Annotated in this window: 53 protein-coding genes (1 of these 53 cut by a window edge); 28 read left to right on the forward strand and 25 right to left on the reverse strand. The window is 51.3% G+C overall.

What is annotated here, in order from left to right; all coding sequences use genetic code 11:
- Positions 1-4: 4 nt before the first annotated feature.
- The 11 genes from holA (at position 5) to lipA (ending at position 9,768) form a co-directional block, all read left to right on the forward strand.
- A complete protein-coding gene (holA, locus tag OCL06_RS06950) occupies positions 5-1,039 on the forward strand; it encodes a DNA polymerase III subunit delta (RefSeq protein WP_262993008.1) in 1,035 nt (344 codons plus the stop codon).
- Positions 1,032-1,694: a nicotinate (nicotinamide) nucleotide adenylyltransferase gene (nadD, locus tag OCL06_RS06955; RefSeq protein WP_262993009.1), complete on the forward strand. Its 663-nt coding sequence runs from the start codon at positions 1,032-1,034 to the stop codon at positions 1,692-1,694. The genes holA and nadD overlap by 8 nt, the downstream gene beginning before the upstream one ends.
- A 14-nt stretch (positions 1,695-1,708) precedes the next feature.
- Positions 1,709-2,026, forward strand: coding sequence for a ribosome silencing factor (rsfS, locus tag OCL06_RS06960; protein WP_262993010.1), 318 nt, complete (start codon positions 1,709-1,711; stop codon positions 2,024-2,026).
- Positions 2,027-2,081: 55 nt separating this feature from the next.
- On the forward strand, positions 2,082-2,552 hold the full coding sequence (gene rlmH, locus OCL06_RS06965; protein WP_262993011.1) for a 23S rRNA (pseudouridine(1915)-N(3))-methyltransferase RlmH: 471 nt from the start codon (positions 2,082-2,084) through the stop codon (positions 2,550-2,552).
- 5 nt (positions 2,553-2,557) lie between these two features.
- On the forward strand, positions 2,558-4,465 hold the full coding sequence (mrdA, locus tag OCL06_RS06970) for a penicillin-binding protein 2 (RefSeq protein ID WP_262993012.1): 1,908 nt from the start codon (positions 2,558-2,560) through the stop codon (positions 4,463-4,465).
- Positions 4,462-5,577, forward strand: coding sequence for a rod shape-determining protein RodA (gene rodA / locus OCL06_RS06975; protein WP_262993013.1), 1,116 nt, complete (start codon positions 4,462-4,464; stop codon positions 5,575-5,577). The genes mrdA and rodA overlap by 4 nt, the downstream gene beginning before the upstream one ends.
- On the forward strand, positions 5,577-6,428 hold the full coding sequence (locus OCL06_RS06980) for a septal ring lytic transglycosylase RlpA family protein (protein ID WP_444541956.1): 852 nt from the start codon (positions 5,577-5,579) through the stop codon (positions 6,426-6,428). Before rodA ends, OCL06_RS06980 begins: the two co-directional genes overlap by 1 nt.
- 247 nt (positions 6,429-6,675) lie before the next feature.
- Positions 6,676-7,806 carry a serine hydrolase gene (locus OCL06_RS06985; RefSeq protein ID WP_373318456.1) on the forward strand — a complete coding sequence of 377 codons (1,131 nt, stop codon included), beginning with the start codon at positions 6,676-6,678 and terminating at the stop codon, positions 7,804-7,806.
- 83 nt (positions 7,807-7,889) lie between these two features.
- Positions 7,890-8,156 (forward strand): DUF493 family protein YbeD, encoded by a 267-nt coding sequence (ybeD, locus tag OCL06_RS06990; RefSeq protein ID WP_262993128.1) that lies wholly within the window; start codon positions 7,890-7,892, stop codon positions 8,154-8,156.
- On the forward strand, positions 8,157-8,813 hold the full coding sequence (gene lipB / locus OCL06_RS06995) for a lipoyl(octanoyl) transferase LipB (protein WP_262993016.1): 657 nt from the start codon (positions 8,157-8,159) through the stop codon (positions 8,811-8,813). It begins immediately after the preceding gene.
- Positions 8,806-9,768 (forward strand): lipoyl synthase, encoded by a 963-nt coding sequence (lipA, locus tag OCL06_RS07000; protein ID WP_262993017.1) that lies wholly within the window; start codon positions 8,806-8,808, stop codon positions 9,766-9,768. The genes lipB and lipA overlap by 8 nt, the downstream gene beginning before the upstream one ends.
- 60 nt (positions 9,769-9,828) lie before the next feature.
- Here the strand turns inward: lipA and OCL06_RS07005 are convergent, their stop codons facing one another.
- The 4 genes from OCL06_RS07005 to OCL06_RS07020 form a co-directional block, all read right to left on the reverse strand.
- Complete coding sequence (locus OCL06_RS07005; protein ID WP_262993018.1) at positions 9,829-11,544, reverse strand: GGDEF domain-containing protein; 1,716 nt, start codon at positions 11,542-11,544, stop codon at positions 9,829-9,831.
- Positions 11,537-11,746, reverse strand: coding sequence for a hypothetical protein (locus OCL06_RS07010; protein ID WP_262993019.1), 210 nt, complete (start codon positions 11,744-11,746; stop codon positions 11,537-11,539). The genes OCL06_RS07005 and OCL06_RS07010 overlap by 8 nt, the downstream gene beginning before the upstream one ends.
- A 58-nt stretch (positions 11,747-11,804) precedes the next feature.
- The gene (locus OCL06_RS07015; RefSeq protein WP_262993020.1) at positions 11,805-12,599 is read right to left on the reverse strand and encodes an SAM-dependent methyltransferase; all 795 of its coding nucleotides are present in this window, start codon (positions 12,597-12,599) and stop codon (positions 11,805-11,807) included.
- Between the two features lie 201 nt (positions 12,600-12,800).
- Entirely contained in the window at positions 12,801-14,135 is a 1,335-nt protein-coding gene (locus OCL06_RS07020; protein WP_262993021.1) for a M24 family metallopeptidase, read from the reverse strand.
- Positions 14,136-14,262: 127 nt separating this feature from the next.
- Here OCL06_RS07020 and ansA point away from each other — a divergent pair, with 127 nt between their 5' ends.
- The 3 genes from ansA (at position 14,263) to OCL06_RS07035 (ending at position 17,670) form a co-directional block, all read left to right on the forward strand.
- A complete protein-coding gene (gene ansA, locus OCL06_RS07025) occupies positions 14,263-15,270 on the forward strand; it encodes an asparaginase (protein WP_262993022.1) in 1,008 nt (335 codons plus the stop codon).
- A gap of 6 nt (positions 15,271-15,276) precedes the next feature.
- Positions 15,277-16,119 carry a DUF2797 domain-containing protein gene (locus OCL06_RS07030; RefSeq protein WP_262993023.1) on the forward strand — a complete coding sequence of 281 codons (843 nt, stop codon included), beginning with the start codon at positions 15,277-15,279 and terminating at the stop codon, positions 16,117-16,119.
- Between the two features lie 156 nt (positions 16,120-16,275).
- Positions 16,276-17,670 carry a GGDEF domain-containing protein gene (locus OCL06_RS07035; RefSeq protein WP_262993024.1) on the forward strand — a complete coding sequence of 465 codons (1,395 nt, stop codon included), beginning with the start codon at positions 16,276-16,278 and terminating at the stop codon, positions 17,668-17,670.
- A 1-nt stretch (position 17,671) separates the two neighbouring features.
- Here the strand turns inward: OCL06_RS07035 and OCL06_RS07040 are convergent, their stop codons facing one another.
- From OCL06_RS07040 to OCL06_RS07070, 7 genes are all read right to left on the reverse strand, one after another.
- Positions 17,672-17,890 (reverse strand): hypothetical protein, encoded by a 219-nt coding sequence (locus OCL06_RS07040; protein ID WP_262993025.1) that lies wholly within the window; start codon positions 17,888-17,890, stop codon positions 17,672-17,674.
- Entirely contained in the window at positions 17,883-20,681 is a 2,799-nt protein-coding gene (locus tag OCL06_RS07045) for a DUF349 domain-containing protein (RefSeq protein WP_262993026.1), read from the reverse strand. Before OCL06_RS07045 ends, OCL06_RS07040 begins: the two co-directional genes overlap by 8 nt.
- Positions 20,671-20,964: a YeaC family protein gene (locus OCL06_RS07050; protein WP_262993027.1), complete on the reverse strand. Its 294-nt coding sequence runs from the start codon at positions 20,962-20,964 to the stop codon at positions 20,671-20,673. Before OCL06_RS07050 ends, OCL06_RS07045 begins: the two co-directional genes overlap by 11 nt.
- Positions 20,961-21,290 (reverse strand): zinc ribbon domain-containing protein, encoded by a 330-nt coding sequence (locus OCL06_RS07055; RefSeq protein WP_262993028.1) that lies wholly within the window; start codon positions 21,288-21,290, stop codon positions 20,961-20,963. The genes OCL06_RS07050 and OCL06_RS07055 overlap by 4 nt, the downstream gene beginning before the upstream one ends.
- 166 nt (positions 21,291-21,456) lie before the next feature.
- On the reverse strand, positions 21,457-23,115 hold the full coding sequence (locus tag OCL06_RS07060; protein ID WP_262993029.1) for an alanine/glycine:cation symporter family protein: 1,659 nt from the start codon (positions 23,113-23,115) through the stop codon (positions 21,457-21,459).
- Positions 23,116-23,157: 42 nt separating this feature from the next.
- Positions 23,158-24,285 carry a M14 family metallopeptidase gene (locus OCL06_RS07065; RefSeq protein ID WP_262993030.1) on the reverse strand — a complete coding sequence of 376 codons (1,128 nt, stop codon included), beginning with the start codon at positions 24,283-24,285 and terminating at the stop codon, positions 23,158-23,160.
- 195 nt (positions 24,286-24,480) lie between these two features.
- On the reverse strand, positions 24,481-25,926 hold the full coding sequence (locus OCL06_RS07070; protein WP_262993031.1) for a glyceraldehyde-3-phosphate dehydrogenase: 1,446 nt from the start codon (positions 25,924-25,926) through the stop codon (positions 24,481-24,483).
- Between the two features lie 123 nt (positions 25,927-26,049).
- On the opposite strand from OCL06_RS07070, the gene OCL06_RS07075 reads away from it, so the two are divergent.
- Positions 26,050-26,940 carry a DUF2989 domain-containing protein gene (locus OCL06_RS07075; RefSeq protein ID WP_262993032.1) on the forward strand — a complete coding sequence of 297 codons (891 nt, stop codon included), beginning with the start codon at positions 26,050-26,052 and terminating at the stop codon, positions 26,938-26,940.
- Between the two features lie 90 nt (positions 26,941-27,030).
- Here the strand turns inward: OCL06_RS07075 and OCL06_RS07080 are convergent, their stop codons facing one another.
- The 6 genes from OCL06_RS07080 to malQ all read right to left on the reverse strand — a co-directional run bounded on the left by OCL06_RS07080 (position 27,031) and on the right by malQ (position 36,252).
- Positions 27,031-27,480: a hypothetical protein gene (locus OCL06_RS07080; RefSeq protein WP_262993033.1), complete on the reverse strand. Its 450-nt coding sequence runs from the start codon at positions 27,478-27,480 to the stop codon at positions 27,031-27,033.
- A 114-nt stretch (positions 27,481-27,594) separates the two neighbouring features.
- Entirely contained in the window at positions 27,595-27,987 is a 393-nt protein-coding gene (msrB, locus tag OCL06_RS07085) for a peptide-methionine (R)-S-oxide reductase MsrB (RefSeq protein ID WP_262993034.1), read from the reverse strand.
- Positions 27,988-28,006: 19 nt separating this feature from the next.
- Positions 28,007-29,560, reverse strand: coding sequence for an NADP-dependent phosphogluconate dehydrogenase (gene gnd / locus OCL06_RS07090; RefSeq protein ID WP_262993035.1), 1,554 nt, complete (start codon positions 29,558-29,560; stop codon positions 28,007-28,009).
- Positions 29,561-29,713: 153 nt separating this feature from the next.
- On the reverse strand, positions 29,714-31,801 hold the full coding sequence (gene glgX / locus OCL06_RS07095; RefSeq protein ID WP_262993036.1) for a glycogen debranching protein GlgX: 2,088 nt from the start codon (positions 31,799-31,801) through the stop codon (positions 29,714-29,716).
- Positions 31,802-31,803: 2 nt separating this feature from the next.
- Entirely contained in the window at positions 31,804-33,978 is a 2,175-nt protein-coding gene (gene glgB / locus OCL06_RS07100) for a 1,4-alpha-glucan branching protein GlgB (protein ID WP_262993037.1), read from the reverse strand.
- A 72-nt stretch (positions 33,979-34,050) separates the two neighbouring features.
- The gene (gene malQ / locus OCL06_RS07105; protein ID WP_262993038.1) at positions 34,051-36,252 is read right to left on the reverse strand and encodes a 4-alpha-glucanotransferase; all 2,202 of its coding nucleotides are present in this window, start codon (positions 36,250-36,252) and stop codon (positions 34,051-34,053) included.
- Between the two features lie 231 nt (positions 36,253-36,483).
- Here malQ and gap point away from each other — a divergent pair, with 231 nt between their 5' ends.
- Positions 36,484-37,479 (forward strand): type I glyceraldehyde-3-phosphate dehydrogenase, encoded by a 996-nt coding sequence (gene gap / locus OCL06_RS07110; RefSeq protein ID WP_262993039.1) that lies wholly within the window; start codon positions 36,484-36,486, stop codon positions 37,477-37,479.
- A gap of 181 nt (positions 37,480-37,660) precedes the next feature.
- A complete protein-coding gene (locus OCL06_RS07115) occupies positions 37,661-38,524 on the forward strand; it encodes a D-hexose-6-phosphate mutarotase (RefSeq protein WP_262993040.1) in 864 nt (287 codons plus the stop codon).
- 63 nt (positions 38,525-38,587) lie between these two features.
- Here OCL06_RS07115 and OCL06_RS07120 read toward each other — a convergent pair whose 3' ends face one another.
- From OCL06_RS07120 to zwf, 5 genes are read right to left on the reverse strand one after another with little or no spacing between them, the layout of a single operon-like run.
- Complete coding sequence (locus OCL06_RS07120; RefSeq protein ID WP_262993129.1) at positions 38,588-39,232, reverse strand: bifunctional 4-hydroxy-2-oxoglutarate aldolase/2-dehydro-3-deoxy-phosphogluconate aldolase; 645 nt, start codon at positions 39,230-39,232, stop codon at positions 38,588-38,590.
- On the reverse strand, positions 39,232-40,188 hold the full coding sequence (locus OCL06_RS07125; protein WP_262993041.1) for a glucokinase: 957 nt from the start codon (positions 40,186-40,188) through the stop codon (positions 39,232-39,234). Before OCL06_RS07125 ends, OCL06_RS07120 begins: the two co-directional genes overlap by 1 nt.
- Positions 40,185-42,014, reverse strand: a complete 1,830-nt coding sequence (gene edd / locus OCL06_RS07130) for a phosphogluconate dehydratase (RefSeq protein ID WP_262993042.1) — start codon at positions 42,012-42,014, stop codon at positions 40,185-40,187. The genes OCL06_RS07125 and edd overlap by 4 nt, the downstream gene beginning before the upstream one ends.
- A gap of 8 nt (positions 42,015-42,022) precedes the next feature.
- Positions 42,023-42,715 (reverse strand): 6-phosphogluconolactonase, encoded by a 693-nt coding sequence (gene pgl / locus OCL06_RS07135; RefSeq protein ID WP_262993043.1) that lies wholly within the window; start codon positions 42,713-42,715, stop codon positions 42,023-42,025.
- Positions 42,715-44,208, reverse strand: a complete 1,494-nt coding sequence (zwf, locus tag OCL06_RS07140; RefSeq protein WP_262993044.1) for a glucose-6-phosphate dehydrogenase — start codon at positions 44,206-44,208, stop codon at positions 42,715-42,717. Before zwf ends, pgl begins: the two co-directional genes overlap by 1 nt.
- Positions 44,209-44,480: 272 nt before the next feature.
- On the opposite strand from zwf, the gene OCL06_RS07145 reads away from it, so the two are divergent.
- Together OCL06_RS07145 and pyk are read left to right on the forward strand one after the other, a co-directional pair.
- Positions 44,481-45,332: a MurR/RpiR family transcriptional regulator gene (locus OCL06_RS07145; RefSeq protein ID WP_262993045.1), complete on the forward strand. Its 852-nt coding sequence runs from the start codon at positions 44,481-44,483 to the stop codon at positions 45,330-45,332.
- 249 nt (positions 45,333-45,581) lie between these two features.
- Entirely contained in the window at positions 45,582-47,018 is a 1,437-nt protein-coding gene (gene pyk / locus OCL06_RS07150) for a pyruvate kinase (protein WP_262993046.1), read from the forward strand.
- A gap of 78 nt (positions 47,019-47,096) precedes the next feature.
- Here the strand turns inward: pyk and OCL06_RS07155 are convergent, their stop codons facing one another.
- Complete coding sequence (locus OCL06_RS07155; protein ID WP_262993047.1) at positions 47,097-47,648, reverse strand: NAD(P)H nitroreductase; 552 nt, start codon at positions 47,646-47,648, stop codon at positions 47,097-47,099.
- 240 nt (positions 47,649-47,888) lie between these two features.
- On the opposite strand from OCL06_RS07155, the gene OCL06_RS07160 reads away from it, so the two are divergent.
- The 4 genes from OCL06_RS07160 (at position 47,889) to OCL06_RS07175 (ending at position 51,547) form a co-directional block, all read left to right on the forward strand.
- Positions 47,889-48,092: a hypothetical protein gene (locus OCL06_RS07160; protein WP_262993048.1), complete on the forward strand. Its 204-nt coding sequence runs from the start codon at positions 47,889-47,891 to the stop codon at positions 48,090-48,092.
- A gap of 112 nt (positions 48,093-48,204) precedes the next feature.
- Entirely contained in the window at positions 48,205-50,067 is a 1,863-nt protein-coding gene (gene sppA, locus OCL06_RS07165; RefSeq protein WP_262993049.1) for a signal peptide peptidase SppA, read from the forward strand.
- 3 nt (positions 50,068-50,070) lie between these two features.
- Positions 50,071-50,577, forward strand: a complete 507-nt coding sequence (locus OCL06_RS07170) for a SprT family zinc-dependent metalloprotease (protein ID WP_262993050.1) — start codon at positions 50,071-50,073, stop codon at positions 50,575-50,577.
- 187 nt (positions 50,578-50,764) lie between these two features.
- On the forward strand, positions 50,765-51,547 hold the full coding sequence (locus OCL06_RS07175) for a hypothetical protein (protein WP_262993051.1): 783 nt from the start codon (positions 50,765-50,767) through the stop codon (positions 51,545-51,547).
- A 14-nt stretch (positions 51,548-51,561) separates the two neighbouring features.
- Here OCL06_RS07175 and OCL06_RS07180 read toward each other — a convergent pair whose 3' ends face one another.
- On the reverse strand, positions 51,562-51,831 hold the full coding sequence (locus OCL06_RS07180; protein WP_262993131.1) for a hypothetical protein: 270 nt from the start codon (positions 51,829-51,831) through the stop codon (positions 51,562-51,564).
- On the opposite strand from OCL06_RS07180, the gene OCL06_RS07185 reads away from it, so the two are divergent.
- From OCL06_RS07185 to OCL06_RS07195, 3 genes are all read left to right on the forward strand, one after another.
- On the forward strand, positions 51,764-53,386 hold the full coding sequence (locus OCL06_RS07185) for an ABC-F family ATPase (protein ID WP_262993052.1): 1,623 nt from the start codon (positions 51,764-51,766) through the stop codon (positions 53,384-53,386). The genes OCL06_RS07180 and OCL06_RS07185 overlap by 68 nt on opposite strands.
- A gap of 280 nt (positions 53,387-53,666) precedes the next feature.
- Positions 53,667-54,194, forward strand: coding sequence for a methanogen output domain 1-containing protein (locus OCL06_RS07190; RefSeq protein ID WP_262993053.1), 528 nt, complete (start codon positions 53,667-53,669; stop codon positions 54,192-54,194).
- A 3-nt stretch (positions 54,195-54,197) separates the two neighbouring features.
- Positions 54,198-56,150, forward strand: a complete 1,953-nt coding sequence (locus OCL06_RS07195) for a PAS domain-containing hybrid sensor histidine kinase/response regulator (protein WP_262993054.1) — start codon at positions 54,198-54,200, stop codon at positions 56,148-56,150.
- A gap of 33 nt (positions 56,151-56,183) precedes the next feature.
- Here the strand turns inward: OCL06_RS07195 and yfbV are convergent, their stop codons facing one another.
- Positions 56,184-56,630, reverse strand: a complete 447-nt coding sequence (yfbV, locus tag OCL06_RS07200) for a terminus macrodomain insulation protein YfbV (RefSeq protein WP_262993055.1) — start codon at positions 56,628-56,630, stop codon at positions 56,184-56,186.
- 122 nt (positions 56,631-56,752) lie between these two features.
- Here yfbV and OCL06_RS07205 point away from each other — a divergent pair, with 122 nt between their 5' ends.
- Together OCL06_RS07205 and trxB are read left to right on the forward strand one after the other, a co-directional pair.
- Entirely contained in the window at positions 56,753-56,875 is a 123-nt protein-coding gene (locus OCL06_RS07205) for a hypothetical protein (RefSeq protein ID WP_262993056.1), read from the forward strand.
- An 18-nt stretch (positions 56,876-56,893) separates the two neighbouring features.
- Positions 56,894-57,671, forward strand: partial view of a thioredoxin-disulfide reductase gene (gene trxB, locus OCL06_RS07210; protein WP_262993057.1) — the 5' portion only. Its footprint extends 185 nt past the window's final position; only the first 778 of its 963 coding nucleotides appear in the window; the start codon lies at positions 56,894-56,896; its stop codon lies beyond the right edge, outside the window.

Consider the following 57,671-nt stretch of genomic DNA (forward strand, 5'->3'; position numbering starts at 1 on the left):
CAGGATGCAAGTCTATCCGAACCGCTTCGCTCAGGAGCTGAAAAACGGGCTAAAGCCCTGCTACCTGATTTTTGGTGACGAGCCGCAACAGAAGTTCGACATCATAGACACTATTCGCAGCCAGGCGCGCACCTCCGGATTCGACGAACGTACTGTGTTGGTGGCAGACAAAGAATTCAGCTGGAATCAGCTGTTGGATGCCACGCAGTCGATGTCGCTGTTCAGCGATAAGCAGCTGATTGAACTGGAACTGCCTACCGGCAAACCTGGTACTGAGGGCAGTAAGGTATTGCAGTCGGTGGCGGACTCTCTGGATGAGAATACCCTATTGCTTATCCATGGACCGCGTATTGGCAAGGATGTGCAAAAAGGCAAGTGGTTTAAATCACTGGACGCTATCGGTGTACACAGTATCTGTTACCCGCTTGAAGGTAAGCAGCTGACTGGCTGGCTTCAGGACCAACTGCGTAGCCATGCACTCCGGGTTTCACCGGCGGGAATGCAGCTAATTGCCGACTTCTGCGAAGGTAATTTACTGGCCGCAAAGCAGGAAATAGACAAGCTCGCCCTGCTTTATCCGGGTGCAGCTATCACTGACGAGCAAATTGAAGCGGCGATGGTAGACCAGTCCCGCTTTACAGTCTTTCAGCTCATCGATGTCATGCTCAGTGGTGAGCAACAGCGCTGTGTGAAGATGCTTTACCGGCTGGAAAGTGAAGGTATAGAACCCAACATCATTATCTGGGCACTGCTACGCGAGTGGCAAACACTGTGGACCCTGAAACAACAAATGCAGGCAGGCCAAAGCGTGCAGTGGCAACGCCATGGTATCTGGCGGAACCGTCAGGCCTTTTATCAGGCCGCCCTGGCGCGTCTTACGCTTGATCAGTTAAACCAAATACGTGATCAGCTCCAGCAGGCCGATTTTGTATTTAAGAACCAGACGCTGCCCCGCCCTTTCGTAAAACTGTGCCACCTCTGCATGTTATTTCTGGGCGTACCACTACAGAACATCCCTCTGTTGGCAGACGATGAGTAACACACCTCTTGCGCTGTTGGGCGGAACCTTTAATCCGCCCCATACAGGCCACATTGAGCCAGCGCTGGCCGCAGTAGAAGAGCTCGGTATTGCCCGGCTGGGTTTAATGCCCTGCCGGATACCGCCCCATAAAGACACGGCAGGTATCGCGCAACAACATCGGATAAATATGGTAAATGCCGTCTGCGCCGGGCACCCCACGCTGTACCCGGAGTTGATCGAACTGTCATTACCGCCGCCCTCCTACACGGTGAATACCCTCAGAGCGTTGAGAAAGGCACACCCGAATAACGCACTTTGCTTCCTCATTGGCGACGATTCGCTGTATAATTTGTCCAAGTGGTATGAGTGGGAGGCATTGCTGGACTACTGCCACCTGATTATTATGCGCAGAAATGTTGACCAAGATACGCTGTCGCCTGAAATTGAGGCGTTCACAGTGCAGCATCGGACAACGCATCCAGAAGTAATTCGCGAAACAACCCGTGGACATGTGTATTTTGCATCCACACCCTTGCAGAATATTTCTTCAACATCGCTGCGCAACCAAATTGCCCGCGCCGGAACAGTGAATTTACCCGCCATATCCCGGTGGCTAGCACCTTCAGTCGCGGACTACATTGAACAACATCAACTATACGTACCAACAACTTAGTACGAGGAGAACTTTTGGAGAGTCTACAACTCAAACAGTTTGTCATAGACAAAGTCGATGACATGAAAGCCCGGGACATAATGTCGCTGGACGTAAAAGGCAAGTCCACCATTACCGATACCATGGTGATTTGCTCAGGCAATTCTAAGCGTCATGTTATCTCCATTGCTGAGCACGTGCAGCTTGAAGCCAAGCAAGCCGGTCATGCAGCGACCAACATTGAAGGCAAAGAGTCCGGAGAGTGGGTGCTGGTTGATCTCGGCGACGTTATTTTGCATGTTATGCAGGATGAAACCCGCGACTTTTACCAGCTTGAGAAACTCTGGTCGTAGCCGTCCGGCCTCACAGTGCCGGCTACCGCAGTAATTATTAAAAGGTAACCGTTCCATGCGAATTCAAATCGTGGCAGTAGGAACTAAGATGCCTGGCTGGGTAAGCCAGGGCACCAACGAGTTTCTGCGTCGGTTCCCCACGGATATGCCGGTCGCATTTACTGAAATTGCTGCGGGTAAACGGGGTAAGAATGCTGATATTCCCCGTATCCTGCAAAAAGAAGGGGAGCTGATGCTGGCAGCGGTACCCAAAGGTAACCGAATTGTCACCCTGGAAGTCACCGGCAAACCCTGGGATACCCCTGCACTGGCCACCCAGCTTGATAACTGGAAAATGGATGGCCGGGATGTGAGCTTACTGATAGGTGGTCCGGAAGGTTTAGCGCCTGCCTGCATAGCGGCTTCCGAGCAAAAGTGGTCGCTATCCGCGCTCACCCTGCCTCACCCGCTGGTGCGCATTATCGTTACTGAAAGTCTGTACCGGGCCTGGTCGGTAACCCAGAATCACCCCTACCATCGCGAATAGTCATTATGCCTGCCAAGCGTCAGCACATCAGAGACCACAGCGCCGAGGCCAATTTATTTGCCCGCCGGGCCACCATTGCATTTCTGATTGTGGTAGCCATGCTGGGGGTGGTACTGAGCAACCTGTATGTGCTGCAGGTGAAACAACACGAAGATTATCAGACCCGCTCCAACGGTAACCGTATCAAGGTAATTCCTGTTGCGCCCAACCGCGGGCTTATTTATGACCGCAATGGTGTGTTACTGGCCGAAAACCGGCCGGTATTCAGTCTGGAAGTGGTACCGGAAAAAATTGCAGATTTAGACGCTACGCTGGACGCCCTCACCAAGTTAATGAGCATTACCCAGGAAGAAAAAGACTCCTTCTTTGCCACCCTGCGTGGACAACGGCGTTTTAAACCTGTGGCCTTGCGTACGCAGCTCAGTGAAGAAGAAGTGGCGCTGTTCTCAGCACAGCAACATCGCTTCCCCGGCGTCTCAATAGAAGCCCGGTTAGCCCGCCATTACCCGTTTAAGTCTACCCTTACTCACGTATTGGGATATGTATCCCGTATCAATAAAAAAGATCTGCAGAAACTGGTAGAGGCCGGGTCCGAGGCTAACTATGCCGCTACGCACGATATTGGGAAACTGGGGATAGAAAAGTACCATGAAGACTTACTCCATGGCACGGTAGGCTATCAGCAGGTTGAAGTGAATAATCAGGGGCGGGTTATTCGGGTGCTTGATACTGAGCCGCCGGTACCGGGTAAAGATCTGGTACTGAATATTGATATAGAATTGCAGTTGGCGGCCAGCAAAGCCCTGGATGGGGAGCGCGGTACGGTGGTGATCACGTCACCCAAGACCGGCGGTGTGCTGGCCATGTATTCAAGCCCAAGCTACGACCCGAACCTGTTTGTGCATGGCATTAGCAGAAAAAATTACTCCGCATTGCTTAATTCCCCGGATCGTCCGTTAATAAATCGGGCGACTCAGGGTCAGTATTCACCGGCCTCTACCATTAAGCCTCACCTGGCATTGCTGGGTCTTGAGCAGGATGTCATTGACCAACATACTACCATCAATGATACCGGTCGTTACCGCTTACCCAACGTGAGTCACGTGTGGCGTGACTGGAAGCGCTGGGGGCACGGTGAAGTGGATGTGGCCAGGGCAATAGAAGTATCCTGCGATACCTTTTACTACGACCTCGCCTATCAGCTGGGGATCGACAAAATAAGTGAAGCCATGTTTGAATTTGGTTTCGGTGAATTTACCGGTATCGACTTGTACGAAGAGTCTGACGCCAATATGCCCAGCCGGGGATGGAAACGGGCACGGTTTAATCAGCCCTGGTATATCGGTGATACCATCCCGGTAGGCATTGGTCAGAGTTTCTGGACAGCCACCCCTATTCAACTTGCTCATTCCATCAACACCCTGGTTAATCGCGGTGAGCGTTATGTCCCGCAAATATTACGCGGTTATCGCTATGAAGATGGCCAGGTGGAACTGGAACCCCTTAAGTCACTGCGCCCGATACAGATATCTGAACCGGCAAACTGGGATATTGTGCTCAACGCTATGCATGATGTGGTGCACGGCGAAGACGGTACGGCCCGCCACGCCTTCAAAGACACCACCTACGAGTCTGCAGGCAAAACCGGCACCGCCCAGCTTTTTTCTGTGGGTCAGAATGAAAAGTATGACGAAGAAGAGGTGGATGAACGGTTACGGGACAATGCGCTGTATGTCGGTTATGCCCCTTTTGATGATCCTGAAGTGTCAGTAACTGTGGTTATTGAAAATGCCGGCGGTGGCAGTGCCAATGCTGCACCTGTTGCCCGTGACATGATGGACTTTTATTTCCGTCACCACACATTTGACCCTACACCGCTGGCGAGCGCAGTTGCCAATCAGGGAAGCCAATGAAACGTACGACGCTAAAGCCAAATCAAATTTCACTGCTACAGCGCATTCACATTGACGGTTGGCTATTGCTGGGGTTGTTGGCGCTGATGGCCGTGGGTCTGATTACGCTTTACTCTGCCTCAGGCCAGGATCCGGGTCAGATGGAGCGGCAGTTCACCCGGCTGGCCGTCGCCGCGGTGGTTATGCTGGTCATGGCGCAGGTGCCGCCCATGGCGTACCGTCGGTTATCGGTGTACGCCTACGGGCTGGGATTGCTTATGCTGATAGCGGTACTGGTAGTGGGTGTAGTAGGAAAAGGGGCACAACGGTGGCTTGATCTGGGCTTTATCCGCTTTCAGCCCTCCGAATTAATGAAACTGGCGGTGCCTATGATGGTCGCCTGGTATATCAGTAAATTCACCCTTCCGCCCAAGCATATGCAGGTGGGTATTGGTTTTGCCATGGTAGTGGTTCCCACTATCCTGATTGCCCGGCAGCCAGATCTGGGGACGTCCCTGCTGATTGCCAGCTCAGGCATTTTTGCCATTTTCCTGGCAGGGATGAGCTGGAAACTTATTGGCTTTGTTGCCGTTGCGCTGGGCGCCTTCGCGCCCATCATGTGGTTCTTTCTGATGCAGGAATATCAAAAGCAGCGCGTGACCACCTTTCTGAATCCGGAAAGTGACCCGTTGGGTGCCGGCTATCACATCATCCAGTCTAAAATCGCCATTGGTTCAGGGGGCGTTGACGGAAAAGGCTGGTTACAGGGCACCCAGTCGCAACTTGAATTTTTACCTGAGCGTCATACTGATTTTATTTTTTCGGTATTCAGTGAAGAATTTGGCCTTATTGGCGTACTCGGTTTACTGGCTATTTATCTGTTTATTATTCTGCGCGGACTGATCATTGCCAGCCGAGCCCAGGATGCCTATAGCAAACTACTGGCCGGCAGTATTACACTGACTTTCTTCGTGTACGTATTCGTAAATATGGGCATGGTTTCGGGCTTGTTACCTGTGGTGGGTGTTCCCCTGCCTCTGGTGAGCTATGGGGGGACTTCCATGGTGACATTGATGGCGGGTTTTGGCATGCTGATGGCAATTAGTACCCAAAAACGGTTTATGTCGCGGTGATACGTCAGTTTTCTTATTATCTCATTTTTCTGGTCATAACCCTTGCCGGGTGTCAGTCAGCCCCTGAAAGCCGTTACACGCTGAAGCAGGACTCTGCGCCGGCGTTCGCCCATGACACGCCAGCCATGATCGATGCGGTGCCTAAATACGAACCTTACCGCACGTTTAACAGTCGCCCTTATGAGGTGTTGGGCAAGCGCTATTATCCAATGCAAACCGGCAAAGGCTACGAGGAAGAGGGCTACGCTTCATGGTACGGCCAAAAGTTTCACGGCCACCTCACCTCCAATGGTGAAACCTACAACATGTTCGCCATGACCGCGGCCCACAAAACCCTGCCCCTGCCCTCTTATGTCAGAGTGACCAACTTGAGCAATGGCAAACAAGCTATCGTTCGGGTGAACGACCGTGGCCCGTTTCATGACAACCGCATTATTGATTTATCCTATGCAGCGGCCATCAAACTGGACTACCACAATCACGGCACTGCCAAGGTGAAGCTGGAAGTCATTCATTTTGATGAGGAAAATAATGTTACCGTCGGCAAGCAACCCACTGTTACCTACGCTGAATATGCCGGGCTGACAGACCCCGAGCCTGCGGCTTCGGCGTCCTCTGGCTCTACAGCCACTTATATTCAGGTCGCTGCACTCTCTGACATTGAACGTGCCCGCTCAATCTCTTCAGTATTGTCATCGCTTTATCAGGTGCCCACAGAAATACCCATGGTGAACAATGTATACAAGCTACGTTTAGGCCCCCTGCACGACCGCTTTCAGGTTAAAATGTTATTGCATGAACTGAAAAACAACGGCTATCCTGGCGCCTATACGGTGCAGGAAACCCTTTAATCGTCTGTAAATGTGGCTAAATTATGGCACTGACCTGACTTATCAGGGGCGTGACCGTTTAAGGCTCGCGTTCGTCGCCCATTCAGGTAAACTTTTCCCATGAGAGCTAGTCCAACGTCAGGGCTTGCGGTAAACTCCACGAGATCACATTCACCTTTGTAAACGGTAGAACAGTAAAAGAATCATGTATAAACAATTAAAGTGCGCTAAACCGACTACCTTCGCTCAAATTCTGGCAAGTCTCTGCATGCTGCTCATGCTGGCAACTGCGTCAGCAACGGCCGTCGTGGTGACGCCACCTGCCCCCAATGTTTCGGCCAAAGGCTTTGTGCTGATGGATCACGAAACCGGGCACCTCATTGCGGAGCAAAATGCCGATATGCAACTGGCTCCGGCCAGCCTGACCAAAATCATGACAGTCTATGTGGTAGGCAAAGAATTACAGGCGGGTAATATCAGCCTGGATGACGAAGTGACCATCTCCGAAAATGCCTGGGCAAAGAAATTCCCGGACTCCTCTAAAATGTTTATCGAAGTAGGCACTAAAGTTAAAGTCAGCGAGCTGTTACGTGGCATTATCGTACAGTCTGGTAATGATGCGTGTGTGGCTATCGCCGAACATATTGCGGGCTCGGAAAGCGCATTTGCCAGCATGATGAATGCTCACGCAGCGTCACTGGGCATGACCGCCAGTAACTTTGTGAACAGTCACGGTCTGCACGACCCGGACCATTACACGTCCCCCCGTGATATGGCCATACTGTCTAAAGCACTGATCAATGAAACACCGCAAATGTATGACATTTACAGTGAAAAAGAATTTACCTACAACGGCATTAAGCAATATAACCGCAACAGCCTGTTGTGGGATAAAAGCCTGAATGTAGACGGTATTAAAACGGGTCACACGTCAGATGCCGGTTACAGCCTGATCACATCAGCGGCGCAAGGCGATATGCGTCTTATTTCAGTGGTAATGGGAACCGACAGCGAGCGCGCCCGTAAGGTAGAAAACAAAAAGCTGCTTCGTTATGGCTTCCGTTTCTATGAAACGGTCACCCCGTATCAGGCGGGCGACAGCTTCGTTGCACACCGTATTTATATGGGGGATCGGGAAACAGTAGATCTTGGAATTAACCAATCTACCCCCATAACCATTCCCCGTGGGCAGGCGAAGAACCTCGAGGCCAATTTTGAGCTGGATAAGAAACTGGAAGCGCCGCTGGCCAAGGGTCAGGTAGTGGGCACCCTGTACATTCAGCTGGACGGCGAAGATGTGGCGCGCTATCCGCTGGTTACGCTCCAGGAAGTGCAACAGGGCGGCTGGTTTGACCGCATCAAGGATTACGTACTACTGCAACTGGGGTTTGAGGACTAAAACACCCACACCACTAGTTCACGGACGGCCAGATTGTTATAATCCGGCCGTTTTTGTTTTTACTCCCGTATTGTAAAGGATCCCTGATGGATACCCGATTTGATGAGCTGTTGGACTTTCCGACACACCAGACATTCAAAGTCATGGGCGTGGCCCATGAAGATCTGCCGGCACAGGTAGTGGCCTGCCTGCAGGAACATGCACCCGGCGATTACGCCCCCACCGTGAAGCCAAGCAGTAAGGGTAACTATCACTCGGTATCGGTGTCAGTAAGGGTAACCAGTAAAGACCATATGGAAACCATTTACACCGAGTTAGCCAAGCTGGAACTGGTAAGAGTAGTACTGTAAGTGACAAAGAACAGTAGCCCGCTGATAGTCAGGCAATTGGGCCGCCAGGCGTATGAACCGGTGTGGCAACACATGCAGGCGTTAACCGATACCCGTGATGAAAACACCGCCGATGAAATTTGGCTGGTAGAACACGACCCGGTATTTACCCAGGGTCAGGCGGGTAAAGCTGAGCATATTCTGATGCCCGGCAATATTCCGGTGGTGCAGGTAGACCGGGGCGGTCAGGTCACCTATCACGGCCCCGGACAGCAGGTGATTTACCTGCTGCTGGACATAAAGAGACGCAAACTGGGTGTCAGACACCTGGTTAATGCCATGGAAAATGCGGTTATTAAACTACTCGCACGGGACAATGTTGACGCTTACGCGAAAAAAGACGCCCCCGGGGTGTATGTTGATGAGCGTAAGGTATGCTCGGTGGGGTTACGTATCCGTCGAGGCTGCTCATTCCATGGACTGGCACTAAATGTTAATATGGATCTGTCGCCGTTTCAGCGCATCAACCCCTGCGGTTATGCGGGAATGGAAATGACAGACACTGCCCGTTTGGGCGGCGTCGAGACGCTGGAAGCTGCTGGCTCGGCGCTGGTATCCCTGCTTCTGTCAGAACTGGGTATCCAGAACATCCACAACAAAGAAGGTTTCGATGAGTAACGCACGACCTAAAGCCGGGGTAAAGCTCCGCGACGATGAAAAAGTTAAACACATCCCTGTCACTATAGTACCGACAGAGAAAGAGGAAATGCTGCGCAAGCCTGAGTGGATTAAAATCAAGCTGCCACGCACAACCGATCGCATCGATCACATAAAGAAAACGTTACGCAAAAACAATTTGCATTCGGTATGCGAAGAAGCAAGTTGTCCGAACCTGGCTGAATGTTTTAATCACGGTACTGCCACGTTTATGATCCTTGGTGATATCTGCACCCGGCGTTGTCCTTTCTGCGACGTGGCCCACGGTAAGCCGTTACCGCCAAGTGCTGAAGAACCTTTAAAGCTGGCTACCACCATTGCAGAGATGAAGCTGAACTATGTGGTAATAACGTCGGTGGACCGGGACGACCTGCGGGATGGCGGAGCTCAGCATTTCGTCGATTGTATCAATGCCATTCGCGAACACAGCCCGGAGACCACCATTGAAGTGCTGGTACCGGACTTCCGCGGACGTATGGACCGTGCTCTGGAGATATTTCAGCAGGGTTTACCCGATGTCTTCAATCATAACCTTGAAACCATCCCCCGTCTTTATCGCGAATGCCGGCCCGGTGCCAACTACCAATGGTCGCTGGACTTGCTGAAAAAGTTCAAGGAACAGCATCCGGAAATTCGTACCAAATCCGGCCTGATGATGGGCATGGGTGAAAACAGTGAAGAAATCCAGGGCGTTTTACGGGACCTGCGTGAGCATGGTGTCGACATGCTGACACTGGGTCAGTATTTACAACCAAGCCGCCATCACTTCCCGGTGAAAAAGTACGTTCATCCGGACGAGTTCGATGCACTGGGTGAGTACGCGAAATCCATTGGTTTCTCACATGCTGCCTGTGGACCTATGGTACGTTCAAGTTACCACGCCGACCAGCAAGCCGCCGGCAAAGAAGTTAAATAACCACCTCACCTATAAAGAAAAAATCCCGCTTTCGCGGGATTTTTTGTATCTGCTGGCAGCCTAAATAGGCTTCAGCGTGCTGTCATATTCGTACACCCGGTTGCGGCCATATTGCTTTGACTGATACAAGGCCAGGTCGCTTGCTGAAGACAGGTTTTCGAAGTTAAAGCCGACCTGCCGGGTATCTGCCACGCCGAAACTGGCTGTGAGGGTAAACTGATGCCCGCTGGGGGTGGAGTCAATGGCTTCGATAGCCTCCCGGCATTCTTCCGCCACTGCCAGCCCTTGTTGGGCGTCCGCATCGGTAATCAGAATTGCAAACTCCTCACCGCCCATGCGGCCAAGCATACAGTTCTCGTCGCAAACGGCCTGCATGGCCCGCACCACTTCCCGTAATACCCAGTCTCCTATCTGATGGCCGTAGGTATCGTTAATTTGTTTAAAGTGGTCAAGATCCAATAGCGCAACACTGAGCACGCCATTCTGCTGTTGGGTTTTCTTTAAGAGTCGCTCAGCCCGTTCCGCAAAATAACCGCGATTGTAAATTTGGGTAAGGGAGTCGGTGCGGGCAAGATGCCGCAGCTTTTGTTGCACTTTACGGCTACGGTAAGACCACATCAGCAGCCCGAATAACATCACAGAGGAGAGGATAAGTGCAAGATACAACTTCTCTGCCCGTGCTGCAGCCAGTTTGTTTTTCTGATCCATCAGGGCTATCTGGCTCTCTTTGCGACTAAGATCAAACTTAGCCCGTTGCATCGCCAGTGAGCGGGCAACCTCGGCCGTATGGTAATCGTCCCGGGTGGCAATTTTCATCTCCAGATAGGCCACCGCATCCTGGTAGTTGCCTTCCGCTTTCTCTACTTTGGCCAGCACATCCAACGCTTTTAAAATTGGTGGCCGGTATTCTTGCTCCCGATCACTTTCCAATACTTCCAGTGCCAGCTGACGGGCTTGCTGATAATCCCCTTTAAGCAACGCCAGCCGCGCTCTGGCTGCCTGTTGGGTGGTATCCATGTGAATAAAATCCATGTCTTTGAGGATCGCAGCAATTTGTTTATCGACCTCTTCAGCCATGTAAATATCTTCTATCATCACCAGGTAGCGATAATAAAACGAGCCCGCGTAAGCGACATAAAAATACTGTTCAGCCTCCTGACACAGTGCTATAGCATCTTCAAAAACTTGCTGAGATAAGTCCCGGGAATTCGCCCGATAACTTGATTCCGCTTTGTGTGCCATGGCGATACAGCGCTCAGCGTCATTGGCCTCCTCAGACTCTAAAATTTTATCAATGTAGAAGCGCGCCATGGCATGCTGGTCTATTTCCACATGAAAAACGGTAAGCCCCCGGTAAACATCAATTTTTGAACGGGGATCCACCTCTGGGATCATGGCTTCCAATTTCTCGGCGAGAGCAAAGCTTTGCGACCATTCTGAGCTGTACACAGACAGCCCGATTAACGAAACCAGCAGACGAACTTCTATATGGTGCCCACGGGCATCTTCTAACAGGGCGTGGTAACCGGCGAGGGTTTCAGCAAGGTCACCATCGTAGGTGGAAAAGTACACTTGCAGATAGCGGTAGTGAATTTTTTCGTCGGCGGATAACGCACTTACATCTATGTCATCAAGCATCACTCTCGCACTAACCGGGTCCGATACCCGTAATGCTTCTATGGCAACTAGATCATCATGGCTTGCGGCCTGTACACCACCAGCCAGGCAGACAGTCAACAGGCATACCAGACCAAAAAAAGAAGCGAGTTTACGCAACCTTGTCTTTCTCTGGCGTATCATCAGGTTCAGGCGTTGGTTGAGTGGGTTCGTGCGGTTCAGACACTGACAACATTGCATGCAAAGGCGCGACACTGCTTTTCAAGCCATTGACTGCCCGCTTTTGTTGTTCAGTTAAGGTAATATCATCGGCGACGGCGCCCTGCTCTGCCAGTTTAACCAGTAAATTTACGGTACTCATTGCTCTCTCCTTAGTAGCCAGGCATAGGTTCTGCCCGAAGTGCCCTCGCGGGCTGCCGCTACACTATTTCGGTAGCGTTTAATTGTTTTATTTTCTGTACTGTTTCTTCGTCTGGCTGCATGGTTTCTGACGGCGGAACTACCAGTGTAGTCACTGGCGTGAGGTCAGCCGTGGGTAGTTCGGATAATGGAAGCCATTCAATTCGCACACGATCGGTGATCAACGTGGGGCACTCATAAAGCGCCACCTGATGCTCAGCCGGATAATGCCGCTCGAGCAGCGATACCAGAATGCGTCGTTCATCCGCACTGCTTAACCGTTTGGCGATACTGATATCGCCGGCAAGGGCAATTTGCCATAAAATCAGATATGCAGAGGGATCCAACTGGCGCCGGTAAAACATTACCTGACTGGCTTCATAATGCTGACAACCGTAATAACCGGGATCAATGCCCATATCGGCATACAAACAGTCTTCAGCTGAAATTCCTGGCTCCATGCGCGCGTCAAAACCTTCCGCGCGTGCGGTTGCAATAGCCTGATGAGGAACGCGGGCAAATACACCAGGGTGGCCGTAGAAAGCCGCGACGACGCGCTTGCCAGCACGCACTTCAGCCAGCATTTCAGCTAGCATCTCCCGGTAAGTAATGCGGCGATCTTTATGTTCGGCGTAAAACCGTTGTAATGAACGTACATCCGGGTGCATGTCGCTTATCCACTGCTCCATTAGGGGGTGGCAGTTGGAAAACACCACATCGGCGCCTTCAATTAACGATTTACAGCGTGTACTCATGTGCGCGCCCAGCGTCATTCCGGGCCCTACACATACCAGACTTCCCTGTTTCTTTTGCATTACCACTGCAGGTCACACTTATTATTTTTTCTTAGTATGCCAAAAAATTTCAGGCAGGTAACCTTAATTCTGGCAGGGTTACTATGAAAATCCGGCACTTACATGGCAAATAGCAGTATTGCCAGAGATGTCCAGGTTGATTTCACAGCATGCCAGGCTTCACTTTACTGACCGCTCCTGCAAACCTGAAAAGACAGCCGGTTAGTCCCTGGATGAAATAAGGTGTAAGCGAGTTTGCCGGCCATCAAGATAAGATACCTTGTCGCCATCAAAAAACGCTTGTTCCTCAAGCATGATCCGCACGGGTTGGTCCCAGGACGCCAGGTCTACTTTGGCATTAAGCTCGATGGCATACAGGGTGTTGGGCCGCATCGTATATTCACCGCTGCCTGCTACGCCCTGCTGGGCATCCCACATACCAATAGTGGTTCCCGCACCATGACCATGCAAACCTATAGGATGGCTGTAAATAGTGGGTGTGATGCCCTGCGCTATGGCCGTCTGCCTGGCGTGCGCGAGAATATCATTACCGCGGCGCCCTGCCCGAAATGCATCAGTAAGAATATCCTGTAACTTATTGCCTGTCGCCAACGCCTTAGTTAACGCAAGGGGCGCTGATTGCTCGTTGTCTTTTAGCACGTAGGCATGTTGCTGCTGGTCTGAATGTAATCCCAGGTAACGTACCCCAAAGTCTACATGTAACAAATCCCCGCGGCGGATTATTTGCGCTGCATCTTTATGACTAAAATCTTTACCAGCACCGGTGGCTTGTCGTTGCAATGATACGCTGGGGTGAAACCAGTTATCCAGATGCCTTTTCTGGGTTTCTTCACGTAGCCACCATTCAACGTCTTCGGTGGAGGTGACGCCTGGCGTAATAACGGCATCTGAAAACGCAGTGGCAATCATATCGTGTCCTATGCGGGTTAACTGCTTATAATAAGGCAGCTCCTGAGGTAGCCGGGTTTCCAGCCAACCGACGGTCAGTTTTTCAGCACTTACCAGGCGGTTCTGATAACCTTCCGGCAATGCCTCTCGCAAGGCGGCCAGTTCGGTGGCGGCGATACCGTCGGCCAAACCAAAGTGATCAGACTGATTAATTCCGATACGCGCCGGCTGTCGGGCGCGGATTAGCGCTGCGAGCGCCTGATACTGATCAGGGGTGTTGCGGGTGTCCCAGGCAGGCTGGAACAGGGTACCCACTTTATAACGGGCCACCGCATAGAATTCCAGCGGCTGTCCTTCGGGCGGCGCGTAAATTACCAGGATTGTTCTGCGCCGGGCTGACATCCAGGTGGCGGGCAACATGGTTTCCAGCACGGGATCTTCATTATACTCCCGTGCTATCAGTACCCACATATCGATATGTTCCCGGGCCATTAGATCAGGTAAAACCTGCGCTGCTCTGGCCCGCGTAAATGCGTCGATAACCTTCGCACGCTCCCGCAGGGGCAATAGCTCATCTCCATCAGCCGGCTGCGCCCCCACTGCACTCGCCCACCACACCAGCATAACCAGACTTAATAATATCTTCATCGGTAATCCCCCCAGCAATTTTCACATTGTCGTCACGCTACCGGTCTAAATACAAGTCATTTAGCGCCAACAGATGACATCAGAAGTCGGCCTGATACAATAACGCGAAAAAGCAAAGGCTCTCCCCATGCGTAAACATATTTATATTGCCTACACAGGCGGCACCATTGGTATGAAGCCATCAAGCCAGGGCTATGTGCCAGCGGCTGGCTTCCTGAACCGCACGCTGGCCGACATGCCAGAATTTCATCGCCCTGAGATGCCGGCATTTACGATTAAGGAGTACGACGACTTAATCGACTCCTCAGATATGAACCCGGCTCACTGGCAGCAGATCGCTGATGATATCGCCGACAACTATGACGATTACGACGGTTTTATTATTCTGCATGGTACGGACACCATGGCATACACAGCGTCAGCGCTAAGTTTTATGCTGGAAAACCTCGCCAAACCGGTCATTGTCACAGGCTCTCAGATACCGCTGGCTGAGCTCCGTTCTGATGGCCAGGTAAACTTGTTAAACGCCCTGTATATTGCGGCAAATTTTCCTATCGCGGAAGTTAGTTTGTTTTTCAATAACCGTCTGCTACGGGGTAATCGTAGCCGCAAAGTGGATGCAGATGGGTTTAATGCCTTTGATTCCCCTAACTTTCCTCCGCTGCTGGAGGCTGGCATCAATATACGACTGAAAGCCGGTAAACTGGCTAAAGAAAGCGCCGAGCCGTTGCGCGTTTCGCCAGTGTCTGCCCAGCCCATCGGCCTGGTGAGTCTGTATCCGGGCATTGCGCCAGAGGTACTCAAAAACACCCTTCAGCAACCGGTGAATGCGTTAATTTTGTTAAGTTATGGCGTGGGCAATGCCCCGCAAAGCGACGCGTTATATGCTCAGCTGCAGTATGCGAGGGAACGGGAAATCCCTGTGTTGAATTGTACACAGTGCCTGCGGGGCCGGGTTAACATGGGGGGGTATGCGACCGGGCATGGCCTGCTGGAAGCCGGCGTGCTGTCAGGCAGTGACATGACGCCAGAAGCCGCATTAGCCAAACTCCATTACCTGTTAAGTAAACCCCTGACTTTTGATGAACGTAAAGCCATGCTGGTCCGCGACCTGCGCGGCGAACTAAGCGAGTAACAAACTATGACCGTGACTCAAGGAACTCTGCGTAAAATGCGGGTGCATGTGGATGATGCACACGTGGTGCAGTATCAGTTACCCGTGGGTGAAAACCTCATCGATATGAACGAGCTGATTGGCACCGAGGTGTCGTTAACCTACTCCGGTAATATCTACTGTGTTCACTGCAATAGTAAAACCAAGAAAAGCTTTAACCAGGGTTACTGTTACCGTTGCCTTATCACCTTGGCACAGTGTGACAGCTGTATCATCAAACCTGAGCAGTGCCATTATCACGAAGGCACGTGCCGAGAGCCCGAGTGGGGCGAGCAGCACTGCCTGACCGATCATTTCGTCTACCTTGCCAATACGGGCACCCTCAAAGTGGGTATTACCCGCCACGTCTCTGACGTGGTTTCCTCACGCTGGATGGATCAGGGTGCCAGTGAAGCGATGGTGATCCTGCGGGTAAAAGACAGACTGACCAGCGGAGAGGTTGAAACGCTGTGCAAACAACATATCGCGGATAAGACCAACTGGCGCACCATGCTCAAAGGAGAGCCTGACAGTGCTGACCTGGTGGCCACCCGCGACCGAATCCTGTCTGAAATACAACCCCAGCTGGACGAGTTACAGCAGAAGAAAGGTCTACAGGCACTTAGCACAGTAACAGCGGATCCAGTGGCAATACATTACCCGGTTGAGCAATATCCTGAGAAAATCAAATCTATAAACCTGGATAAAACACCTGAGTTCAGTGGAACGTTGCAGGGTATTAAAGGGCAATACTGGTTACTCGACGGTGACCGGGTGATTAACATGCGCAAATACGCGGGGTACGATGTTGAGATAGGGTATTCCGGCTAATACCTGATTCATTATTTCGGGTACTTTTTGAGCATGTTTGCGGTAGTATGTAAACCGTAATTACTACGGATAACAGTTGTGACTGCAGCACTACAACCTCAAAATCGTGTTTCTTTAGGATGTCAGCTTTGGCGCTCCCCTGCCCGGCGTGGCGGAATGATATGTCTGTTGTGGTTGGCGGTGTGGCAAGTGGGGCTGCTCGGTGAATTACATACTCACGCCAGTGTGTGGTTCCCCGCTGCAGGCTTAAGCTTTGCTGCGTTACTGGTTGCCGGGCGAAGCGCATTGCTCCCCCTGTCAATAGCCGCGGTGCTGATTACCTTTTGGGCAGCGGCCTTTTATGATATCCCGCTTTCTCTGAGTGAACAGCTAATAGCCGGTTTGGCCTTCGCCACAGCCCATTTGGCCCCCTACTCTGCCGGTGCCTGGATTGTGCGTCGTGTATCGCAATACGCTCCCGGGCAATTGCCTATCCTCATACTGTCATTCGTGTTAAGCGCATTAACCACCACACTGTTGGCTACCGGCTTGGGAATGCTAGCCCTCACCAGCACCGGCATGATGACGCCGGACGAGATTGCGGGTACCTGGTTTACGTACTGGATTGGTGACTTAGCCGGTGTCGTGGTCATTACGCCGTTTTTCCTGCCAATATTGAGAACGCTCTATCCCGGCTCGTCCTTCTCTCTAAAGGCCTACTTGTACGCCAATGCTCACGGTCACAAAGGGGGGATCCTGTATGCCAAGGCCCTATTGAATATAGCAATTGTGATAGTCAGTATGCTGTTGGCTGCGACCTTAAACACGATGGAAAGCGCATTTGCGATCTTCTTTCTTGCGGTCAGCCACATGTGGATGGCTTGCACTGAAAGTCCACTCGCCAATGTAATCAGTCTGGCGTTTTCCAGCTTTCTGATTGCGTTTCTGGTTGCCCTGTGGTCATTGACAGACTATGTCATGGTGTATCAGTTTGCGATCATTGTCATTGCCAGTAACGTTTTATTCGCCCTCGCCTTGCCCAAACTGGTGGCTGATAATACCGAACTTGAGCGGCGTGTTGGTACCGATACGCTTACCTCGGCGGCGTCACGTGATGCTTTATTCGAACATGCCAGCCACGTCTTTACTCGCGCCGAAGCTGCCCATCGCCCGGTTTCTGTGATCATTTTTGATGTGGACAGGTTTAAACAGATTAATGACCAGCACGGCCATCAGGCTGGCGACAAAGCATTGCAATGCGTCTGTGAAGCGGCCAGAGAAGTACTGCGCCCTGCTGATATTTTGGCCCGGTTCGGCGGCGACGAGTTTGTGGTGTTATTACCAGACACAGCGCCGTCAGTGGCAGGCCAGATAGGCCAGCGACTGCACGCCCATATCAATGCGCTTACTGTATTGCCGTGTGAGATGACAATCAGTGCTGGCATTGCCAGCAGCCGTCCGGGAGACACCTTTGAGGACGTATTCGAACGAGCGGATAACGCGTTGTACCGCGCCAAACATAATGGCCGCAACCAAACCCAGGGTGCGGCCACCAATAATGTGAAGGGTTAGTTCAGCTTACTTCCTCACCTTGCAGTTCCCGGGCGAGATCATCTAGCTGAGATAAGGTGGCGTCAAACTCACCCACCTTATACCTGTACGACACAGCCACGTGATGATTATTCCGGCCATAGCGCACTTTCAGTGCCTCTGCATCGAAGTGTCTGACAGTATTCAGAAACCGGTACGCAAGGCGCTCTGAGGGAAACGCAAACTCAATATTATTATCCATCCTGAGCCTCCCCGCTACGGGCAAGAACTTCCAGACAGCGGGTAAACCGGACGGTGAGTTCATGCTCCGATGTTGCAGGTACCCCATGGGCCAGCCAGGCACTGATGAGCGAGTCTGTTGACCAGCGCTCGCCACGCTCCAGCCTGGCAGATAACTGCGCAAGCTGTAACTCCTGGCGCAAACTGACATCGTGCTCAGGCGTCGGGCGTGAAAGTTCCATCTCCAGTGCAACCGTCAGCTTATGCCGGCTCTGCTCGTCACCACCGGCTTCACGCAGGTTCTTTTGCCACTGTCTGTCAAGCTGTTGCCACTGCGGAAGTTCACCGAGTGCGTCTATGCTTTCGCCCGGTGCCACGCTGAGCAGTTCAGCAAGTGCAGTATATTTTTGCCGCTGCTGCTGCGCCTGCTGCTGACGTTCCGTTTTTTTCAGTTGATGCTCTAGGGCGTCGAGCTTACGCCGGCCTTTTTGCCGCACAGCGTCAGGTAATGCGGCCAGCTCTGCAGCGAGCGCCTGAAGCTTTTCATTGTTTTCATCCAGAGAAGACGCAGTAATCTCATCGCCAAACGAGTTTGCTTTTTGGAGCCACTCTTGCAGTCCGGCGTCGCCCGCCTGACGTTGTTGCCGTCGCTGGTCTTTTAAAGTGGAAAACAGGGTATCATTGGCATCTCTGAAGGCCTGCCACAGTTTCGTTTCGTAACGGCGGCCTGCATGCCCCACCTCTTTCCACTGCTGCTGTAACTGCTGTGCCTGACGCGCTGCTTGCTCTGGCTCTGCCGCTGCTGACAATTCCCGTACCTGTTCGACCAGCCGCTGTTTCGCCTGGCGATTCTGCTGGTACCAGTCATCGACACGTTGCTGAATTGGCCGCAAGGCATCATCAAACTCGCTTTTCAACTGCTGGTATTGCTGACGATCGATATTGCCCGCCTGTCGCCATTTCTGGCGCAACTTTTCCACACTGGCCGCCAGTTCCGCGGTGTTTTCTGCTGTACTTTCCGACAACTCACGAGCAGCATTCACCAGCTCTGTACGCTGCTCTGCCGCGTCCTGCCGCAATTGCTCCTGCTTAGCGTAATATTCCCGACACGGTGCAAACGCCTCTTCCAGCACCGCATTAAAGGTCTCCGCTTCGACATCATCTTCATTGCCAGAAAGATGCAATGACTGCCATTGCTTGCGTAAATAGCGAATGCTTTCCACACGCTCATGCACATTGGTGACCGGGCTGGCTGCCAGCTCGCGGGCCTGTGAAATGAGCTCTGGCCGACGCGGGGCCGCCAGATAATGTTGCCACCCCTCAAGTCGCGACACAGCCTCTTCGGCTTGTCCGTACCGCTTGCTCAGGCGCTGCCGTTCAGCTTCGGGCAAATCATTAAACGTATTCTGCAGTTTTTCAAAGCGCGACATGGCGGCACGAAACCGCCCGCTTGCAATCAGGTTATCCACCGCATTGAGATGCTTACGGCATTGTTTTACAGCCTGTTGCATTTCAGCTTTATGCTGCTCGTTGTGCTTCTGCCAGTGGTGCTGACAGGTGCGGCGGCGTTGCTGCCACTCAGGGGGGATGGCGTGTAAGCCGGTGGTTAGCTCACGCCAGCGCTCTGTAAGCGGCAGGTAGTCCTGTTCGTATGACCCACCCGTGTCGGTCAACTTTTCCATTTCAGTAAGAACATCCAGCGCCTTTACAGCTTGTTGCTGCTGAGCGCTAAAATCATCGAGTTGTTTGGTCAGTGACTGTTGTGCGGCCACGACTTTTTTCATGATGGCGGGCTGAGGCTGAATACTTGCCAGCACATCGCTCTCGCCCTCTAGCCGGCGTACTTTATTACTGACCTCTTCCACCTCTGCCAGCGTCGCCTCGTGCAAACGCGTTTGATACAACCAGTCAACCGCTTCCCGGGCCGTTTTCAACGCTGTCTGCGCCGCCTCTATTGCCTGTGCGCTGCGTTCAGCTTCCCGTTGTTGTCGCCACTGAGGCTCCAGCGTTTGCAGATGACGGCTCACCTGCTCTCCTATCCGGCGATATTTACCGTCAAGTTCTGCGCGGGTTTCGGTGTCAAGACAATCAAAGCTTACGGCCAACTCATCAAATTCCCTGACCAGTTCCTGATGCTGCTCTTGTACGTCAGGAAAATCGCTTTTTTCAATAAGTGCCCACAGCTTGGACAACACCAGCGTAGCGTCTCTCTCAATCTGTACTGGTCTGTCTTGCGCCTCACGAATTGCGGACAGCTTTTCTTCAATAAATGCCTGACTGTCTGCATTTTTCAGTTTCTTGCTCAGCCGGGTTAACCAGCGCGGGTCAGACTCGGTAGACAGCAATGCGCGGGTCAGCCCGGCATCGTCGGCAGCTATCAGTACCTGCTCCGTAAAATTGGCGCGACCCACTTTATTCACCAGTTGGCGGATAAAGCCGTGATCATCAACCAGCGCCGGATGCTGGTTTAGCACGCGCAGCGTTAATTCAACCGGGGCGGATTCCAGTAGAAAGGTTTTTCGTTCGGCATCGTTCAGTGCATTGGCATCAAATAACGCAGATTCAACTTTTCCCCGGGCCGTGCGCTGTACTTTATCATTGCGGGCTATCTGGGACATTTTTTGCCACAGAGCGAACGAATCAAGCTTGTGCAGCGCGGCCAGACTCACATCAGCATCCGCATCATTGAATGCCAGCTCATGCAACACCGACTTATCTGCAGGCTTTGCCGCGGACAAACTCTCTACGGCTTTAATCCGCTTTGCTGGATCTTTGCTCTTATGGGGAGGGGTAAGAATTCGACTAAATATCATCCTGTTTAAACCGTGCAATGGTAGACCCATCGTCCTCTGGTTGTGCTAGCTCCTTTTTAAAATCCTGCTTGCGCTTATGCACTATTTCACCATCAGCATTGATCGTCATGTGCTCAGTGGACCGTGCCACCTTTGCCTGGTACAGCATTACCGCATGCAGGGTAGTTTCTTTCTGTTCATCAGTAAGCGGCGTACCATCCGGCCACTTACCGGTTTCTGCGGCCTGACGCAGACGCTCATACACGTCTGGCGTCATAGCGGCCAGCATGGCATCTATATTCATGAGTCACTTCGTTTAACTAATACAATTCTTACGCGGTTTATTATGTACCACACAAACCCAATCACGCAGCTTAACATTGCCAGATTGTGTTGCAGGTCCCCGGGTTGCGCACCGCCCCAGTACATGAAACCGAAACCGGCGACAAAGATAAGCATGGCGATGAGGGACTGATTCTGAATGCTTTGCAGCTTTTGAAACCGCTTAAGACTCTTTTTACGTTCGATGTCTTCCGTGGAAGCTTTGCCAATTCCAAATCCACAATGCGGGCAGGTTTCGGCCTTATCTGAGGTTTTCTTGTTGCACGAAGGACAATTCATTAGTGCCATGGAGTGCTCCTGTCTAAGCGTTTGAGTATGTAACCAGGGCAGCTATGGTCAGCATAGTAGAAAACAGTCTGCGAGACTGTTTAGATCACCGAATACAAAAAATGCGTGACAGTGCAAAATCTACGGCTACCTCATTTGCACTGCCACGCATTTTACCAGCTAACGATTATTTGTGTACTCGATTCCAGTAATCGTTAACCGTTTGCTTCATTTCTTTGCTCAGTAACATAATACCAAACAGGTTGGGCAGGGTCATCACCACTATGGCCACGGCAGACATTGCCCACACCAGCGTGGTGTCAGAAAACGCAGCCCACCAGAATCCGGCCACGTAAATGACCCTGTAGGGCATGACAGAACGTGGCCCTAAGAGGTATGTCATTGCCCTGTCGCCGTAATAGGACCAGGCGATGGCCGTTGAGAAGGCGAACAACATCAGCCCCACAGACACTATGTACTGTCCAAAGTCTCCGAACAGTCCACGGGTAAATGCGATAGTGGTTAACGCAGCGGAATGCACCAATGACTTACCGGTCACTTCCAGATTTTCTTTGACGGGCTTACCGTCCTTAATTTCCAGGGTGCCGGTGAATGGGTCTTCTGACCCTACCGAGTAGGTGACATCTTCTGCCACAGAGCGGGCATTCAGCAGTGTGAAACCGCTGCTGACAGCCGTGCCGTTAACTACCGAAATAGTGCCTGTGTAAGGCAGCACTGCGTTCCCCTCTTCATCATTAAGGTAACCGTACAATGCATTGACATCAGCCTGATCCTTGTCGCTGTACTGACCCGCTACAAAATACATATCTGCGCGATCAAAGTTATTCTCGTGCTTCTCCTTCCACACGCCTGACGACAAAATAACCAGACCGGTGATGGTACAAATCATGATGGTATCGATAAACGGCTCGAGCAATGACACCATCCCTTCTGACGCTGGTTCTTTGGTCTTAGCCGCAGCGTGCGCAATAGGTGCAGAGCCCTGCCCGGCTTCGTTCGAGAACAGCCCCCGGTTAACCCCGCGGTTAAATGCATACGCCAGTGAGGCGCCCAGGAAGCCGCCGGCGGCAGCAGAGCCTGTGAATGCATCACTGATAACTGCCATAAAGGAAGGACCAATGTTTTCCAGGTTGGCAAAAATCACCGCAAATGCACCAATCAGATATACGACCGCCATCAGCGGCACCACTTTCGCAGTTACCGCCGCAATCCGCTGAATGCCGCCAAGAATCACCAGGGCCAGTAAAATAGCCAGCACACTGCCCACCACCATAGGCTCAAAACCAAAGGTGGCTTCAATGCTCTGGGCAATCCCGTTACTTTGCGGCAAGTTGCCGGTTCCGAACGAACTGATAACCGTAGCAATAGCAAAGGCCACCGCCAGCCATTTCATATTCAAACGGCGATCCATGTAATACATGGGTCCACCGGCCATGGTACCGTCTTCGGTTTGGACCCGGTATTTATGAGAGAGTGTCACTTCCACAAACTTTGTGGTCATCCCCAGAAAGGCGGTCGCCCACATCCAGAACAGTGCAGCCGGGCCTCCCAGGAATATGGCAAACGCCACGCCACTGATATTACCGGTACCAACCGTGCCCGAAAGTGCCGTAGTTAATGCACGAAAATGGGTGGTGTCACCCGGGTCGCCTTTATGGTCGAACTTTCCGGTTACTACCAGCCACGCATGTTTGAAAAAGCGAATTTGCGGAAATTTCAGGTAAATAGTGAAAAACAAACCGACGCCAAGCAGAACGAATGGAAACCACCCGGCCCCGCCCAGCAACCCGTCGAGAGTCACCAGAAAATTATATAACCCTTCCAAGCTGAGTTCCCCTTATTATTTTTTATGCTTTAAGTATTGTTATTATCGTAAGTCGTTAACGACTGCGTTTACCGCTACCAGTAAATCTTCGCCGAGTTGCTGACAACGGTGCACTGACCAGCCAAACGCTTCGTCGGGCAGGTTAGCATTGTCTTTAAACGGCATTTCCACGGTGTACGCCAGACAGTGGTATTTTTCCCCGACTGCATTGGCAGCAACCGTAAGGTTACCTTCACCCGGTGCGTCTTTCGGATAGCCATAAGTATCCTGGAATTCGGGCGTGGCGGTAAGCAGCGCCTGCTTGAAGTTATCTTCCAGCTTGGCGATGCGATCATCATACGACGGATTGCCCTCGCCGCCCGCGACAAAATTGTAAGGCAGCGCTTCATCGCCATGCAGATCAAGGTACATGTCTACCCCTGTCTCAGCCATAGCATTCATGACGTACAATACTTCCGGGCTCTTTTCTGCCGTGGGGTTGGCCCACTCACGGTTCAGGTTGGTGCCCACCGCATTAGTACGCAGGTGGCCACGGGCGCCGCCATCGGGGTTCATATTTGGCACTATATAAAATACGGCCTCTTCAAGCAGCTGTCTGGCAATACCGTCCTGCTCATCGAGCAAACGGTAAATAAGCCCTTCGGCACACCACTGCGCCATTGTCTCACCGGGATGCTGACGGGCTGTCACCCATATTTTCTTTTTCGTCGGTGTTTCTTCACCAATGACCAGCATGTTCATATCACGACCGTCGAGGGTCAGTCCTAAGAAACGGTGCTCACAATGCAGCGCCATCTGCGCATCATGAATTAGATCAAGATGGCGCTCATAGCTGTAGGGGATGAAATAGGCGAAGTACACGCTGGGCTGCTCCAGTGTAATGGAGAACGTCAGGTTGTCGCCGTCAAACTCACAGGGCACCCGAAACCAGGTGTGCCGGTCGTACGATGCCAGCGCCTGATAATCTTTCCAGCCATCAGGATAGGCAGACTTGGCCAGTTCGGTAATCGTAATATTGTGGGTTTCGAACACGTCACCTATCAGGCGAAAATGAAACCACTGATAAAATTCTGATTGATTATCATTGGGAATAGTCAGGACAATATCTGATGCATCGTCGGCTTTGACGACCTTGATGTTGCCACTGTCGAATTCACTGGATATATGCATATTCTGTCGGGTCCTTGTTATTTTGCACGTAATTTAGCACATCCGCCCCGATGAATACCACGCTAACACCCCATCGTATTAACGGAATCTTTACGTTTCAGATAATTGGTACAGATACTACCGCGCAAAATTTAAGCGTAAGATCAAAAACGCCGGCGAAGTGTTCACCACGCCGGCGTTTTCTATAATGAGGCGTTACCGCGGTAACGTCGGGAAACTCAGGCCTGCCATATCGCGGACTACCCGCATAACCTGACAGCTGTAGCCAAACTCATTGTCGTACCAGACGTACAGCGTTAAGCGATTATCCGCCACGATGGTGGCTTGTGAATCAACCACGGACGCCGCCCGCGAGCCTACCAGGTCAGTGGAGACAATTTCTTTACTGGCCGTGTAATCAATCTGATGTTGTAGCTCAGAGAACAGCGCCGTATCCCGCAGAAACTCATTGACTGCAACGCGATCAGTGGTTTTCTTCAGGTTCAGATTCAGAATTGCCAGTGAGACATTCGGGGTCGGAACCCGAATGGCGTTACCCGTCAGCTTACCGGCCAGCTTAGGATAGGCTTTCGCTACCGCTTTGGCTGCGCCGGTTTCTGTAATTACCATATTCAACGGCGCGCTGCGCCCGCGGCGATCGCCCTTATGGTAATTATCAATCAGATTCTGATCATTGGTGTAGGAATGGACGGTTTCTACGTGGCCATTTTCAATACCGTACTCATCATCCAGCGCCTTTAACACCGGGGTAATGGCGTTAGTGGTACAACTGGCCGCCGACAAAATGTTGTCGCTGGGTAATACATCGCCGTCATTCACACCATGCACGATGTTTTTAATGTCCCCTTTGCCCGGCGCCGTTAAAATCGCTTTACTGGTTCCTTTGGCTTTCAGGTGTAGTCCCAGACCATCGCGATCACGCCAGATACCCGTGTTGTCGATGACAATGGCATTGTCGATACCGTATTGTGTGTAATCGACTTCATCGGGGCTATTAGCATGAATGACCTGAATAAACGAGCCATTGGCTTTCAGTGCGTTGCGCTCATGGTCAACCGTGATACTGCCATTGAATGGACCGTGAACAGAATCTCTGCGCAGCAGGCTGGCACGCTTTTCTAAATCGCCGTCACGACCGCCGCGTACCACGATGGCGCGCAAGCGGAGCTTATTATTTTTACCCTGACGCTCAATTAACAGCCGTGCCAGCAAACGACCGATACGGCCAAAGCCATACAGCACCACGTCCTGTGGCTGCTGCTCATCGTCTTTATCTACCACTTCAGCCAGCTGATTATGCAGATACGCCTGTAAATCTTCCTGATCAACCGCTGCGCCGTAATGAAAATCGAAGGCCAGCTTGCCAATATCAATTTGCGCCGGTGCCAGCTTCATTGTGCTCAGTGCATGCAGAATGGGGTAGCTTTCCCGTAACCGCAATTTAATGCCTTCGTGTAAGCGCACTTTACGGTGTGCTTTAATCACATCGATAGCACTCGCATTCAGCAGCGGACGTCCGTAGACAGAAATTTCAACGGCGTGGTTTCGGTAGAGTTTGCCAATCAGTGGCAACATCATTTCTGCGTATTCCTGACGCTCTTGCCAACTGCTCTGTAATTCCTGTTCAAACTGTTGATTCATTCTTTTGCCTTCATTGGGTAAAATTATGGGACCAGGCGCGTCAGGACGACTTGTTATAGGGTACACTGAGGTAAAGTTCTACGTCCGACGGCGACGGGCGTAAGTTTAATTAAACACACAGGGATGACCAAATTGTTGAAAAGTTTCAATATCTCCACTGAAACTGCCGGTTTCGGCAAATTATTTAGTAATTTTTCCACAACCTTCACCAGACTGGCGGCAGTGGTTTCATTGGCTGGCCTCACCGGTTGCGGTGACATGTTCGAACCCACATTACGGGAAATTTGTGAGTCCCATGGCCACTTCTGCCACGATCTTAATCAGGACAGTCAGTGCAGGTACGAAAAGGCTGAAATCATTCGCCACCGATTTAATCATAAGGATGCGCAAGATCAGGCCCACAAATACGGCTTGTTAGTAAAATTTGAAGACTACCTGACCTGCATTGAACGGGTTGCCCATATTGAGCACAAAAAAGTGCGTGATAAAGAAGCCACCCGATTAAAGGGGGTACTCACGGCGCGCAAAGAAATTGATCGCTTATCGCGGGAAACCCGCCATGCCGCAGACCCCTACCTGTCTTACTACCAGTGGTCGAGGTATGGCCATAAAGATGCACTTGAACGGTTCTTGCTGTTTAGTCGCACCGGCAAAGTAAAGGATCCAGAGTTGTTGGTTAATTTGGCTTCTATTCAGGTCAAAGACGATCTTGATGCCACTGTGGAAACCCTGTACCGCGCGCTATCTCTTTATCAAAGCAGTGAGCAGGTGGATAACGATATTTATGCCACCCTGGTGACTATCGGTTTGGAGCAAGAGCGTTTTCGCCTGGCCTACGTCTGGGCTGCGGTAATGGCTAACTATAACGACAACATTTCCATGCAGCAGCCGCAGTCGTTGGCACAGCAACACGACCTGCCTGTGGCGGTGCTGAATGCCGTGAGTGAAGAAATTATTGACCATCTTGACGACGGTACATTCGATGCAGACGCGCTGAAGCTTTATCGGCTATAAAATGTAAGGAAGTTTCAGTAGAAAAAAGCGAAAAAACCCTTCAAATAGCGGTGAGGGCAACCAGTTTCGCCCTGCACCGCCCAAAACTGACTAATTTTTGTTCATTAGTTCAGATTCAGAAAGCGGGAGATCGACCTGTTCACCGTCAGGGGTCACCTGATGGAAACCACGGTTTTTAAGCCATTCAAGCGCAGTATCCTGTGCATCGAAGAAGTTTACCTCGACGCCCAGACCCCGGTATATTTCCGCGAGTTCGGACTGCATATTTAAAAGTGGTTGTTCGGAGAAATTAACGAGTGCCACACAACTCAGCCCCTGTTCGGAAGCTTTGCGAATGGAGTTTTGCATGCGTTCGACAGCGTGATCGTCCATTGACCACCCTTCGCTCATAATGACCAGGTCAGCCCACTGGGTAAGCTGCCGTTCACCCATGCCCTGTTTATAAATCGCAATAAATTTTCCCACGTCCTTAAACGACCAGTGTCCACTGACCTGGGAGACCATGACATTGCCAGAAAGCGAAACGTTACACTTTTGCATTGTGAAGAAGAGAGCTACTATTATTAACTTTAATAATTATGCCAAACGCGCCAATTTGCAAGGCGTAATGCACGTGTATGCATCGTAAATCCACCCGTAGTTGGCATGGCTCGGCTAGCCACGTACCTCGTCATCGCCGCTTTTAAAGGTCATTGATACACTGTTGACACAGTAACGCTGCCCGGTAGGCTCAGGGCCATCGGGAAACACGTGCCCGAGATGTGCATCACATTGCTTACAGAAAATTTCTACCCGGCGCATCCCATGCGAGTCATCCTCGCGATACCCCACGTTATCGTCGGTAGATTGCTTGTAAAAGGATGGCCAGCCGCAACCGGCATCGAACTTAGTTTCAGAGGGAAACAATGGCGCGCCGCAGCATTTACACACATAAATACCGTCCCGTTGCTCATCAAGCAGAATCCCGGTAAATGGTCGCTCCGTACCTGCTTCCCGGGTGATCTGGTATTCCTGTTCAGACAACTTATCGCGCCACTTGTCACTCATATAAAACTCCGCCGTTAGGTTACTTTTTAATAGCCACCTGCGGACGGGCTGGATCACTCCAGTTGAGGTGGTACTTTTTACCGGCGGGTTTATCCACGCGCTGATAAGTATGTGCGCCAAAGTAATCCCGTTGTCCCTGCAAGAGGTTTGCCGGCAATACGGCGGTACGATAGGAGTCGTAATAACTCAGTGCTGACATCATGGCCGGGCACGGCACCCCGGCTAGCGTGGCCTCAGAAATAGACCCCCGCCAATCGGCCTGGAACTTGGCAATTTGCTCGGCAAAGTACGGGTCGAGCAGCAAATTCGCCAGGTTTTCATCTTTTTCGTAGGCATGGGCAATAGACTGCAGGAACACCGCCCGGATAATACACCCGGCGCGCCATATCTTGGCGATCTCCGCGAAATCTAACGACCAGCCGTGCTCTTTCGCTGCGATATCCATGAGCTGGAAGCCCTGTGCATAGGCGCAAATTTTTGAGCAGTATAACGCTTGTTCAAGTTTGTTGATGATGGACTGCTTTTGTTCGTCAGAATAAACCGTGGCCTCGGGACCAGGCAGTACCTGACTGGCAGCCATACGTTCGTCTTTCAGACTGGACAGGCTGCGCGCGAATACTGCTGACGTGATTGTTTGCGCAGGACTGCCGACTTCCAGTGCGCTGACCGCTGTCCACAAACCCGTTCCTTTCTGGCCCGCGCGATCCAGGATCACATCAACCAGTGGCACCTGGGTTTCCGGGTCCAACTGTTCAAGCACCTCCGCGCTGATTTCCATCAGGTAACTGTTCAGTTTGCCATCGTTCCATTGCCTGAATACTGTGGCAATTTCTGCCGGTGACATGTGCAGCCCCTGACGCATCATATGGTAGGTCTCACAAATGAGCTGCATATCTGCATACTCAATGCCGTTGTGGACCATTTTCACGTAATGCCCCGCCCCCACCGGTCCAATATACGTAGCGCAAGGCTCGCCTTCGGTCACGGGTTTACCGGGAGTGAGCGATTCAATAGGCTTACCGGTATCCGGATCGACTTTGGCCGCAATGGCGGTTAGCACAGGCTCCAGGCGCGTCCAGGCATAGGGGTTGCCCGAGGGCATAAGAGACGGACCAAAGCGGGCGCCGATTTCACCACCTGACACGGCGGTAGAGAAAAAGATAAATTTACCTTTATATTGAGCCTCCCGGGTGACCGAGTCGGTCCACAGGCTGTTCCCCGTATCCACCACAATGTCATCTGCCTGAATACCTGCATCAATCAAATGGTTACAGACGTGATCCACAGGATCCCCGGCTGGTACAGATAGGATTACCAGGTGGGGCGCTTTAAGTTTACTGAGCAATTCGGTGTAGGAGCTACACCCTTCAACCCTGGGGGCTGTATCGGGGAGGCGTTCGCTGGCATCTTTCTGCAAGATAGCATCAACTTTTTGCTGGTCGAGGTCAAAACAGGCTACGCGGTAGCCGTGGTCTGCCAGGTTCATGGTCAGGTTGCTGCCCATAACCCCCAGTCCAATAAAGCCGATATCACACTGGTTGGTCGACTGCATGTTGCCATCTTCTTGTTGCATAGGATAATCCTCACGTCTCAGATGGGTGCGCATCATACCACCTGATGGAGATATGAACAGAGGCTGGGAGGGCCTTTTCGTTAAAATGCTGTTGGCTTGCTGTAAAACCATCCAACAGTAAACGAAAGGCCTGTCTGATTGGTCAGACGCCCCTTACCCGTTTTTCTCAGCGTAGCTAAACAGAGCCAGCGAGTGCCCGGCCTGCAAAAACACATGCTGAATACATATTGCCGGTTGCTCTGCCAACGAACTGTAGCGGGTGTCCAGATGCAGCGACCAGCCGCCCCGTGGCGACAACCGCGGAAGGTTGAAGCGCACGTCATTGTCACTGGCATTAACGCACAGGAACCAATGCTCAGCACTGCGCTCATCCCTTGCACAGCCACGGATTTCTACTCCGAATGCCTGATTATGAGCCTGTTGCCAGTCTTCTGACGCTTTGTCGGTACCGTCCGGTTTGTACCAGTTCACTGCCGACACGTTATACGCATGGTAGTACTTGTCGTCCTGCAGGTTTATTCGGGACAACAATTCACTGGACTGACGCAACCGCACCACATACTGACAAAACTGCAAGAAATCCTGCTTGCGTTTATTCAGTGTCCAGTCATACCAGTTAAGGGCATTATCCTGACAGTAGGCGTTGTTATTACCCTGCTGAGTTTTACTCAGTTCATCACCGCCGAGTATATGTGGAGTGCCCTGCGAGAACATCAGGGTAGCGAACATATTGCGCTTTTGACGCTCCCGCATATTCAGGATGTGTTCGTCTTTTGTCTCGCCCTCGGCACCGTAGTTGGCAGAGAGGTTGTGGCCATGCCCGTCACGGTTATCTTCCCCATTGGCTTCATTGTGCCGCTCGGCATAACTGACCAGATCGTGAAGAGTAAACCCGTCGTGATAAGTAATGTGGTTCACCGAGGTATTAATATGCCGGTAGCCTTTATGAAAAATATCCCGCGACCCCATCAGGCGAGTCGCGAAGTCACCGGCCAGCCCTTCGTCGCCACGCCAGAAAGCACGAATCGTATCACGGTACTTATCGTTAACCTCCAGCCAGGGCTCGGGGAAATTCCCCACCTGGTAGCCCCCGGGGCCTATGTCCCAGGGCTCCGCGATGAGTACCGCATGCTTAAGCACCGGGTCTTGTTCTATGGCTCGCAGTAAGCCGGCGGTTTTCGAATACGCCTGGGGATCCCGCCCCAGACACACAGCTAAATCAAACCGGAAACCGTCTACACCGATAACCTCGACCCAGTAACGGAGTGCTTCCATAATGAGGGTCATCATGGCAGGTTGAGCAGTGTGGACTGTATTTCCGCATCCGGAATGGTTTGAATACACCAGGTCGCCGTCTGCGGTTTGTTCGAACAGGTAGGACTGGTTCGGGCTTAACCCCTTGAAGGAGAGTACCGGGCCGCCTTTGCCACCTTCAGCAGTATGGTTAAATACCACGTCCACAATAACTTCCAGCCCGGCATGATGATAACACTCCACCATATGCCGGACTTCTGCAAGCGCATCATCATTGGCATACCGTGGCTCGGGGGAAAAAAAGTTAATCGGGTTATAGCCCCAGTAATTCGTCAGCCCTTTTTCGGTAATATAGGGTTCCGGCATAAAACTCGCCAGCGGCAGAAATTGCACCGTGGTGATCCCCAGCCCGACAAGATGCTCCAGCACTTCCGGGTGGCACGCCCCCAGATACTTACCCCGTTCATGCTCAGGCACACTGGGATGTAATTGAGTAAGTCCTTTTATGTGTGCTTCATAAACTACCCGTTTATGGACCGGCACGGCTGGGCGGGTAGAGTTAACCGGCGGATATTTCGCCGGGTCAACAACTACACACTTGGGAACCATGAAGTGGGAGTCATTGGCATACTGGCGTGCATTCCAGTGCGCAGGACGGCTGAGTTTTTTAGCATAGGGGTCAATCAGCAGTTTATCGGTTGGCGCTGAGTGCAGATGCCCCTCCCCTCTGTCCACCCTGAAGCCGTACAGCTGACCCGGCGCAATATGCTGTACATGACCATGCCACACGTTGCCGGTTTTCGCCGGCAATATCAGCTCATCAAGAGGTTCTTCCGTATCCGCGTGATACAAGCAAAGTATAACCGCCCGGGCGTCGGGACTGTAAACAGCAAAATTACACCCTGTCCCATCCGGAGAAGCGCCCAGTGGAAAGGGACTCCCGGGGCTGGTTTCAAGCAACTGCGATATATCAACACGCGCGTCCACGCTTACTCCTGGTCAAATGTAATAAACAATGTTGCCAATGGCGGCAGTGACACCTCAATGGAATACATCTGGTGATTCCACCCCTGGTCTCCTGCTTCCATTGTGGTGCTAACCGGGTAGTCACTACCCCAGTATTTGTGACTATCCGTGTTCATTGCTATTTCATAGCGTCCTTTGTCCTGCACCCCTAGCCGGAAATTCGGGCGTGGTACCGGGGTGAAGTTACTTATAACGTAAACTTTCTGTTTGCGATCAGATGACAGGCGTACAAACGATACAATACTCTGCCCGGCGTTTTCGTGATCGATCCAGCTGAATCCTGCCGGCGAATGGTCCTGTTCATGCAGCGCCGGAAGCTTTCGGTACAAACCGTTCAGTTCCTTGTATACCTGCTGGATCCCTTTGTGCTTTTCGTGGTTCAGTAAACCCCAGTCCAGCCCAATATCATGATTCCACTCTCTGGCCTGACCCAGTTCATTACCCATGAAATTAAGCTTTTTACCGGGATGCCCATACATAAACGCAGCATAACAGCGCAGGTTCGCGGCCTGTTGCCACTCATCGCCAGGCATCTTGCCAAGCATACTGCCCTTGCCGTGAACCACTTCATCATGGGAAATTGGTAACACAAAATTTTCGTCAAAGGCATACACCATGGAGAACGTTATGTCGCCGTGGTGATAACGACGGTATGCCGGATCTTTACTGATGAAATGCAAGGAGTCGTGCATCCAGCCCATATTCCATTTAAAGCCGAAACCCAGGCCGCCTTCAAACACCGGCCGCGAGACTTTCGGAAAAGATGTCGATTCTTCGGCGATGGTCATGGCATCCGGGAAGTGCTTATACACTTCCTCATTCATCCAGCGCAGCAAACTGATAGCTTCGTAGTTTTCATTGCCGCCATCAACATTGGGGATCCATTCGCCATCATTACGGGAATAGTCGAGGTAAAGCATAGACGCCACTGCATCAACCCGCAGCCCGTCAATATGAAACTTATCCAGCCAGTAAAGTGCATTCGCCACCAAAAACTGGCGCACGGTATCCTTGCCGAAATCGTAAATACACGAGTTCCAGTCAGGGTGCCAGCCACGACGGGGATCGGCGTATTCGTAAACATGGCTACCGTCAAATCTGGCCAGGCCATGTCCGTCTTCAGGGAAGTGTGCCGGGACCCAGTCGATGATGACCCCTACCCCGGCCTGGTGACAACAATCGACGAAATATTTAAACTCGTCCGGATCACCGAAGCGGCTGGTAGGCGAAAACATCCCCACCGGCTGGTATCCCCAGGAGCCGTCAAACGGAAATTCTGAGACTGGCAAGAGCTCTATGTGGGTATAACCCATGTCGGTCACGTAGCTTACCAGTTCATCGGCCAGTTCACGGTAACTCAGGTAGCGGGCATCACTGTCTGCACCGGGCCGCTTCCACGACCCCAGATGAACTTCGTAAATACTCATGGCAGCGCTGTATTTATCGCTACTGCGGGCCTGCATCCACTCACTGTCCTGCCATTGATAGCGGTCGTGATCGTAGATACGTGAAGCATGGGAAGGATACTGTTCAGCCGAGAACCCAATGGGATCCGCTTTGTGAGGCAAATCGTTCCCGTCACTGTCTTTCAACTGATATTTATACCGTTCTCCTTCTTGCATACCGGGCACCACTAACACCCAGTAGCCCATGTCCGTTTTCTGCATCGGATGGCAGCGTCCGTCCCAGTTATTGAAATCACCAATCAGAGACACCGCACTGGCATTGGGGGCATATACTGCAAAGCGGATCGCCTGTTGCTCCGCTGCGGGCAGTGTGATTTTCTGTGCACCCGCCTGGCGGTAGAGATTTTGTGGCGCGTGGTCAATAAAATGCACGGCGTGAAAAGCTTCATCAGTAAACTGATAAGGGTCGAGCACCTTGTAATGTTGTTCGCCTTTTTTTACGTCCAGAGAGTAATAATCGTCCTCAGCCAGAGTGACCGGGCCAGAGAATAACCCACTGTCATGCGTACGAGTCAGCGTGAAGGTTTTACCTGATTTTCCTACCGTCACTGAGACCTCGGTGGCGTCGGGGATCCATACCGTGACTGAAGTGCCCGACTCCGACTGCTGTGGTCCGAGGGTAGAAAAAGGATTGGGGCACTGTGCCCGCGCCAGTTGCTGCTCTGTCTGCATGCTTTACTCCTGTAAAAAGCCCGTGACACCACGGGCTTTACATTGCGTTTACTTATTCGGCATTATTGCCTGTTACTGTGCGCTGCTTGCCCGCTTCCTGGCATCGGTCAGTTTCTCTGCCAGTTGCCTGATATCAGGGTTAGCAAAAATAGACTCCAGGTTAGCACTCAGCTTACGGCGCCAGTTTGGATACTCATCAAAGGTTCCGGGAATATTGACCGGCTTGTCCATTTGCAGCCAGTCCTCCAGTTGCAGGCTCAGTAACGCGCTGGAGCCCCCGGCCATATGCACTTGCATTCCGTAGTTCAGCGCCTGTGTCATCCCGGTATGGTTCACATCATGTCCTACTGAGTCATCTACCGACCCGTGGCCATGCAGCGAATTCAGGATCTCCTGTTTGTTCGCATGGCGATCCTCATACAGAGTACTCAAAATTTCTTCCGTTGGGTACAGGCCAATTTCTTTGCCCAGTTCCAAATCCAGACAGTGCCAATATCCAATTAAGGTTGGCATGTCGTGGGTTGTCAAGGTAGACATGGATTGCTCGGGGTAATGGGAGGGTGAGAAAAAGCCCCCGTCTTCGGCTTGCTCAAAAAAGAACACACGATAGGAATACACCCCGTTATCAGCCAGTTTTTCGCGAATTTCTTCCGGTACTGTGCCCAGGTCTTCCCCAATCACCAGACTTTGGTGACGATGACTTTCCAGCGCCAGAATAGCCAGCAGGTCATCCACCGGATAATACACGTAGCCACCGTCCCGGGCATGGTCACCTTTAACCACCCACCACAACCGCAGCAGTGCCATCACGTGATCGATGCGTAACGCACCTGATGCGGCCATATTGGAGGAGAACAAATCAATAATCGGCTGGTACTGCTGTTCATACAGTTTCTGCGGGTCCATAGGCGGCAGGCCCCAGTTCTGACCCAGCGGGCCCAGGATATCCGGCGGCGCGCCCACGCTGGCACCCGTACAATATAAATCTTTGTTGCCCCAGATTTCGGCGCTGCCTTCGCTTACGCCCACTGCCAGGTCACGATAAACGCCAATGGTCATGCCGGCTTTTTCGGCGGTCTCACTGGCCTGTTTCATCTGTTCGGCGGCCATAAACTGCAGGAACTGATAGAACTTTACCGACAACTTATTGGCTTTCTTAAATTTGGCGACCGCGTCACTTTGGTAGTTTTTAAACTCCTCCGGGAAGACCGGCCAGCCCCAGAACTCTTTGCCCCGGGCTTTCAAATCGGCCTGTAAGGCGTCGTACACGGCCAGCATATCGAGGCTTTCACCGCCCTCTTCCACAAAGGCTTTAAAGGCACGATTCTGTTTGGTGTTTTTGGTCAGGTAGCGGGCATTATAAACATCAAATACGGCGCGCAGCGCTTGCAGCTTCAGTTCGGCTACACCTTCGTAGTCAACGTAATCTACCGCTCTGACATGGCTAAGGCGGGCCTGAAATGCGTCGTCGTTAATCAGCTTTTGGACCGAGGCATCTTCATAACCTTCAACGTTGCTTACATCAATGTAAAGGTAATTAAGCCAGCGGCGGGAAGACGGGCCATAAGGGGAACAGGCATCGGGGTTAGCCGGGTACAAGGCATGAATCGGATTCAGCCCTATAAAATCTGCACCGGTTTCAGCGGCCTTACCTATCAGGTTACTGAGATCGGAAAAATCCCCAATGCCCCAGTTGGTCTCGCTTCGTACGCAGTATAACTGAACACTCAGCCCCCATATTTTTTTACCCTGCTTGATGGCATCCGGGGTATAGCACGCAGTAGGCGCAACAATGAGTCGCATGGTGGCCAACTCGTCACCATCGGCCTGTAAGCTCAGGTTATGGTACCCAAGAGGCAGCTCCAGCGGAATCGGTACCATATATTCCTGAAACTCAACGCCATCTATTTCAGAGGCGTGTATCAGTTCTTCGTTAACCGGAATGAAGCCGTGGCGCAGTTCATCATTTGAATCCGTTGTAATGACAAACTCGTAATCATCATGGACAAGGTCAATAGGCAGACGAACAGGCAACTGAACAGTGTCAGTTTGGCGGTTAACCTGAACCGGGTTCAGTGGTGACAACCAGACTTTATGGGCATCGCTAAGCAACTGAGACTGCATGGCTTCGTCATCACTGGTGTCGTAACCCAGGGTATTGAGCAATTTGGCTTTACTTGACTCTGCTATGGTAGCAGGCTTTCCCCAGGCGTCGACGTAACGGCTTTCTATGCCCCGCGCTTCTACCAGTGTTTGCAGAACGTTATTTGTCATATGGTGTCATTCCTGTTCAGGGTCGGTGCTCAAAAAACCAGCACCCAGTGCTGGTAAGCGTACAATTTTTTAACATTATTGTTTAACTGCGCGCACAACGAAACTGAATACGATTGCAATAGCCGAATTTCGTAATTTTGCAACATTAATTGGTTTTTACTTTGCCAATTATGCCATTTTGATCCATACTTTACGTAATTTATTTTCATTTTAAAACAATCGAGGTATGTCATGACAATACGCATCGGTATAAACGGCTTTGGCCGTATTGGTCGTCTGGTAATGCGTGCAGCGCAAAAACGCGACGACATCGAAGTAGTTGCAATTAACGATCTGCTAGACACCGACTACATCGCCTACCTGCTAAAGTATGACTCTACTCATGGTCTGTTTGACGGTGAGATAAAGGTAGATAACGATCAGCTAGTTGTAAACGGCAAGCCTATCCGTATCACTTCTGAAAAAGATCCGGCTGACCTGAAATGGTCTGACGTCGACGTGGATGTAGTGGTTGAGTCAACCGGCCTGTTCCTGACCAAAGAAACAGCTGCCAAGCACCTTGAAGCGGGTGCGAAGAAAGTGGTCCTGTCTGCTCCGTCAAAAGACGATACCCCTATGTTTGTGATGGGTGTTAACCACGATAGCTACGATGGCGAAGACATTGTTTCAAACGCGTCGTGCACCACCAACTGCCTGGCGCCACTGGCAAAGGTTCTGAACGATAAATTTGGTATCGTGGATGGCCTGATGACTACCGTCCACGCCACTACAGCCACACAGAAAACCGTAGATGGCCCGTCAACCAAAGACTGGCGTGGTGGCCGTGGTGCTGGCCAGAACATTATTCCATCTTCTACCGGTGCAGCAAAAGCCGTAGGTAAAGTTATTCCTGAACTGAATGGCAAGCTGACCGGCATGGCATTCCGCGTACCTACGCCGAATGTTTCTGTGGTTGACCTGACCGTGAACCTGGCAAAGGCCGCTTCATACGATGATATCTGCGCGGCGATGAAAGAAGCCTCAGAAGGTGATCTGAAAGGCATTATGGCTTACACCGAAGATGCCGTGGTTTCCAATGACTTCATCGGCAACGCCAATACCTCTATTTTTGATGCCACGGCGGGTATCGCGCTGACTGATACGTTCGTGAAGCTGGTCGCCTGGTACGACAACGAATGGGGTTACTCAAACAAGGTTCTTGATCTGGTTGCCCACGTGTCAAAATAAGAAGCCAATACTGATTTTTCAGTAACTAAAAAAAGGTGCGATTTTTATCGCACCTTTTTTATTTTCAAGGCACAATAAAAAATGAACCATAACCGGTATTTAGCGTTATTCACTGAGTACCCGGCAGCACCCATTCGCAATGGTTTGTTTTGTACCTATTAAATGTATACAGGGAGTAATCATGGCTATCGCAGGCTCGGTCACGGTAAGTGAATCTCAGGGCATCACTTACCTCAACATTGACAACCGTTTCGCGACGGCCAAGGTCAGCTTATTTGGCGGCCACGTACTGTCGTTTACTCCTAAAAGCGATGAAGTTGATCGGTTGTGGCTTAGTCCTCATGCATACCTGAATGGTGAGCGGCCAATCCGGGGTGGGATACCGGTTTGCTGGCCTTGGTTCAGCGATGATCACGGCAAAGAGAAAGGCGCCCTGCCTTCACATGGTTTTTTACGTACTCAGGTATGGCAGCTGCAACGCTCCGAAGACACCAGCGTGGGTACTGAACTGGTACTCTCCCCTTCATTTACCCGGGCGGACGGATTTGAGTACGACTGTCAGGTCACGCTGACAATCATCATCGGCGAATCACTGTCAGCCAGTTTGCGCACTGAAAATACCGGCGTCACACCGTTCACCTTTAATACCGCCCTGCATACTTATCTGGCAGTACCCAGCGTACAAAAAGTGGAGCTGGAAGGGCTCAGTGGCCAGTACAAAGACAAACTTGCCGACTGGGCGGTTAAAGACACACCGCAACCTTATAAGTTTACGGCGGAAACGGATCGCATTCATTTAAATGCTCCCTCCACCATGACCTTAAAAGACAATGGCGAGGCGTTTACTCAGATTGGCTCCGACGGTCACGACTCCGTGGTGGTATGGAACCCGTGGCAGAGCGCCGCCTCCATTTCAGATATGGACGCGTTTGGGTTTGTGCATATGCTATGCGTTGAAACCGCCTGTACCCAGGGCGTAGCCTTGTCGCCCGGTGAAAGCCACACATTAACTCAGATAATTGGTCCGCCGGAACGCAGCAGCTAACCGCAGCACACCTACAAAAAACCCGGCTTAGTGCCGGGTTTCTTATTTCTGCTTAGCTTGGTATTAGCTGTTTGCGCCTGTTACCGCGTCTTTCGCCAGCTGAGTGATCCGGTCCCAGTCACCCGCTTCAATAGCGTCATCCGGTGCCACCCATGAGCCACCTACGCATTGCACATTAGGCAACGCCAGATAGTCTTTGTAGTTATTGGGACCAATGCCACCAGTAGGACAGAATGTCACATCCGGGAACGGTCCTGAGATGGATTTTATGGCTTTAACGCCACCCGACGCTTCTGCCGGGAAGAACTTAAGATGTGTATAGCCGGCATCTTTACCCTTCATCAGGTCAGACGTAGACGAAATCCCCGGGATCAGCGCGATCTCGCTGTCCATGCCTGCCTTCAACAAATCAGCCGTCATGCCCGGGCTAATCGCAAATTTAGCCCCCGCTTCTGTTACCGCTTTAAGCTGTTGGGCATTCGTGACGGTTCCTGCGCCAATAAGTGCATCAGGCACTTCTTGGGCAATTTTCTTAATGACATCCAGGGCAACCGGAGTGCGCAGTGTCACTTCCAACACCTTAATTCCGCCAGCCATCAGTGCTTTTGCCAGAGGGACCGCTTTGTCTACATCATTAATTACCAAAACCGGTACCACTGGTCCCGCAGCAAAAACTTCGGCCGGGGATAATTTCCAATTAGTTGTCATCATTCGCTCGCAATATGTTGTGTTAAATACGCTGATGCGCCTAATAAGCCGTGATCAGGTTCAGCGATTAAGTATGTGGGGATGTCTTTAACGTAGTGTTTCATCTGGCCTTTGGCTTCAAACCTGGCACGAAAATCACTTTGACGCAGAAATGCGGTAAAACGGTTAGCAATACCGCCACCGATAAATACGCCGCCGGTGGTGGCCATATTTAGTGCCAGATTACCCGCAAAACTGCCCATAATCCGGCAGAACTGGGTCAACGTTGAGGCACAGATATCACAGCTGCCATCCAGAGCTTTCTCGGTCACCTGAGCAGGCTCGGTGAGTTCCGCAGCAATATTATGGTGTGCGGCAAGCGCACGGTAAATATTCAGGATCCCACGGCCCGACATCACTTCTTCGGCGGATGCACGGCCAAACTGGTTTTGCAGATACCGCCAAACCACAATGTCCGTTTCATCGACTGGCGCGAAATCAGTATGACCGCCCTCGCCGTCCAGGGTTTGCCAGCCCGATGACGTCATGGTGATGTGCTCGACCCCCAGACCTGTCCCCGGACCGAAAACCGCAATATTACCGCCGGATTTAGCGTGGCCGTCACCGATCTGAATCACCTGGTCATCGGTCAGTACCGGCAGGGAATGTGCCACGGCGGTAAAATCATTGATCACGTACAGATCTGTAAGCTTCAGTTGTTGCCGCAAAGCCTGTTGGGAGAATGCCCAGCTGTGATTCGTCATCACCACCTGGTCACCCAGTACGGGACACGCTATCGCGATGCACCCATGAGTGAAAGTGTGCTCTGGCATATCGGCAAAGTACTGCAGGATAACCAGATCAATACTGGCGTAATCCTTACACATGTACTTCTTAATATCGGCTACACCGCCATTAACTACACGGGCCAGGCGGATATTCGTCCCGCCTACATCAGCAACGAACTGCGCGCTCATAGCTTCTGCTCCTGCTCCTTAAACAGCGAACATGCGCCTTCTTCCGCACCGGTAAGCACTGCGCGCATACCGCCAAACATTTCGCGCCCCATACCTATCTGATGGTGCTCAATGTCAGCTTCCCGTGGCTCACGTGCGTCCAGGGTGTCTTCATCGACCAACAATGACAGCGAGCCGGTACGGGTATCCAGTTCAATCATGTCGCCATCCTGTACTTTTGCCAGCAGGCCACCCTTGTAAGCTTCCGGTGTAACATGAATAGCAGCAGGCACTTTACCTGATGCACCTGACATACGCCCATCAGTTACGAGAGCGACTTTAAAGCCCCGATCCTGTAACACACCCAACGGTGGCGTCAGACGGTGCAATTCAGGCATACCAATCGCTGAAGGCCCCTGGAAGCGGACGACCACGATACAGTCTTTATCCAGATCGCCAGCCTTAAAGGCAGCATCCAGTTCAAACTGATCTTCAAACACCACCGCAGGCGCCTTGATATGACAATGCGGCGTGCGCAAGGCTGAAGTTTTGATAACTGAGCGGCCCAGATTACCTTCCAGCACACTTAGCCCGCCGTCAGGTTTGAAGGGAGACTCGACCGTCGCCAGTACTTCTTTATCCAGTGATTCTTTCGGTCCGTCACGCCATTCCAGCTCACCGTCGATTAGCATGGGCTCTTTGGTGTAATTCTCGAGCCCTTCACCGGCAATGGTGGTCACATCATTGTGTAGCAGACCTGCATCAAGCAGTTGCTTGATAAGCAATGACATGCCGCCAGCCGCGGTAAAATGGTTGATATCCGCAGAACCGTTCGGGTAAATGCGGGTCATCAATGGAACTGCGTTGGAGATATCTGAGAAATCATCCCAGTTGACGATATAGCCCGCAGCGCGCGCAACGGCAATCAGGTGCATGGTATGGTTCGTAGAGCCACCAGTGGCCAGCAAACCTACCAGGCCATTTACCAGGGCTTTTGCATCAACCATGCGACCAATTGGCGTGTAGTTGTCGCCCAGGTCAGTGATCCGGGTGGCCTGCACCGCAGCCGCTTTCGTCAGCGCATCGCGTAGCGGTGTACCCGGGTTGACAAATGATGCGCCGGGCAGATGCAGGCCCATCATTTCAACTACTAACTGGTTCGAGTTCGCTGTGCCGTAAAAGGTACAGGTGCCCGGAGAGTGGTACGACTGCGCTTCTGCTTCCAAAAGCTCTTCACGACCCACTTTGCCTTCGGCGTAGGCCTGACGAACCCGGGCTTTTTCTTTATTTGGTAATCCTGACGGCATCGGACCGGCCGGAACAAATACCGTGGGCAAGTGACCGAAGCTCAGCGAGCCCAGTAACAAGCCGGGGACTATTTTATCGCAAATCCCCAGCATCATCGCCGAATCAAACATGTTGTGAGACAGCGCAACTGCGGTGCCCATAGCGATGACATCCCGGCTCATCAGGCTGAGATCCATGCCTTTCTGTCCCTGAGTCACCCCATCACACATGGCCGGCACCCCACCCGCAAACTGGGCTACACTGCCCACTTCCCGAATGGCTTCTTTTAACAGTGCCGGGTAAGTTTCGTAGGGCTGGTGGGCTGACAGCATGTCATTGTATGAAGAGACAATTGCCACATTGGCCTTGGTCATCGACCGTAAGTCAGATTTTTCAGCAGCGCCACAGGCTGCAAATCCGTGAGCCAGGTTGCCACACGATAATTCGCCGCGCAGCGGCCCTTCGCGCCGGGCCTGTTCGATTTTGTCCAGGTACGCCTTACGGGTATCCCGGCTGCGCTCGATAATACGTTGCGTTACTTCTGCGATTTGTGAATTCATGGTATCTCCTATGGCGCCCACATCAGGGTTACCGGTGCCCGGTTAACCACAGCTGTGATTGGTTTTTGCGCTTCGGTGGCATTGTCCAGTGCTTCGGTAAGCACCTCTTTTTTCCGCTCGCCGGTGAGGTGCAGAAAGATATTTCGGCTATTCAGCAATGTGGGTAATGTCATAGACATACGCTGGTGCGGTGCAGTGGTCGGCGTAACCGCAATACAGGTTCTGCCACTGCTCATCGCTAGACCATCATTGATCTGTTCAGAACAGGGAAACAATGACGCCGTATGTCCGTCTTCACCCATACCAAGAATAAGCGCGTCAAATGGTTGTGCCATACTGGCAATATTTGACTCGGCCTCGTTCACACCTTCATTGGCATCCGCATGAGCGGACTTTAACGGCACAAAATGAGCGGCGGCTGCCTTGTTCTGCAGCAGCTTCTCTTTCACCAAACGCGTATTACTGGCTTCATCCTGCTCATCAACCCAACGTTCGTCAGCAAGGGTAATGTCCACCTTGCTCCAGTCGAGGTCGGCATTGCTCAGCAATTCAAACAACGCCACGGGTGTGCGCCCACCGCTTACAACCAGTGACGCACGGCCACGGGTCTGGATCCCGGTTTTCAGGATAGAACAAAGAGTAGACGCAAATGCTTCCGAGAGTACGTCCGGCGATTCGTAGGATTCAATTGTTAAAGCCATTATTTCGTTTTCACCTGTTTGCTTTCGTACCAGCTTCTGTTTTCTCTTGCTAACAACCCGATGGAATTAACCGGGCCCCATGTACCGGCCTGATAAGGCTCAGGGGGTTCATTCGACTGCTCCCATGCGTCCAGAATTGAGTCTACCCAGGTCCACGCCTGCTCAATTTCGTCACGACGTACAAATAACGCCTGATTGCCTAACATCACTTCCAGCAACAATTTTTCATACGCATCGGGAATGCGATCATCAGCAAAAGCTTCTGAGAAGCTTAAGTTTAGTTTGGATTTCTGTAAGTCCATCGACCCGGTGCTGGTCAGGCCGGGAACTTTATTCATAACCGTAATTTCTACGCCTTCATCTGGCTGTAAGCGAATAACCAGCTTATTTGGTGGCAGGTTTTTGAAACTTGCCCCGAATAAGTTATGAGGCTGGCGCTTGAAATAGATCACTACTTCACTGACTTTGGTGGGCATGCGCTTACCAGTGCGCAAATAGAATGGCACTCCGGCCCAGCGCCAGTTATCAATTTCTGCCTTGATGGCGACAAAGGTTTCTGTGGTACTTTGGGTATTGGCGTCGTCTTCTTCCAGATACCCGGGGACTTCTTCCCCTTTCACAAAACCTGAGGTGTACTGGCCACGTACCGTAACATCACTTACATTAGATGCATTAATTGGCCGTAGCGCCCGTAACACTTTCAGTTTTTCGTCACGAATACTGTCGGCATCCAGTGTCGTCGGAGGCTCCATAGCCACCAGACTTAAAATTTGCAGCAAATGGTTTTGCACCATGTCACGCATCTGACCGGCGTCATCAAAGTAGCCCCAACGCCCTTCAATGCCTACTGATTCGGCCACACTAATCTGCACATGATCAATACAGTTATGGTCCCAGTTAGTGGCAAAGATAGAATTGGCAAAACGCAGCGAAATAAGGTTCAGGACCGTTTCTTTACCCAGGTAATGGTCGATACGGTAAATCTGCTTTTCGTCAAAATACTCTGATACCTGGTCATTGATGTTCTTCGAAGACTCCAAATCGTGACCAATCGGCTTTTCGAGGACTACACGCACACTGGAATCGATAATTTTGCAGCTATGCAGACCGCGGCAGATGTCGCCATAAATGGCTGGCGGCGTTGCCAGATAACACACCATGGTACGACTGGGGTCTACATGCTCATCAAAGGTTTTGAAGCTGTTGATGTCTTTCATGTCTACGCACACGTAATCCAGACGTGCGCAAAGACGCGACCAGGTTGCTTCACATAAGTCGCTGCCGCCAAACTTTTCAATATTGGCTTTTACTTCTGCAATATAGTCTTCAACCGTCAAATCCTGACGGGCAACACCGATGATTTTAGTATCCGGGTGGATCAGCTCAGCTTTTTCAAGCTGATACAGCGACGGCAAAAGTTTGCGCCGCGAAAGATCACCCAGTGTGCCGAACAGCACGAAATCACAGGGTTCGTAGGAGTTTTCCACTGCCATAAATGTCGACCTTCTTCTTAAACTCGGTACCCCTGAATCCGAATTAAACAGGTACGGTTACCGATTGGTTATTAGCACATAGTTAACACCAAATGTAGTAAAATTACAACTTTGCTGTTTTTCTTATTTTTACTGGAGATCGCGGCGAAATATCCGCATCCGGACGTCACCAAGACTGTCAAAAAATTACATTTTACTTGTCACCACTGTTACATTCAGTAGACTAACGCTAAAGGAATGTTACGCATTATTGCATCAACAGCTGCACTCGTATGAATATATTAGAAAAAATAACGCAAAATAACGCTGCTTTCAGTAAGTCTGAACGTAAAGTTGCAGAAGTCATTCTGGCCAACCCGCAAACTGCCATCCATTCGAGTATAGCAACGCTGGCAAAAATGTCTGATGTCAGTGAACCTACCGTCAACCGGTTCTGCCGGCGCCTGGACACTAAGGGCTTTCCGGACTTCAAACTGCATCTTGCGCAAAGCCTCGCCAACGGCACACCTTATGTGAACCGGCACGTTGATGAGCTTGATGGTCCTGAGGAATACACCAATAAAATTTTCGAATCGACGATGGCGTCACTGGAAGTTGCCCGCCAGTCTGTGGATGTAAACGTAGTAAACCGCGTGGTAGATCTGCTTACCCAGGCGCAGAAAATTTCATTCTTTGGCCTGGGCGCATCCGCATCGGTAGCTCATGATGCGTTGAATAAATTTTTCCGTTTCAATGTGCCGGTTGTCTACTTTGAAGACATCCTTATGCAACGCATGAGCTGTATGAACTGTTCAGACGGCGACGTAGTCGTGCTGATTTCGCACACAGGCCGCACCAAGAGCCTGGTTGAAATCGCCCAAATCGCACGCTCCAACGACGCTACCGTGGTCGGTATAACCTCTGGCGGCAGCCCACTGGCCAATGAATGCAATTATGTATTGTCGTTAGAAGTGCCGGAAGATACAGACATGTACATGCCAATGGCGAGCCGTATTGCTCAGCTTACCTTAATTGACGTACTGGCAACGGGCTTTACCCTGCGGCGGGGCAATAAATTCAGAGAAAACCTCAAGCGCGTTAAAGACACCCTGAGGGGCTCGCGTTATGAGAAGCGCGGCGACTAGCTCATCGCGCTCACCCGATAGAATAAAAAACGCCAGTGTATATGGCGTTTTTTTTCACCTGCGGACACCGTAATTTACGCCTATACTGGTATGCGCAGTTAACAATTTTTCTGCTGACGTTCACATTTATGTCAGATTCAACTACTATTCTGTAATAAAATTACGAAAAGAGACTACAGCACCACGGTAGTGAAGCCGTCGAGCGTGCTATTTTCTTTCACCTAAACGACCAAGAGACTGCAGAACATTATGACCAGAAGAACGAAAATCCTTGCCACCTTAGGCCCTGCTACAGATTCACTGGAGAAAATCCAGGCTATTATCGACGCGGGCGCTAACGTGGTTCGAATGAACTTCTCTCACGGCCAGGCGGAGGATCACATCGAACGGGCAAAGCGCGTTCGGGAAGCCGCCAGTAACCTTGGCAAATATGTTGCCATTCTGGGTGATCTGCAAGGACCAAAAATTCGGGTCGCGCGGTTTAAAGACGGCGCCGTCACGCTTAAAGAAGGCGCCGCCTTTATCCTGGATGCGGAAATGAACAAGGATGACGGCGACGAGAATGCCGTTGGCATCGACTACAAAGCGCTGCCTGACGATGTGTCTGCTGACGATATTCTGTTGTTAGACGACGGCCGTATCCAACTAAAAGTAACTGCTGTTAAAGGCCGCCAGGTGCACACTGTAGTCACGGTACCCGGTAAACTGTCCAATAACAAAGGCATTAACCGTCAGGGCGGCGGACTGTCGGCGGAAGCACTGACCGAAAAAGATAAACAGGATATAAAAACAGCCGCTAAGATTGGTGTTGATTACCTGGCCGTGTCATTTCCCCGCAGTGGCGCAGACTTAAACTATGCCCGCGAACTGGCCCAGCAAGCTGGTTGTAATGCGATGATTTGTGCCAAAGTCGAGCGTGCAGAAGCTGTTGCATCAGACGAAGCTATCGATGACATTATCAGTGCATCTGATGCCGTTATGGTAGCCCGTGGAGATTTGGGTGTTGAGATTGGCGATGCTGAACTGGTGGGTGTGCAGAAGAAGCTCATCTCCCGCTCGCGCCAGTTAAATAAAGTAGTGATTACGGCCACGCAAATGATGGAGTCGATGATTGACAGCCCAATGCCGACCCGTGCAGAGGTGATGGATGTCGCGAATGCCGTGCTGGATGGCACCGATGCAGTGATGTTGTCTGCAGAAACTGCGGCCGGTAGCTATCCGGTAGAGACCGTACAGGCAATGGCCCGGGTCTGTGAAGGTGCAGAAACCCACCCCAGCGTGAAATTGTCTAAGCACCGGATGGATGAACTGTTCAGTTCGGTCAGCGAGACCGTAGCATTGTCAGCTGTGTATGCGGCCAACCATTTGCCAAGCATTCGTGCCATCGTCGGGCTTACCGAAAGCGGCAATACGCCCAAACTGATGTCCCGCATTACCACCACATTGCCTATCATTGCGCTATCCCGTCACGAGCACACCCTGAACTCCATGGCGTTATTCCGTGGTGTGAAGCCTGTTTATTTTGACTCCCGTCAGAGTGAGCCGGGCCAGCTTAAATACGACGTAATGAATGCGCTGAAAGCCCATGGCCTGGTAAAATCAGGCGACAGCGTCATCATGACCTATGGTGATGAGATGGAAAAAATTGGTGGCACCAATGCAATGAAAATTGTTCAGGTAGACTGATTTTTTATGACGAGACAATAACAAAAGGAGCCGAATGGCTCCTTTTTTTATTAGCTGCAAAATGTGGTCAATGACGGCCTAAGACCAGAACTCAAAATAATCTGCAGTATCGCGTTGCGGTTTTGCCGCTCCTTCGAATGCAGGCGTTCCTACATATAAGAACCCGACCAGCTCATCGCCTTCGGCCAGTGAAAATGCTTCCCGTACCGTATCACAGTGTGCGTAGCTGCCGGTTCGCCACATGCCACTGAAACCCTGCGCCACAGCCGCCATCTGCATCGCCATTACCGCGCAGGATGCAGAAGCGATTTGTTCTACCCGAGGCACTTTTTCGTGTTCCTGATATTTGGCAATTGCCACGATAACCATGGGAGCCCGCAACGGCAGCTGCGGGGCACGCTCAATTTCTTTTTCTGATTTGTCGTTATCAATGGCTGATTGCTCAAAGATAGCGCCCAATTTCGTTAGTCCCTGCCCTTCACAAACAATGAAACGCCATGGTGTCAGGCAGGCGTGATCAGGTGCACGTAGCGCTGCCTGCATAATATTTTCCAGAGCATCACCCTGCGGCGCGGGGGCTTTAAGGCGCGGCTGAGATGCGCGATTTAATAACAACGACAATGCATCCATTAAGCACTCTCCTGTAACTGATAGGCCTAAAAATTACTGTTTTCATCCTACGCATGAGACCACCAAAAGACCAGTTCCGCAATCAATTCAGGCATATAATATTCTCATGATACAGGGCCCTCCGCCGGTAAATTTCCCTGTTGGCATATTCCTTCAATTGGAGCCAGGAAAACAGGGCTGCTCCCTAACCGTTCGTGGTAAACTTTGCCTGAAACGAGCTGTAACCGGAACGAACCCAGGATGCCGAAAAAACACGCCTCCCCACGCGTCCACGCCGATAAACCGGCTTCCCCACTTCGCCGGATTTTCGCTCGGGGCCATGAAAAAACCGGTTACCGCCCTTCAACCGGAAACCTGTTGCTGCAGTTTAGCGAGCAGGATCATCGTCGTATCGCACAGCTTATTGCGAAGTGGCTTGAAGATGAGGACAATACCAAGCTGTGAAATCATGCCCGGCTATGTTTCTGCCTGGTCATAATTCATTACAATTTAGACTCGCGGCAAAGCGCGGATCCTATACTATGACAGTTAATCTACTCTGAGGTAACGAGATATTATGGCTGCCAACGGAAACTGGACGAAATCCTTATTTACTGGCCTATGGACGGTGCTGAACTTTTGCCGGAAGTTATTCTTCAATATTATATTTATTATTATCATTGTCGGCGTCTTCATTGTGCTATCCCAAGACGATGATCCCTTGTCAGTTAATGCTGACAGTGCGCTTTATCTGAATTTAAAAGGTAAACTGGTCATTGAGAAAGAAGCGGTCGATCCGTTTGAACAGTTTATGCAGGAAGTGTTCGGTGATGAGCCGGAAAATCCTGAAGTGCTGGTTCGCGACGTTGTCAAAGTCATCGAGAACGCGCAACAGGACAGACGCATTAAAGCGATGGTACTGGATCTGCACGGGCTCACCGGCGGTGGACTGGACAAGCTGCGGACCGTTGCCTCAGCGATAGATGCCTTCAAAGCATCTGACAAGCCGGTATATGCAATAGGTGACTACTTCACTCAGAGCCAGTATTACCTGGCCGCTCACGCTGACAAAGTTTATCTTAATCCGATGGGGGCATTATTGCTCGAAGGATATGGGCGTTACGGCCTATACATCAAAGATATGCTCGAAAAGCTCAAGGTCACCACCCACATCTTCCGGGTTGGCACTTACAAGTCTGCTGTCGAACCATTTATGCGCAACAGCATGTCCGATGCGGCTAAGGAAGCCAATAAGCAGTGGCTGGATGCATATTGGGCGCAGTATAAAACCGATGTTGCCGCCGCGCGAAATATGGATACCAGTAATTTCGACGAAACCCTGCAAGGGTTACTGGCTAAGTTCAACGAGGCCGGGGCCGACTTTGCGCAATACGCTCTGGACAATGGCTGGGTAGACGCCCTGAAAACCCGTGAGGAAGTTCGCTTAGAATTAGTGAACCTGGTGGGTAAAGACGACAATGATCTGGGCGTCAATGTCACCCCCTTCGCCACTTACCTGAAAGTCGTTAATCCTCCCCTTCCCCGTGCCGAAAACGACATGGATAAGGTCGCTATAGTAGTAGCCAAAGGCACTATTTTAAACGGCAACCAGAAGGCCGGGACAATTGGCGGCGACAGCACCGCACGCTTACTGCGCCAGGCGCGCCTGAATGACAACGTTAAAGCGGTAGTGCTGCAGGTAGATACTCCGGGAGGCAGCTCGTTTGCCTCTGAAGTGATTCGCCAGGAAGTGCTGGAACTGCAAAGTGCCGGTAAGCCGGTGGTGGTTTCTATGAGCACGTACGCAGCATCTGGTGGCTACTGGATAGCTGCCGATGCCGACCGCATTTTTGCTTCGCCAAGCACTATCACGGGTTCGATCGGGGTGTTTGGCATGTTCATGACCTATGAGAATAGCCTCGACTATCTGGGTATTAACAGTGATGGTGTGGGCTCCACAGAACTGGCCGGGTTCTCGCCGGCACGGTCGCTGGCACCAGAGTTCGGTCAGATTTTGCAAAATAACGTTGAGAGCAGTTATCACAACTTTATCTCAATGGTGGCCGATGCCCGGGGTATGACTGTGAGCGAAGTCGACAGTATCGCTCAGGGGCGGGTATGGATTGGCGAGACTGCGTTAGAGCTGGGTCTGGTAGATGAATTGGGAACATTAAATGATGCGGTGATGGCTGCCGCGGACCTTGCCGATTTAGAGAAATATGACACCTTCTATGTTGAGCGTCGTTTGTCGCCGCAGGAGCTGTTCTGGAAAGAATTTTTCGGACAAGCCATGGTATGGGCGGCCAAGTGGCAATTTGCCCAGTCGGACTCTGCGCTGATGGGAATGGTTAAGAGTGTGTTGCAGGAATTCAACACCTTGCAGCAGCTGAACGACCCTATGGGAGTGTATGTACTTTGTCTGCCCTGCAATATTAGGTAAGAAGTGAGCCAGGTAACCCAAACTGCCCGCGCTGCGGTCATGCAGCGTGTGGCACACTTGTACAATGAGGCACAACAGCATTTTCAGCGCCGCTTTCCTCTTCCAGAGATAACCTACCGACGCTCAGGAAGAAATGCCGGTACGGCCTTTCTTAATCAAAACAGGATAAACCTGAACGGCCCTCTGTTTACCGCTAACCAATCAGCGTTTCTGGCAGAAGTGGTGCCCCATGAGGTTAGTCATCTGCTGGTCTGGCAGTTATATGGGCGGGTGAAGCCACACGGCGAACAATGGCAATATGTCATGGAAACCGTGTTTGACACCCCGGCCACCACTACCCACCAGTTTGATCTGGCACCCCTCAATATTTCCACGTACCCGTATCGGTGCCAGTGCGACGTCGTGCAGTTATCCGTACGTCGTCACAATAAAGTTTTACGGGGACAGCGGTATGTCTGTCGGCGCTGCAATACCTCTCTTGTGGCCTGCACCTCCACTGCTACTTCCTGAAATACACCAATTCTGCCGTTACATAGCTAACTAAAAAGTTTAGTCGTTATAACAATATCTTCTATACAAGGCAGAAAGTCTGCACTACTGCTATGCTCCATTCGCACTATCTGTGAGTTGGTAATGGCACCTAAGGTGTCAGTGGTTGATGTGAAAACTCATACCTTTCAACACAGAGGATAAAACAATGAACAAGCGGTTATCACTTTTTCCCTTAGTGGTCTTTCTTTGTCTCGGCCTGGTCTCGTCACCGTTACTTGCAGACCACCATGGTAAGAAAGACAAAGAATGGCTGGCCGAATCATGGATTATGACAGCCAAAGCAGATGCTATGCCTCAGCTCGAAAAAGCCATGAAGGCCCACGTAAAACACCGGCAGGAAAATAATGACCCACGTAACTGGAAGGTATACTCGCCCGTATTCGGTGATGACCTCAACCGGTTGCTAGTCAGAGCCGGCGGCATTACCTGGGAAGACATGGACAGCTACAGAGACTGGGTTCAGTCATCTAACGTAATGGAACACTGGGAGGCCAATGCCGGTAAGCATGTGGCACACTATGGCCACCATCTGTCTTACATGGATACTGACAACAGTCACTGGGGCCCGGATGTGAAGTACAATTATGTGTGGGTTACCACGCATACCATCAAGCCCGGGCATGGTAGCGCGGTGAGTAACGATATAAAAATTCTCTCCGATGCAGCCAAGGCTGAAAAATGGCCCTATCACTGGGGCATTGGCTACAGTGTCAGCGGGGAGAATCAGGTTATGATTGCCATTCCTTATGAGAGCTGGTCAGCCATGGCCAAGCCAGAAACGTCTTTTATGGAAATGTTGGCAAAGCACATGAAGGATAAAGACAAAGCCAAAGAAACGATGAAACGCTGGGCCTCTCATTTCACCCACACCCATGAAAATGTGTGGGCATTGCGTAACGATCTGATGCCTGAAACTAACGCCAGGTGATAATCTGAGCAGTTTTAAAGGTTTATTGCAGCAGGGTGTGCCCCACCCTGCTGGTCTTCCTGACTCCCGACACCGTCAATAATTCCATCCAGCTCCATACAAAAAAGGCGAAATTTTCCTCGACTCTCGCTAACGATTTCTTTATATTGCGCGCCCGCTGGCGTGATTCCTATTTCGCCCGCTGTCTTATCACCGACCCGCTGGATACCTATTACTTTGATCACCACTGCCAACATTACGATGCAATTTGGCTCGTCGCCTTTGTTTGAAAACATTTCTGCCAAATTTGGCAACGGTAACCGTTACGGCCTCATTGGCGCTAATGGTTGCGGCAAGTCTACCTTTATGAAAATTCTCAGCGGGGAGCTTACTCCCACCGCAGGTAACGTGTCGATGTCGCCGGGCACCAAACTGGGTGTACTAAGCCAGGATCAGTTTGCCTTTGAGGAAATGAGCGTGGTAGACACAGTGATCATGGGTGACCGGGAACTGTGGGAAGTGAAACGCGAGCGGGATGAAATCTACAGCAAGCCGGATATGAGTGAAGAAGATGGCATGCGCGTGGCTGAACTTGAAACCCGGTTCGCCGAAATGGACGGCTACACGGCAGAGGCCCGGGCAGGCGATATCCTGATCGCGGCCAGTATTGATGAGTCATACCATTTTGGGTTAATGAAAGAAGTAGCACCGGGTAAGAAAGTACGTGTGCTGTTAGCGCAGGCGCTTTTTGCAGAGCCGGATATTCTGTTACTCGATGAGCCCACCAACAACCTGGATATCTACACAATCAACTGGCTGGCGGAAGAGCTGAACAAGCGCAAATCCACCATGTTGATTATTTCCCACGATCGTCATTTTTTGAACTCCGTATGTACCCACATGGCCGACATCGACTATGGCGAGCTACGTGTTTACCCGGGTAATTATGATGCATACGTAGAAGCGGCAATGCTGGCACAAGAGCAATTGCACCAGGAAAATGCCAAAAAGTCCGCTGAAATTGAAGAGCTGCAATCGTTTGTGGCCCGCTTTTCAGCAAATGCATCAAAAGCAAAACAGGCCACGTCCCGCGCCAGACGTTTGGAGAAAATTGAGCTGACGGAAGTAAAGGCTTCCAGTCGCCGCAAACCCTTCATCCAGTTTAAGCAACATAAAAAACTTCATCGCCTTGCCGTGACCCTGGAAGACCTGGGACACAGCTATCCCGGGGTGCCGTTATTTGATAACGCAAACCTGCTTCTTGAAGCTGGCTCGCGACTGGCCATAATCGGCGAAAACGGGGCAGGCAAAACTACCCTGCTCAAGTGTCTGGTCGATGATTTAGCCCCGTCTGAAGGTTCCGTGAAGTGGGCAGAAAACGCCGCTATTGGTTATATTCCTCAGGACAGTTCCGCCGAATTTGACTGCGATCTCACACTGTTTGACTGGATGTCACAGTGGCGGTTGCCAAAACACGACGATTTACAGGTTAAAGGCATGCTGGGTCGCCTGTTATTCTCCTCCGATGACTTTAACAAGAAAGTACGGGTTTGTTCCGGTGGTGAGAAGAACCGCCTGTTATTCGGAAAGCTGATGCTTCAGGATATCAACGTGCTGGTCATGGACGAGCCGACCAACCACCTTGATATGGAATCTATCGAGGCGTTGAATAACGCGCTATTCAAGTTTGACGGCACCGTTATTTTTGTCAGTCACGATCGGGAATTCGTCTCCTCTCTGGCCACGCAGGTAATTGAAGTACGTGAGCAGCAGCTCACCCATTTCGACGGCACCTATGAAGAATTCCTGGCCCACCGCCAGGAGGCATTGCGAGATAACCGCGAGGCTCTGTCAGCCTGATTGCCTGAGATAAAATATCTTCACCGACCCGTTCTGCACTGAGCGGGTCGGTCGTATTCCCTTTGTTTATTTTATTAGTTAGTTCCTGCCCTTTTCCCTAACGCAATACCCATCAAGTATTCCAACCGCCTATTTCAAAGAAAAAATCGTTAGACCAGTGTAGCTGTTTTGTTTCCCATGGACCCGGCACCCCCAATTCACTTCCGGTTTGAGTAAACACAGACTAGTATTACTCTACACGTTACAATGTTTTGTAATACCGATGCTTTAAGGGGCGCAAATGGCGAACGATAACCGTATACCCGTATTACAACTGCCCCTGGAGCGCGATGTTTTTCTGCGTGGGCTTATCCATCATCTTGCAGGCACGCTGGAAGACGTAGTGGGCATTGATGATGCCTCTGGCTTTATCAGTGTGGTTGGTCAGCGAGTTGGCGAAGATTTAAATCGACAGTACCTGAATGGACTAAACCTCGATTCACTTAGCCGCGAACAGGTCAGTGATGTACTGGTAGACCTGAAGCGCAGGATCAAAGGCGATTTTTTTGTTATTGAGGAAGACGATACAAAAATTGTATTGGGCAACCGCCGGTGTCCCTTTGAAGATAAAGTGAAAGACCGCCCCTCTATGTGCATGATGACCTCTAATGTGTTTGGTACCATCGCTGCCGAAAACCTCGGCTATGCCCGGGTGGAGTTGCAAGAGACGATTGCTACTGGCTCTCCCCAGTGTCGGGTCTCCGTACACCTAACGCCCACCAAGGATACAGACACTCAACCAGGTATTGAATATTACCGGGCAGAATGACCAATGACAGATGCACAGCAGTACGCACGTCTTCTTCAGTTACAGCCTTACCCGGCGGTGATAATCGCAACAGACGGCGAGATCCTGCTAGCTAATGAGGCCGCCACGGAATTACTCGCAACCAATAATCTGCAAAATCAGAATCTGCTTTCCTTAATCGTCCCTGAGGGACTCAGTAAGTTCAAAGACTATCTGCGCGCCTGTTCCCGTAGTTCCCAACCATTAATGGGCACAGCAGTCATCCGGGCCACTACCAATAGTCAGACATGCTACGGCGCGGTATTATCCTCCGGCGACCAAAATACTAACAAAACGCTGTTTCTCCGCTTTCAAAATAAGCGCCAGTCCAATGTGCGGTTTTTAAGCCTGCAGGCTAAGCTCGAGCGACTCAACCGGGAAATAACCCGTCGTAAAGAGATGCAGGCTGAGCTGCTTAAAAAAAGCACTTTTTTACAGGCAACACTGTCCAGTATTGCTGAAGGCGTGCTCATCACCGACACGCAGGGCAATATTGATTATTTAAACCCTGTTGCTGAAAAACTCACCGGCTGGAGCCAGGAAGAAGCCCTAGGTGAGCCGGCAGCTTCTGTTTTTGCTCTATGCGATGAACACGACCACGTCTTTTGCCCGCTAGATGGTACTCAGCCAGGGAGCAATGTTGCTATATCAGGCGTTGCCACTCACTTACTGAGCAAACATGGCAAGGCGGTGCCTGTGGAGTTAAACAGCGCGGAAATTAGCGTTAACGGCGTGTCAGAGGGTGTCATCACAGTCTTTCACGATGTGACTGTGCGTCAGCGTATGGAGGCGCAATTAAGAGAGCGCGCCGCCCGACTGGAATTGCTGGACACCCGCAAGAACCAGTTTATGACCATGCTGGCCCATGAATTACGTACACCATTAACCCCTATCAGCTATGCGACCCAGGCAATGCGGTTATCCCCTCCAGATGCGGAAGGCTCACAGGCCCCGTTAGGAGTGATTGAGCGCCAGGTTCGTCACATCAAACGCCTCGTCAATGAAATGCTGGATGTTTCGCGGGTAGCCAACGGCAAGCTGGAAGTTGAAAAAGAAAATCTCGACCTGATCGCGCTGGCCACGACGGTATGGGATGACTACCAGCAAATTTTTTCAGATGCCGGCATTCACACTCACCTCAGCATCCTGGCAGAGGATGCCTGGGTAAATGGCGACAGGGACAGGCTAGTACAGATTTTACAAAATCTGTTAAACAACGCGCTCAAATTCACCCCCCAGGGCGAAACGATTGAACTTGCCCTGTCTGTTAGTGAAACGCAGGCCATCATTGAAGTCATTGATACCGGTGTGGGTATTAACAATGAAGACTGCGCAGATATTTTTGAACCATTCACTCAGGCGGCGCAACCGCTGGACAGAGAGCTAGGAGGGCTGGGCATTGGTTTATCGTTGGTAAAAGGGATGGTATCCCTGCATGGCGGTACGGCCTCGCTACACAGTGAAGGAAGGGGCAAAGGGACCAGGGTAAAAATCACCTTACCGATTATCCAGGCGCCCGGTGAATCTCAGGTGTTACCAGAAGAGCTGCACCCTGTGCTTCCGCCCTGTCGGATACTCATCATTGAAGACGATGAAGATACCGCCACGGCAATGAGTTTGCTGTTACAGCTCAAAGGCCATGATGTGGTGTGGGCGTCTGACGGCCTGGAAGGCGTACAAAAAGCCACTGCGGTCCCACCAGACCTAATTATCTGCGATATTGGATTACCCGGGCTGGACGGCTTTGCGGTAGCCCGGCAATTACGTAAATCTGAGCTGACGGCACAGCTACCGATGGTAGCCTTGTCTGGCTATGGGGAAACGGCTTTCGTGAAAAAAGCGGAGCAAGCAGGATTTAACCTGCATATCACCAAGCCAGCGGAATTGGCCGACCTGCATAACGCAATAGCGCTGGTGACCAGCGGCACGACGGTATAGTCTAAACGCCGCTTCCAGCGGGTCTTAAACCATTTAAAACCAGCTGCGGGTATACATTCTGTCGAGATCACTGAACGCTGTTTTCAATAGCGTTGCCAGCTCCATATAGCGGGGGCGGGCTTTCAGTGTCTGCACGGCACATCCCTGACTACGCATTTTGCCGTGAATTTCCTGATACCAGTGTTTTAGCTGTGGCGGAAGTAACTGATTAGACCGGTGGCCGAGCCACATCAGCCCTTGCAGGGGTAAACTCAAAAAAAACAGCCCCACCGTAATGATCTGTGGCATGAATTCAGCACCCAGGGTGTTAAATAAGGTCACGCACGCTAACACCGCCAGCGGTGGCATTGCTTTTACGGCCAGCTGAGTGGCCGTTACCACCCGGCATTCGGGAAAATGCGCGTACAATTCTTTTTTCACCGGCCAGGTATGCATGTACTCCTGCCCGTCACGAAACAGTGAAAATACTGATTGTGCCATGATTCACCCCACTACTGCGCTTTACCTCAGCAGGTCGTCTGCTTCGGTTCTACTAACAGTATACTGTTTTTCTATAATACTGACCAAAACAAGTTAAAGCTCACTCTTAGTGAAGAGTGACAATGGCCGTGGTAAAAGGCATCATAGGCACAAATTTTTTCAGCCTGGCTGGTGTAGCGATTGAATCTGTTGATTTTGCCCCAACCTTGCCTGTTAGTCGTATTATTTTGCCACAGTGGCAATGAAGATTTTTGGAGTTAATAATGTCAGAGAGCAGACACGTTCGTCTTCTTATTTTAGGTTCAGGCCCGGCAGGTTATTCTGCGGCCGTGTATGCGGCCCGTGCTAACCTGGAGCCCGTGCTGCTGACCGGGATCCAGCAAGGTGGCCAGCTGACAACCACCACCGAAGTAGAAAACTGGCCGGGCGATCCTGAAGGCCTTACCGGCCCGGACCTGATGGTCAGAATGCAGAAACATGCCGAGAAATTTAATACTGAGATTATTTTCGACCATATTAATAAAACCGACCTGACTAAGCGTCCGTTTACTCTGTATGGCGACAACGGCACCTATACCTGTGACGCGCTGATTATTGCCACGGGCGCATCGGCGAAATACCTGGGTATGGAATCTGAACAGGCCTTCATGGGCAAAGGGGTATCAGCATGTGCCACCTGTGACGGATTCTTTTATCGTAACCAAAAAGTTGCTGTTGTAGGCGGCGGTAATACTGCGGTGGAAGAAGCCCTTTACCTGTCGAATATTGCCTCTGAAGTTCACGTTATTCACCGTCGCGATGAATTCCGCAGTGAAAAAATTCTTGCGCAACGCCTGCGGGATAAAGCAGAAAACGGCAACGTGACGCTGCACCTCAACCGGACACTGGATGAGGTCATCGGCGATGAGATGGGCGTGACCAAGATCCGCATCAAGGACACCGACAGCAGCAATACTGAAGAGCTGGATATCATGGGCTTGTTCATTGCCATTGGCCATAAACCCAATACCGATATTTTCCAGGGTCAGCTTGAAATGAAAG

The sequence above is a fragment of the Alteromonas salexigens genome (assembly GCF_025628895.1).
Lineage (GTDB): Bacteria > Pseudomonadota > Gammaproteobacteria > Enterobacterales > Alteromonadaceae > Alteromonas > Alteromonas salexigens.

What these genes read in the sequence shown, in the direction of transcription:
- pgl (WP_262993043.1), bottom strand. Translation starts at nt 42,715, where the DNA reads ATGGCTTTAACAATTGAATCCTACGAATCGCCGGACGTACTCTCGGAA.
- sppA (WP_262993049.1), top strand. Translation starts at nt 48,205, where the DNA reads ATGGCTGCCAACGGAAACTGGACGAAATCCTTATTTACTGGCCTATGG.
- zwf (WP_262993044.1), bottom strand. Translation starts at nt 44,208, where the DNA reads ATGGCAGTGGAAAACTCCTACGAACCCTGTGATTTCGTGCTGTTCGGC.
- rlmH (WP_262993011.1), top strand. Translation starts at nt 2,082, where the DNA reads ATGCGAATTCAAATCGTGGCAGTAGGAACTAAGATGCCTGGCTGGGTA.
- OCL06_RS07155 (WP_262993047.1), bottom strand. Translation starts at nt 47,648, where the DNA reads ATGGATGCATTGTCGTTGTTATTAAATCGCGCATCTCAGCCGCGCCTT.
- holA (WP_262993008.1), top strand. Translation starts at nt 5, where the DNA reads ATGCAAGTCTATCCGAACCGCTTCGCTCAGGAGCTGAAAAACGGGCTA.
- OCL06_RS07035 (WP_262993024.1), top strand. Translation starts at nt 16,276, where the DNA reads ATGATATGTCTGTTGTGGTTGGCGGTGTGGCAAGTGGGGCTGCTCGGT.
- lipA (WP_262993017.1), top strand. Translation starts at nt 8,806, where the DNA reads ATGAGTAACGCACGACCTAAAGCCGGGGTAAAGCTCCGCGACGATGAA.
- OCL06_RS07020 (WP_262993021.1), bottom strand. Translation starts at nt 14,135, where the DNA reads ATGAAGATATTATTAAGTCTGGTTATGCTGGTGTGGTGGGCGAGTGCA.
- OCL06_RS07010 (WP_262993019.1), bottom strand. Translation starts at nt 11,746, where the DNA reads ATGAGTACCGTAAATTTACTGGTTAAACTGGCAGAGCAGGGCGCCGTC.
- nadD (WP_262993009.1), top strand. Translation starts at nt 1,032, where the DNA reads ATGAGTAACACACCTCTTGCGCTGTTGGGCGGAACCTTTAATCCGCCC.
- gnd (WP_262993035.1), bottom strand. Translation starts at nt 29,560, where the DNA reads ATGCAACAAGAAGATGGCAACATGCAGTCGACCAACCAGTGTGATATC.
- OCL06_RS07190 (WP_262993053.1), top strand. Translation starts at nt 53,667, where the DNA reads ATGGCGAACGATAACCGTATACCCGTATTACAACTGCCCCTGGAGCGC.
- OCL06_RS07045 (WP_262993026.1), bottom strand. Translation starts at nt 20,681, where the DNA reads ATGATATTTAGTCGAATTCTTACCCCTCCCCATAAGAGCAAAGATCCA.
- OCL06_RS07050 (WP_262993027.1), bottom strand. Translation starts at nt 20,964, where the DNA reads ATGAATATAGATGCCATGCTGGCCGCTATGACGCCAGACGTGTATGAG.
- OCL06_RS07115 (WP_262993040.1), top strand. Translation starts at nt 37,661, where the DNA reads ATGGCTATCGCAGGCTCGGTCACGGTAAGTGAATCTCAGGGCATCACT.
- msrB (WP_262993034.1), bottom strand. Translation starts at nt 27,987, where the DNA reads ATGAGTGACAAGTGGCGCGATAAGTTGTCTGAACAGGAATACCAGATC.
- OCL06_RS07015 (WP_262993020.1), bottom strand. Translation starts at nt 12,599, where the DNA reads ATGCAAAAGAAACAGGGAAGTCTGGTATGTGTAGGGCCCGGAATGACG.
- OCL06_RS07205 (WP_262993056.1), top strand. Translation starts at nt 56,753, where the DNA reads ATGGCCGTGGTAAAAGGCATCATAGGCACAAATTTTTTCAGCCTGGCT.
- mrdA (WP_262993012.1), top strand. Translation starts at nt 2,558, where the DNA reads ATGCCTGCCAAGCGTCAGCACATCAGAGACCACAGCGCCGAGGCCAAT.
- OCL06_RS07030 (WP_262993023.1), top strand. Translation starts at nt 15,277, where the DNA reads ATGACCGTGACTCAAGGAACTCTGCGTAAAATGCGGGTGCATGTGGAT.
- OCL06_RS07125 (WP_262993041.1), bottom strand. Translation starts at nt 40,188, where the DNA reads ATGAGCGCGCAGTTCGTTGCTGATGTAGGCGGGACGAATATCCGCCTG.
- yfbV (WP_262993055.1), bottom strand. Translation starts at nt 56,630, where the DNA reads ATGGCACAATCAGTATTTTCACTGTTTCGTGACGGGCAGGAGTACATG.
- ansA (WP_262993022.1), top strand. Translation starts at nt 14,263, where the DNA reads ATGCGTAAACATATTTATATTGCCTACACAGGCGGCACCATTGGTATG.
- malQ (WP_262993038.1), bottom strand. Translation starts at nt 36,252, where the DNA reads ATGACAAATAACGTTCTGCAAACACTGGTAGAAGCGCGGGGCATAGAA.
- OCL06_RS07080 (WP_262993033.1), bottom strand. Translation starts at nt 27,480, where the DNA reads ATGCAAAAGTGTAACGTTTCGCTTTCTGGCAATGTCATGGTCTCCCAG.
- OCL06_RS07040 (WP_262993025.1), bottom strand. Translation starts at nt 17,890, where the DNA reads ATGGATAATAATATTGAGTTTGCGTTTCCCTCAGAGCGCCTTGCGTAC.
- OCL06_RS07055 (WP_262993028.1), bottom strand. Translation starts at nt 21,290, where the DNA reads ATGGCACTAATGAATTGTCCTTCGTGCAACAAGAAAACCTCAGATAAG.
- OCL06_RS07070 (WP_262993031.1), bottom strand. Translation starts at nt 25,926, where the DNA reads ATGAATCAACAGTTTGAACAGGAATTACAGAGCAGTTGGCAAGAGCGT.
- OCL06_RS07160 (WP_262993048.1), top strand. Translation starts at nt 47,889, where the DNA reads ATGCCGAAAAAACACGCCTCCCCACGCGTCCACGCCGATAAACCGGCT.
- OCL06_RS06985 (WP_373318456.1), top strand. Translation starts at nt 6,676, where the DNA reads ATGCTGCTCATGCTGGCAACTGCGTCAGCAACGGCCGTCGTGGTGACG.
- OCL06_RS07195 (WP_262993054.1), top strand. Translation starts at nt 54,198, where the DNA reads ATGACAGATGCACAGCAGTACGCACGTCTTCTTCAGTTACAGCCTTAC.
- OCL06_RS07120 (WP_262993129.1), bottom strand. Translation starts at nt 39,232, where the DNA reads ATGACAACTAATTGGAAATTATCCCCGGCCGAAGTTTTTGCTGCGGGA.
- gap (WP_262993039.1), top strand. Translation starts at nt 36,484, where the DNA reads ATGACAATACGCATCGGTATAAACGGCTTTGGCCGTATTGGTCGTCTG.
- edd (WP_262993042.1), bottom strand. Translation starts at nt 42,014, where the DNA reads ATGAATTCACAAATCGCAGAAGTAACGCAACGTATTATCGAGCGCAGC.
- glgB (WP_262993037.1), bottom strand. Translation starts at nt 33,978, where the DNA reads ATGCAGACAGAGCAGCAACTGGCGCGGGCACAGTGCCCCAATCCTTTT.
- OCL06_RS07175 (WP_262993051.1), top strand. Translation starts at nt 50,765, where the DNA reads ATGAACAAGCGGTTATCACTTTTTCCCTTAGTGGTCTTTCTTTGTCTC.
- OCL06_RS07075 (WP_262993032.1), top strand. Translation starts at nt 26,050, where the DNA reads ATGACCAAATTGTTGAAAAGTTTCAATATCTCCACTGAAACTGCCGGT.
- OCL06_RS07145 (WP_262993045.1), top strand. Translation starts at nt 44,481, where the DNA reads ATGAATATATTAGAAAAAATAACGCAAAATAACGCTGCTTTCAGTAAG.
- OCL06_RS07065 (WP_262993030.1), bottom strand. Translation starts at nt 24,285, where the DNA reads ATGCATATATCCAGTGAATTCGACAGTGGCAACATCAAGGTCGTCAAA.
- rodA (WP_262993013.1), top strand. Translation starts at nt 4,462, where the DNA reads ATGAAACGTACGACGCTAAAGCCAAATCAAATTTCACTGCTACAGCGC.
- pyk (WP_262993046.1), top strand. Translation starts at nt 45,582, where the DNA reads ATGACCAGAAGAACGAAAATCCTTGCCACCTTAGGCCCTGCTACAGAT.